The following is a 57,671-nucleotide window of genomic DNA, read 5'->3' as shown; positions in this document are numbered from 1 at the left end:
CGTGTCGCCAGGTGCCGCCGGCGTGTCACGCCCACGGCCCTGCGGCCAGCACCGGTTGTGCGGACGCTGCCGGTACCGGCTGCAGCGTGTCGGCCCGCTCGCCGTTCGCAAAGGACGCGCAGCGGGCATGGAGGCGTCCGGCTTCGCCCGACTCCGCCAGTTTCTCGAGCGCATACGCGCGCACGACCTCGAGCATCGAGTAACGCTTCGAGAGTCCGACCGAATGAACGACCAGCAGCGATTTCAATGCCAGACCGACCAGGCAGTCAAGCACCGCCTCGGCGCCCAGTTCGTCGCAGGCGGCCAGCGCGCAGGCCGCGTCGAGCCGGAACGCCTCCGGAAACACCGCGAGGCGGCACAGCACGGTGCGCTCGGTGTCGTCGAGCAGCCGATAGCTCCACTCGATGGTGGCCCTGAGGGTCTGTTGGCGGGGATGGGCCGTACGCAGGCCGCCCGACAACGACAGGACGGACTTGTCGAGGTCGGCCGCCAGCCCCTGGATGCCGAGCGACGCGATCCGGACCGCACCGAGTTCGAGCGCGAGCGGCAGGCCGCTCAGGCGGCGGCAGATCGTCGCGATCGCGTCCAGCGTCTTCGGGTCCGCCTGAATGTCGGTGCCCATCGCACGCGCCCGCGCCAGGAACATGCGGACGGCGCCGCATTCGACGATATCGCCGTCGTTCGCGCCGGCCGGCGGCACCGGCAGCGGCCCGACGCGATAAACGCGTTCGCCCGCGACACGCAGCGGTTCGCGGCTCGTCACGATGAGGATCGCGCCGGCATTCGCCTCCGCGATCGCTTCGCAGAGGTCCGCCAGATCGTCGACGTGCTGTTCGGCATTGTCGAGCAGCAGCATCACGCGCTGCTCGCCGATCGCGCGCACGACATCGGCGGGCCCGGCGGCCGCGCTGGCGGGCAAGCCGAGCGCGTCCAGCACCGCGGATTCCAGCGTCGTGTCGCCCTGCCAGCCGGCGAGATCGATCCGGACCAGCTCGATGTTATGCACGGCCGTCCACGCCGCGGCGACCTCCAGCGCGAGATGCGTCTTGCCGACACCGCCGGGGCCGACCAGCGTGACGAGCGTCTCGCGCTCGAGCAGCGCGTGCAGGTCGGCCGCTTCCTGCTCGCGGCCGATCAGCGGACATTTGCGCGGCGCGGTGCCCGCGCGGGCGCCGCCCAGCGGCTCGAACCCGGCCGGCTGACGGTCGGCGCGGGCCGGGTCGGCCGGCGGCGCGAGCCGATAGCCGCGGCCCGATTCGGTCCGTATCCACCCGTGCTTGCCGCCGAACAGCTTGCGCAGCGTCGAGATGTGCACCTGAATGTTGTTCTCGACCACGATCGTGTTCGGCCACACGGCCTGCATGATCTCGTCCTTCGACACGAGCCTGCCGGCCGCCTTCACTAACAGTTCGAGAATCTCGAATGCCCGCGCGCCGATATACCGGGGTTCCCCGTCGACGCAGACTTCGCGGCACTCAAGGGAAACCGTCACTCGCCCGAACGTGTACATGATTCGCACTCGCTTATGCTGCTCCTCACCTTGCGCCGCCGCAGAAGCGACGCCCCCTGTTCCGCCGTCCGGACCCGCATCGATGCGGGTCCGTACGCGTGTACCCATCGTATGGCGCGGCAGGCGTTCCGGCCATTATCTATAGGTTTAATCGGGTAACGAGCGGCCCGGTACGACTGCCGGCTTTCTCGGCAAGTTGTTGACCTCGGGCTTCAAAAAAAACCGGCCCGTTTCGGGGCCGGCGAAGAGGTTCCGGGCAATCCGGGGAGGATAAGTGCCGGAACCAGGGCAACCGCTTATGATCAAAAAACCACGTTACTGTCGCTGGTCCTGTTTCGTCGCGTTTTTCATGCGCATGATCCGTTGAGGGGTCCGTTCCGACATGAATCGCAATACGTCGTCGAGTCGGACGTATCCGGTTCCAGCACGATCGATCTCCGAAAAATGGTCACTGACCAAGCCCCAGCCAGCAGCCTTGGCTTGCTGCCGCGACAAGAGCCCGTTGGGATTGCCGTTGGTCGCGGCGGTGAATCGTTGCGCGATTTGGCTCTCCACGTCCTGCGTAACGGAGTTTTCCGATTGTTTGGGCGGCTGGACCCAGTCTTCTGGCGGGGGCGGCGGTTTCGGCAAATCGTCATAGGCAAATGCCACGCCGATGCTCGACATTGCGACGACCGTGGCCGCCGCGCCGGAAACAAGGAAAGTCACGATTTTCATAGCTATCCTCGCTTCATTTACAGTAGGGAGCCGTCTGCGATACGCGCCGGCGACTGGTAATAGTTGTCAATCGCCTGTTTCAATGGCACGCGCGACATCTCCGTGTTGTAAATCATATGCCCGCCTTCGAACCACTTGACGGGGATTCGGTCAGCCAGATTGACCCCTTCGAGGTCAAGCTCGGTTTGGAAGCCCGGCGTCGCAATATCCTCGTAGCCGTGGAGAATCAGCAGCTTGGCGTCCGGGTTGGCGGTCAGCACCGCCTGAATGTCGGTAATACTCTGCGGATAAGAAGATTTGCTTCCCGCCCGCCGCCATGTCCAGTTGCCGATTGTCGCGCCGTTTAGCGGTTGGTAGCTCGACTTGGTCTTATAGTTGACGAAGTCAGGGAAGTACGTCTTGAGTTCGTTTAGGAATGCTACGTTGATGTAGTCGTCCGCCTCGAAGCTGTTCCCGTTCGGCACCTTCATGCGGGCATCATAGCGGCCGAGGTTATAGCCCGAAACCAGCGTTCCCCTGAACGGCCCCGGCGTGTAGTTGAAGCTGCTGCTCCAGGTCGATGCGGGAATGCCGGTATGGTCCGCAATTCGATTCAGGACCGCCTGACCCGCAGGACTTGCCGCGTACGCATTCCAGTTGCTGTTCGGCTTGCCGTTTGAATTGAAGTACGTTTTGAAGGTAGCCTGGAACGTTGTTTTCGCCAGCGCGCGCAACTCGTTGAGATATTGTTCCTGGGTCTGTCCCGCACGCTTCACGGATTTTTTGAAGTAATCGGCCGCCATCGCGTAGGACGGGATGTATCCCTCACAGGTCACCCTGCCGCGCATCATGTCGCAATTGGAATTGTAGTCAACGAGCGGCGAGTTGAGGATGAATCCCGCCAGGACTTTGGCCGGCTTACCGGATGGGTCGGGAGCATAACCGCTGGTACCCGCCTGCTCCAGCAGGTTGGCGACGATTGGCGTGCGGATGCCACCATAGGATTCGCCGTACAAGTACTTTGGCGAACTCTGCCGATTGTATTTGTTCGTATAACTGGTGATGAAATCCGCGACCACCTGTGCATCGATGTCGGTACCCCACAGGTCACCGTTCTTGAGTGGGCCGATCGCCGTGGAAAGACCTGTACCCGGCGGATCGACGAAAACGATATCCGACTGATCGAGCAGGGAAATCGCATTGTCCTCAAACGGGAAACTGTCGGGTTGCTTTGTCGGGTCGGCCATGTTCGGCGCGTCGGACTTCAGCCGTTTCGGTCCCCACGAGCCCATGTGCAGCCAGATCGAGGCCGATCCGGGCCCGCCGTTCCATAGAAACGTGACCGGGCGATTCTCCTTGGGCAACGCGTCCCGCGTGTACGCCGTATAAAAGATCGCCGCTTCGGCTTTCCTGGCGGCTCCGTTTCCGTGATAGGCGATCAAGTGTCCAGCGCGGGCGACATACGGCAGGACCTTGCCGTTGATCGTAATGGTGTGCCGCTTGACCGACGCGTCCTCGTTGATCGCGGATAGCGCGATCGAACCGTCCTTTTTCGTATCGTAGATGTTGGCATCGTCCAGCACCTTGTCGGCAGGTGCGACCTTCGCAAATACAGCCAGCTCGGATTCCACTGACGCAGTCGTCGGTGATGACGGAGCGACAGGCTGTGTGGTCATGCTGCCCTGGGTCGTAGACGATGTGTCATCGCCACCGCATGCGACCAGTGTTGCGGCTGCAAGCGTTGCGATCACGCTCCATGCCGGCATTCTTTTAGTCATTCGTTGATCTCCACAACAATTTGATTTAATTGAAATCTGATCAGCACTCCAAACTATAAATATCCTCCTCAAAAACCTTCACCATGAACCCCACCGATTCGAGCGTGCCCGAATCGGTTTCCCCTGAGCCTGCTTCCGGTAACGCCACCGAATCTTCCGCTACTTCGCCACCATGACCGCCGCAGCGTGCGCCTTCGGCACAACCGGCATCTCGAGCGTCGTGTGCGACAGATCGAGCGTAACGAGTGCTGTGCCCTGATAGCCCTCAAGCTTCAACTTGACCTTGCTGCCCGGCATCACCGTGAAATCTCGCGGCATCATCTCCAATGAGAAGCCGTAGTCGGTGTTCGGCGCGATTGTTTGCGCGACGTCCAGGCCCTTGTAGAAGCGCGGGTTCGCCCAGCCATAGGTGACGTCATGCCCGTCCACCGACAGCGTTGCCTTGATGTTGGTCACTGCGGGTGTGAAGCGACCGCGCATCACCACCCGGATCGCACCCGCGTAGCGGGTCGCGTTCGCGAGGGGTTTCGTCTCATAAGTCACGGCCGCTGCCTTGCTGAAATCGACCGATACAGCCTGCGTGCCGTCCGTCGTGCTCGGCGTCAGCAATCCACCTGCGCGGCCGTTGTCGTGCAGGTAGTAGGACGTATCGACCGTCTTGGGCCATGCGTCTTCCTTGATGAAAAGTTCGCCCGTCGGAATGCAATCCCTCGTGCTGTGATCCGGGTTGTAGCAGTGCCCAATCAGTGAATTGCTTGTGTCGCCCGGTTGGGGATTCAGTGTCGTGCCGGACGGGATGTCGCCAGCCGGTGTTTCACGCACGTAGGTGGGTTGCTTCTCGACGCCGTTGTTCACGCCGAACAGATAGCGCGAGTACCACATCAAGATCTGCTTTTGCCACTCCTTCTGCCACGCGGGATCGTTATGATCGCGGCTATGCAGCCAAAGCTGAACCGGCTTTCTGGCACGATAGAGCGCGTCGTACAACTGCATCGCGTTCTTCGTCTTCACGTTATTGTCGGCTTGACCCTGCGCGATCAGCGTAGCCGCCTGGATCTGGTCGACGAGCGACAACGTGTTGCGCGATTTCCAGAAGTCGTTGTACGCGTAAGTGCGGTCGTCGGAATCGGTCACAGCCTTGAGTCGCGCGGGTTCGCAGATCGACGCGCGCGCGGTCGACTGTTGCAGCTGCATGTAGGGACCCAGCTGAATCATGTCCCCCTTGACGCCGTTATAACGGAAATAGTCGTAGCCGCTGCTGATGCCGTCCACCGGTACGATTGCCTCGAGCCCCGGCACACCGGTAGCGGCCACCATCGTCGGCAAGGTGCCGCCATAGGAGATCCCCTCCATCGCGACGTGCCCGGTCGACCAGGACGCCGCGACGGGTTGGCCTTGCGCGTCATAGCCCGGTGCAACGGGATCGCCGGTCAACCAGCGCACGACGCTCGCCATCGCCTCGCGCTCGGTGCGATCCATCACTGACCAGCAGCCATCCGATTGGTTGGTGCCGATCGAATCCGCGTAGACGATCGTGAAACCCATCCGCAAGTATTCCGCTTCCCCGAGGAATGGCGCACGCTGTTTCGTCGCGTAATCCGGATCGGCGTAATACACCGACGGCCGCACAATGACAGGGGTCTTGAGCCCCTCTGCCACCTCGGCGGGCTGCACGATGCGTAACGCGATCCGGTCCGGCTTGCCATCCTGATCCGTGTCAAACGGCGTTTGCACCATCACGTTCAGCTTGAGCGGCGGGCGCATCGACAGCCAGGGCAGAATCATGCCGTCGTCGACGGTGGGCCCGTCGTGTCCCGGATACAGCGTGGCAAGCTTCGGATAGGGTAGCCCGGTCGGCGAGCGTTCATATTGCGCGCCGACGTCTGCCACCGGCGTAGGTGGCGCAAAGGGTGCCGGCGCGGGTGCCGTCGTCACCGTACCGGGCTGTGTCGTCTGGCTCGGCATGCTTGGCTGATTGACGCCGCTCAACGTGCGCGGCGACGAGGTCTCGTCATCACCACATCCAGCCAGCTGGACTGCTACCGGTACGAGCAGAATCAGAAGCCGGATGCCGCGCATGAAAGATGGATGAATTCCCGCCCGCTGTGTTTTTTCCATATTTTTGTTTAGTGTGTTTATAAGGACTATTAAACAACATCGCTAGAAGCAATGTGAGAATCTGAAGCATTTCAAGCGGAATGAAACGGCATCACATTCGTACGATGCAACCAGCGTCGGCATGCGTGCCACCAACGTTTCCCGTGCGACGGTGGAGATCCGGATACCGGTCTCCTGCATGCCGGCAGTGGCGTGCTGAATGTGGACAGCTGCGTGTATCGGTCACCGCCTACGTCGCGGCAAGCCCATCGACGTCAGAGCGGAAACCGCGGTGCGGCATGCCCGTCCTTGGGTTGAGAAGATTGTAGGAAGCCCAATTCCGCAACGTCGGTAATATTTTGTAATAATATGTCGAGTAATCTTTACCGGATTTCGGATGGGTCAGCGCGCGTAACGTTCACTCAAGCGACTCTCCGCAAACCTTCTTGCCGGAACGACGCGCCGTCAGAGATCCCCGCCGGCGACGCGCCGGATATCGCTCTGAACCATTTCACCCGAACATCGAGCCGTTCGTCGACGACACGATTCCACCCTGTCATCCGTTCGCTTTTCCGCTAGTCGGCGATGATTTTCGTGCAGATATGTGCAATGAATGGTGCAAATTTCGTCACATTCCGCCGGAATGTTGCGCAGTATTATCCACTTCGCTTCGGCTACCACGCGTTCGGACTGGGCCTGACCGCGCGCCATTTTCATGTATTGCCCCTCGTTGACCGATGCCCATCCGAATCCTGCTTGTCGAAGATGACGTCCGTTTATCCGCGCTGATGGTGGACTATCTGCGCAAGCATCAGTACGAGGTGGACACGCTGTTCGGCGGCGCCGACGCCGTCGCCACGATCGTCGCGCGTTGCCCCGACCTGGTGCTTCTCGACATCAACCTGCCGGGCAAGGACGGCTTCGATATTTGCCGCGAGGTACGCACGCACTATGACGGCACCATCATCATGGTGACGGCACGCGACGAAAAGTTCGACGAGTTGCTCGGCCTGGAACTCGGCGCAGACGACTTTCTCTATAAGCCGATCGAACCACGCATTCTGCTCGCGCGGATCAAGGCGCAATTTCGACGGCTACGAACGCATCCGGACAGTTGCGCGCCCGAAGCATCCCAGCGATTGGTGTTCGGCAATTTTTCGATCGACCGGACGGATCGCAAGGTTCACCTTCCTGACGGCAGCGCGCCTCACCTGACCTCAACCGAATTCGACCTGCTGTGGGCACTCGCCAGCCGCGCCGGCGAGGTGGTCAGCCGGGAGGACCTGACGCGGCTGTTGCGCCGCATCGAGTTCGATGGCCTCGATCGCTCGATCGACTGTTACATCTCGAAGCTGCGCCGCAAACTGCGTGATGACGCGCTCGAACCGACGCGAATCAAGACGATCCGCTGCAAGGGGTATCAGTTCAGCAAACACGCGTGGGAATAACGCTGAATACGTGCTGACGCGTTGCGTCGCGTACCACCGGTGCGGCGCACGGCTGCACGCATCGAGCGGCTGTCCACCGGCTGTTGCGCGTGTGCTGCCCCTTCCGCGCCGCCGGCCAGCCATCCTCCGCCCGGCGCCTCGTACAACGCGGGCATGGGGGTACTGCAAATTTCCTCTGGCTGACGGACAATGCACGGGGCGCGCCCGAACGTGCGCAACCCGGCACAGCCGCCCCCGTGTACAAACCGTTTTCACCCTGCTCCACCCAGCCTGCTCCCACCGTGAACCAACCCTTGCGCAACCCGGTCGACACGAAACGAATGGATGGCGACTGGCTGGCGCGCGCCCGCCTGTCGAATGTGGCCCGCTCGGGCGACGTGCTGTGGTTCGACCTGACCGACGCCGGGACGGGGCGCGTGTGGTCCGCGTGCCAGACCGGGTGGGAATCCGAGCAGCGCTGCCGGCAATTCGAGCACGAATTCGCATTGAGCGGCGCCCTGGAACCGGCGTGGGCGCTCATGCCGGTTGCGCTGATCCGCGCCGCGGACGGCCCGGTGCTCGTCTATCCTCGCCCGGACGTGCGCGCGTTCGACACGCTGGCGGACGGACGGCTGCCGCTCGACGCCTTTCTCGACGCGGCGATCCAGGCCGTGCGTGCGCTCGGGGAGCTTCATCGGCACGGCTGGCTGCATGGCGATCTGCAACCGGCCAGTTTCGTCATCGCACCGGACGGTACGGTCATGCTCCGCTCGTTCGCCCATGCGTGGGACCGTCGGACGGAACGAGCCGCAGCGAGTACGATCCGCACCGAATTCGCCGCCTACGCAGCGCCCGAAGTCTCCGAGGGCGCATACGTCGACGAGCGCTCCGACCTGTACGCGTTCGGCATCACGCTGTTCCGCCTGCTGACGGGCGCGATGCCTTTCAACGCCACGTCGACGTCCGAATGGGTCCACGCGCACGTCGCCATGCAGCCGGCGCCGGCCACGACCTATCGCGACGACCTGCCTGCCGTCCTGAACGACCTGATCCTGAAACTGATCGCCAAGGAGCCCGCCGATCGCTACCCGTCCTGCGAAACGGTGCAGCACGATCTCGAACATATCCGGCGCGACTGGCTGGCGACAGGCCGCGTCGAGCCGTTCGCGCTCGGCGGCAGCGATCCGCTCGCCGGTCTGCACGCGCCCGACCTGCTGGTCGGCCGCGAAGCCGAATCCCGCCGGCTCGAGGAGGTGCTGGCGGCCGTCTCGCGAACCGGCGAGACGGCCATCGTCCTGATCGACGGGCCGGCCGGCGTCGGCAAGACCGCGCTCGCGGAGGACTTCATGCGTCATGCGCGAGCGGCGTTGCCTACGGCCTGGTGCACGTCGGCGAAGGTCGATCAGTTCCAGCCCGCTCGGCCCTACGCGCCCGTGCTGCAGGCATTGCGCACGCTGTTCGGCAGCGCGCTGGCCAGGCCCGACGACGAAATCGCGGCGATCGCCGCGCGGCTGCGCGACTGCGTGGGCAGTCAGGCCAACCTGCTGTCCGGCATCTTCCCGGAGATTGCGTGGCTGCTCGATGTCGAGCCCGTCGCGTTCGACCATACCGATGCGATTCCGGAATTTCATCTATGCCAGATCGTCGTGAATGCCTTCCGTGCGTTTGCGACGCCGGCCGAACCGCTGGTCATGGCGCTGGACGACATCCAGTGGGCCGACAACGCGACACTCGCGTTTCTTGCGTCGATCGCGGTCGATCCGCCGGCCAATTTCTGCATCGTGGCCGGTTATCGAAGCGTGCGGCAGCACGACCACCCGCCGGCGTTCCGCCGCTTCCTGCAGCAGCTCGAGCCCGCGCGCCTGTCGACGCTGACGCTGGCACCGCTCGACGCACCCGACGTCACGCGCATGCTCGCCGACATGCTCGGGGAGGCGCCGGCTCGGCTGTCCGGGCTTGGCGACATCGTTCACCGCAGGACCGGCGGCAATCCGTTCTACATCCAGCAACTGCTGCACACGCTGATCGACGAGCGACTTCTCGGCCATGATCCGGCGACGCAAACGTGGCAATGGCATTCGGCCGACATCGAAGCGCGCCACCTGACCGCGAACGTCGTGAGCCTGCTCGCGGTCCGGATGCAGCGGCTGCCGCCTGAATCGAGAACGCTGCTGTCGCTGCTGGCCTGTGTCGGCACCGATGCCGACGAGGCGCTGTTGCGCGCCGTCGCCGGCAAGACGTGGGCCGAGCTCCGCTTCTGGATGGACCCCGCGCGCCAGGCGGGCCTCGTGTCGCTCTCGGGAAACCGCTGGCGCTTCGTTCACGACCGCATCGTCGAGGCCGCCCACGCACTCGCCGGGCGGGTGGAACGCGTGCAGTGCCATGCCCGGATCGCCGCCGCGATGCTCGTGCGCACGGGCGCGCAATCGCCCGAATCGCTGCTGGAACTCGCCGCCCAGATCGAGCAGGCGAAAACCGCGCCGCTCGACGGCGCGCTCGCATTCGCATTCGCGGAGGCGCTGGTCGCGGCCGCGGAGGCGGCAGCCACGGCCGCCGCGCGCGATCGCGCGTTGTCGTTTCTCGCGTCCGCGCAAGCGCTGCTCGGTCCTCACGCCTGGTTGCGACACTACGGTCTTGCGAGCCGGATCGGCATCCTGCGCAGCGGCCTGCTGCTCGCGACCGGCGAAACCGCGCAGGCCTCCGACGCGATCGACGAGCTGATGGCGCGTACGCGCACGCCGCCCGATCGCGCCGACGCGCACCGGCTGAAGGCCGCGCAACTCACGGTGGAGTCGCGCTACCGGCAGGCCGTCGACGTCGCGCTGGCCGGGCTGGCGCTGCTCGGCGTGGAACTGCCGGCCGAGCCGACCGAGGCCGATCTCGCGGCCGCCTGCGACGCCGTGCGGGAAATACTCGACGGCCGCGCCATCCGCGACCTCGTCGACCTGCCCGTGATGACCGACACGCGCGTCGAAGCCACGATGTCACTGCTGACCGCACTCGAAGCCGCGATGTTCTATCCGAGCGGCGGGCTGATGTTGCTGCATTTCGCGACGATGGTCCGGCTGACCCTGCTCCACGGCGTCACCGCCGCGTCGGTGCAGGGGCTTGCGTGGTACGGCGTCAGCATAGCCGGGCATCATGACGCGTATGAAGACGGCTTCGAATTCGCCAAGGTCGCGCTCGCGCTGGTCGATCGCCACGGCTTCGAGCGCTACCGCTCCGCGACGCTGATCGCACTCGACCAGGTGAGCGTCTGGACCCAGCCGCTGTCGTACGCGCTCGACCGCGCGCGCGATGCGAAAACAGCGGGCAATGCGAGCGCCGAGCTGCGCTGGATGTGCTACAGCTGCAATCACATCGTCAGCGATCTGCTGTCGATGGGCGAAGCGCTGCCGGTGATCCGCGACGAGATCGATCCGCTGTTGCAGATCGCACGCGGCGCGCGTTACGACGACATCGTCGATCTCGTCTCCACCCAATCGGAATTCGTCGACGCGCTGCAGCTCGGCTACCACCGGCCGGTCGGCACCTGGCGCGCCCGTACGTCAACGAAGACACCGATGTCGGTCCTGCGATTCTGGACCGACGTGCTCGCCGGCCAGGCGGCCTTCATCTACGGCAACGCGGACGCAGCGCGTGCGTCGCTCGATGCCGCCGCATCGAGCGCATGGTCGACGCCCGCGCACATCATGCGGTCCGACTTCCACCTGTTCGGCGTGCTGGCCGGGATCGCGAGCGACCGCGGCACCACGCCGCCCGAGCGGCTGCTCGAACGCCATGCGCCGCAACGCGCCCGCTTCGCCGCGTGGAGCGAGCGCAATCCGGCGACGTTCCGCAACAAGCTCGCGCTGATCGACGCCGAATTCGCGCGCGTGCGCGGCGAGCATATCGTCGCGATGCAGCAGTACGAGGCGTCGGCCAGTCTCGCGGCAGAACACGGATTCGTACACGAACAGGCGCTCGCGCACGAACTGGCCGCGCATCACGCCACGTCGCTCGGGCTCGCCGGCCCGGCCCGCCACCAACTGCGACTCGCCCATGCGTGCTACCGGCGCTGGGGCGCAACCGGCAAGGCGCAGGCGATGGAAGCGCAGCATCCGTTCCTCGTGATGGACCCGTCGCCGGGCGGCCCGGCCACGCCCGCGCGCGAAGATCTCGATCTCGCGCTCGCGATGCGCGCGGCCCATTCGCTGTCCGAGGAAATCGTGCTGGAGCGCCTGATCCAGACGCTGATGCGCAACATGATCGTGTACGCCGGCGCACGCCATGGCCTGCTGCTGCTCGTCCGCCACGACCGGCTGACGATCGAGGCGACCGCGCGCATCGTCGGCAGCGACGTGGTCGTCGATATCGTCCGCAGCGAACCCACCGAGCAGGATGTCCCGCTGTCGATCCTGAACACCGTCGCCCGGACCCGCAAGCCGATCGTGCTCGCGAACGCGCAGCGCGAAGGCGTGCCCGACCACGCCGACAGCCTGCGCGCGCACCCGACGCGCTCGCTGTTCTGCCTGCCGCTGCTGAAACAGGGTGCGCTGATCGGCGTGCTGTATCTCGAGAATGCATTGTCCAACGGCGTGTTTTCGCCGCGGCGCATCGCGATGCTGGAAGTGCTCGCGCCGCAAGCGGCCAATGCGCTCGAATCCGCCCGGCTCTATGCGGAACTGATCGACGAGAACACGCGCCGGCTCGAGACCGAGGCCGCGCTGCGGCATGCACGGACCGAACTCGCGCGCACCGCGCACATGACGGTGATGGGCGAACTGGCCGCGTCGATCGCGCACGAGATCAATCAGCCGCTGACGAGCATCGTGTCAAGCGTCGGCGCGTGCATGCGCTGGCTGCGCGGCACGCAACCCGATCTCGGCGAAGCGCTCGCGAGCCTCGAGGACATCCGCGCATCCGGCGTGCGTGCGGCCGACATCGTCCGCGCGTTGCGATCGCTCGCACGCCAGGCACCGCCCGCGCTGGCGCCGCTCGCGATCGACGACCTGATTCGCGACATGCTGCATCTCACCGCGACCGAAATCGACGCGAAGCAGGTCGCGCTGCACGTCGACCTGCATTGCAACGACATCCGCGTGATGGCGGATCGCACCCAGCTCCAGCAAGTGATCCTGAACCTGGTCACCAACGCGCTCGACGCGATGGACGGGCTCGCCACATCGCGCGAACTCGAGATCGCGTCGCATGCCGACGACGGCCACGTGATCATTCGCATCGCCGATCGCGGCGCCGGCATCGATGCCGACATCGCGAACCGGATCTTCGATCCGTTCTTCACGACGAAATCGCACGGCATGGGAATGGGCCTCGCGATCTGCCGCTCGATCGTCGAAGCGCATGGCGGCACGCTCGAAGCCGCGCCGCGCGACGGCAACGGCACCGTCCTGACGTTCCGGCTGCCGACTTCGACGACACGCTGACGAGTGGGCGAGCGCGCGGCGGAACCGGCGCGCCGCGGCTCAGGTTCCGTCCGGCCGATGCGCGTCTTCGCTCAGGAACTTGTGCACGAAGGTCACGGCCATCGCCCCTTCGCCGACCGCCGACGCCACCCGCTTGACCGAACCCGACCGCACGTCGCCCGCCGCGAACGACCCGGGCACGCTCGTTTCCAGATAGTAGGGCCGACGTTCGAGCGGCCACACTCGCTCGAACGCCAGACAGTCATACAGATCGCTGCCGGTAACCAGGTAGCCGCCCGGATTGCGAATGATGTTCGTATCCCGAGCCCATTCGGTATTTGGTGCACCGCCGATGCACACGAACAGGTGCGTGGCCGGCAGCACTTCGCGCGCGCCGTCTTCCGAGCGAATCGCGATCGCTTCGAGCCGGCCGTCGCCGTGGAGCGCGTCGACGGTCGAGCCGTATCGCACCGTCACGTTGGGCATGCGCTCGATCCGGTCGATCAGATAGCGCGACAGCGTCGCCGCCAGCGACTCACCCCTGACGATCATCGTGACTTCACGCGCGTGCCGTGCGAAGTTCATCACGGCCTGGCCCGCCGAGTTGCCGCCGCCGACGATGAAGACGTGCTTGCCTTCGCACATCGGCGCTTCGCTCGACCCCGCGCCGTAGAACAGGCCGACGTTGAGAAACTTCTGTTCGTCGGGCAGGCCGAGACTACGGTATTCGATCCCGGTCGCGCAGATGTTCGAGCGCGCGGTCAGGATCGAGCCGTCGGCCAGGTCGACGCGGATCTTGCCGTCGACGAAGGTTGCGTGCACACCCTCGCGCATCATCAGCAGCTCGACGCCGAACTTCACCGCCTGCTGGCGCGCGCGCTCGGCCAGCTCGGCGCCCGGCACGCCCTCCGGGAACCCCATGTAATTCTCGATCAGCGAACTCGTGCCCGCCTGCCCGCCGATGGCATCGCGTTCGATCACGACCGCACGCAGCCCTTCCGACGCCGCGTAGACGGCTGCCGACAGGCCAGCCGGACCCGCGCCGTAAATCGACACGTCGTACTCGATGAAGCGCGGCCGGGCAACCCAGCCGAGCTTGGCGGCGATCTCCGGCAGCGTCGGCTGGTAGATGCACGTGCCGTCCGGAAAGATCACGACCGGCAACCGGATGTCGCGCATCGGCGCGATGCCCAGCTCACGCACGCAATCGCTGTCGGACGTCAGCTCGCACCATTCGTACTCGACCACGCCACGCTTCAGGAAATCGCGGATCGCGTAGGCCTCCTTGCTGTGAGGCAAGCCGATTACCTTGACATGCTGCGACTGGGTCATGAGCGCCTCCCGGTGACCGTCATATCGAATCTCGCCCGCACATCGTGCCGGCCGCACTCGCGACTTTACGTCGCCTCACCCGCCGGATCACCACGCTTCATAAGAATTAAGGTCCGGTCGCGACACGACCGTCCACAATGAACCGTATCCAACCTCGCTTGCGGCATCGCGCCGGCCGCACCGCAAGCGCTATCCGACGCCGGCATCGGAGCGGAAGATGGCCACGACCTGCACCCACCTCGGCGAAGCACGCATCCTGACCACCGATAAGGACTACTGCGAGGAGTGCGTGAAATCCGGCAGCCAGTGGGTGCATTTGCGCCTGTGCCTGGCATGCGGGCACGTCGGCTGTTGCGACTCGTCGCCGAATCGCCACGCCAGCCGGCATTTTCACGAAACCAGCCATCCGCTGGTGCGTTCGATCGAGCCCGGCGAACGCTGGGTCTGGTGCTATGCAGACGACGCGATGGCCGGCGAGATCACGTCGTAACGCACCGCACGGCGGTTTCCGGCGCCTGCGCGCGCCGCCATGAAGGCCGGCCACCGGCTTGCGATGCGGCAGCCATTCGAACCTGGGAGTCACGCACGATGAAGATAGTCATTGCAGGCGGGTCGATCGCCGGTCTCGCGGCCGCGCTGACGCTCGATTGCATCGGACATGACGTGATGGTCTGCGAGCGCTCGCACACGCCGCTGCGCGGCCAGGGCGGCGGCGTGGCCGTGCTGCGGCGCATGATGGCGTTTCTCGAACAGCATGGCCGTCATTGCCGGCAGATGATCAGCGTGCCGACGCATCGGCGCCGCTGGATCGATCGCGACGGCCTCGTCACGCGGGACGAACCCGAAATGCTGCCGTTCTCGTCGTGGGACGCCGTCTATCGCTCGTTGTGCGAAACGCTGCCGCACGGGCGCATTCATTACGGCCGTACCGTGACCGGGTTCGACCAGGACGCGGACGGCATCGACGTGCACCTCGACGACGAACGCATCCGCGCGGACGTGCTGATCGCCGCCGACGGCTCGGGTTCGAGCCTGCGCACGCAGCTGTTTCCCGGCTACGCGCCGTCGTTTGCCGGCTACCTCGCGTGGCGCGGCATCGTCGACGAAGCCGATTTCGACGCCGCCGCAATCGAGTCGCTGGTCGAGAACATGACGCTGCACAAGGCACCGGGCGAGCTGTTCATGGCATTCCTGATTCCCGCGCTCGACGGTTCGCTCGCGCCGGGCGCGCGCCGCTTCAACTGGCTGTGGTATCGCAACGAAGCCGATCGCGATGCGCTGCGCCGCCACCTGACCGATCGAAACGGCAACGTTCATCACGCGTCCGTGCATCCGGGGCTGCTTTCCGACGAAGCCGTCGCGACGCTGCGGCAACTCGCCAGCGAACGGTTGCCGGCGTCCCTGTCGCAACTGGTGCTCGCGACGCACGCGCCATTCAACCAGGCGATTTTCGATGCGTTGAGCCCCGGCTTCGTCGACGGCCGCGTCGCGCTGATCGGCGACGCGGCCTGCACCGTGCGCCCCCATACGGCGTCCGGCACGTCGAAAGCCGCGCGCGATGCCGTGTCGCTCGCCGAAGCGCTGCCGGCGGACGCCACCGATGTCGTCGAGCGCCTGGCCCATTGGTCGACCCAGCGGCGCGAAGAAGTGACCTCGTTGCTCGACAAGGGCCCGCAGCTCGCGGCGGCGTTCGGGCTCGGAACGCAGATCTGACGCCTGCGTGCACGCGTCGGAGCGGGCCCCGAGTGCGTTCAGAACGTTTCAGTGCTGCTTCAGGAATTCGCGAAATCGGACGGGTAGACTGATTTCACGAGCCGTTGCGCGGGTGATTGCCTGCGCGTGGCGCCTTTCCTGGAGAGACGACATGACCTCCGTCGCAAATCCCTGCCGCCGTGCAAGACGGTCGAATCGATCGGTCATGCACGGCCGGCCCGCGACCGTCGCACGCGAAATAACCGCGTCGAGCGCCTCGATGCAAAACCGCGCACGCCGGACGGTCGGTGGCGACCCGCGGATCCGCGGTGCCGCACGCGTTCGCCGGTGGGACATGCCCGGCCGATATCGATCCGAATGCCCTGCGCGTCGAATCCGGTACGACGAACCGATTCGCGTGGAGCACGCATGAAGCACAAACGACTCTGGATCGGCGCGGCAGGCGTCGCAATCGTCGGCCTGGCGGTCGCGATCGGCATCATGGTTCGGCCGTCGATCGCGCCGATCGATCCGCCTGCCCGCGCGTCGTTCGATCCGCAGCTCGTCCGGGCCGGCGCGCGCGTGGTCGCGCTGGGCGATTGCGTCGTCTGCCACACGGCGAAGGACGGCAGGCCGTTCGCCGGCGGGCTGCCGCTCGCGACGCCGTTCGGCACGATCTACGCGACCAACATCACGCCGGATGCCGACACCGGCATCGGCCGCTGGTCGCAGGACGCCTTCGCCCGCGCGCTGCGCACCGGGATCGCCCGCGACGGTCACCCGCTCTACCCGGCCTTTCCGTACATTCACTTCACGCGGATGTCCGACCAGGACATCTCGGCTGCGTACGCGTACCTGATGACACGCGAACCGGTGCAAACGAAGATCCCGGCGAACGACCTGATCTTCCCGCTCAACTTCCGGCCGCTGGTCGCGTTCTGGAACGTGCTGTTCCTGCGCGAAGGCGCCTACGTGCCGGACCCGTCGCAATCCGCGCAATGGAATCGCGGCAAGCTGCTGGTCGACGGGCTCGGCCACTGCGCGTCCTGCCATTCGCCGCTGAATGCGATCGGCGGCGAAGAGACCGGCAAGGCGTTCGACGGCGGTATCGTCGACGGCTGGGATGCACCGCCGCTCAACGCGCTCGGCAACGCGGTGCACCCGTGGACGCAGGCGCAACTGGTGACGTACCTGCGCACCGGCCGCGCGAGCGAACACGGCGCGGCCGCCGGCCCGATGCTCCCCGTCACGCGCGATCTCGCAACGGTGCCCGTCGAGGATGTCGAGGCCATCGCGGCCTACATCCTGTCGATCCAGAAGCCGGCCGCCGCACGGCCTGCGACGAGCGCGGCCGAACGCACCGCGACGACGCCCGCCGCGCAGCGCGGCTCGGTGCTGTTCCAGGCGTCGTGCGCGCAGTGCCACGGGCCGGCATCGCCGATGCAGTCGATCGGCGAACGACCGACGCTCGCGTTCAGCACGGCGGTCGCCGCCGACACGCCGCGCAACGCGATCCAGATGATGTTCAACGGGATCGGCTGGCATGGCGAGGACACCCTCAACTACATGCCGTCCTACCTCGACCAGTACGACGACGCGCAGATCGCGGACCTCGCCGCCTACCTCCGCGAAACGTACTCCGATCGCCCCGCGTGGAGCGGCATCGACACCCTGGCCGCGAAACTCAGAAAGGAGGACAGCGCGCGATGATCAACCTCACCGTGAACGGCGTGCGGCACACGCTCGACATCGATCCTTCCACGCCGCTGCTTTACGCGCTGCGCAACGACCTGCACCTGCACGGCGCGAAGTTCGGCTGCGGCCTCGGGCAATGCGGCGCGTGCACCGTGATCGTCGACGACAAGCCGATGTTCTCGTGCCTGATCCCGGTCGCCGCGCTCGGCGAGCGCCGCGTCAGGACCCTCGAAAGCCTCGGCACCGCCGAGCATCCGGGCAAGCTTCAGCAAGCGTTCATCGATCATCAGGCGGCGCAGTGCGGTTATTGCATCGCGGGCATGATCATGCGCGCCCAGGCGCTGCTCGAACGCAACCCGAAACCCACCGAACGCGAGCTGCGCAACCACATGGAACCGAATCTGTGCCGTTGCGGCACCCACATGCGGATCCTGGCGGCCGTGCGCCAGGTCGCGGGCATGCCGGACCCGGAGCCGGCAGCCGCTCCCGTCATGATCAGCAAGGGGCTCTGATGAACCCACCCGACGACATCGACGAAGGCCGCCGGCACTTCATGATCTCCGGCGCGCTGTTCGTCGCGTTCAGCCTCGCACCGGCCGCTCGCGCCGCCGCCGAGGTCGTGATCGCGGACGAAGGTGCCGCCGTGCACGTGTCCACGGCCACCCAAACGCTGGCCGGCAGCCTGAAGACCAATCCGCTGCTGGACGCATGGATCAAGATCACGCCCGAAGGCAAGGTCACCGTGTTCACCGGCAAGGTCGAGCTCGGCACCGGCGTGCGCACCGCGTTGCTGCAGGTGGCGGCCGAAGAGCTGAACATGAAGCCTTCGCTGATCACCTTCCTGACCGCCGACACCGGCGCGTCGCCGGACGAGGGCTTGACCGCCGGCAGCCACACGATGGCGGACAGCGGCTCCGCGTTGCTGAACGCCGCCGCACAGGTGCGCGGGCTGCTGGTCGAAGGCGCGGCGAAGCAGTTCGGCGTCGATGCGCGCCTGCTGAGCGTCTCCGACGCGGTCATCAAGGCGCCGGACGGCCGCACGATGCGCTACGGCGACGCGGTCCGCACCGTCGACCTGCATCGCAACGCGACGCCGACTTCCCCGCTGAAGGACCCGGCGACGTTCGCCGTGATCGGCACGTCGCTGCCGCGCGTCGACATTCCGAACAAGGTCACGGGCGGCGTCAGCTACGTGCAGGACATGGAACTGCCCGGCATGCTGCATGCGCGCGTCGTGATGCCGCCCGTGTACGACGCCAAACTGCAGTCGTTCGACGAAGCGGCGATCCGGAAGATGCCGGGGGTCGTGCGGATCGTGCGCAACGGCAGCATGCTCGCGGTCGTCGCGCAGGGCGAATGGCAGGCGGTCGTCGCGCAGCGCGCGCTGGCCGCGAGCTGCCACTGGTCGGGCGGCCGGGCGCTGCCCGATCGCGCAACGGTGCATCAGGATCTGAAGCGGATCGCGACGCAACGCATCGAGATCGCCAATACGCATGCGGACACCGCGCCGGCAACGAAAACGCTGAGCGCCACCTTCCTGAAGAACTACCTGCTGCACGGCTCGATCGGACCGTCTTGCTCGGTCGCCCATCTCGAGAACGGCACGCTGACCGTGTGGACCCACTCGCAAGGCGTCTACCCGCTGCGCGACGCGCTCGCCGAGATGCTGTCGATGCCGAAGGCCAGCATCCGTTGCATTCACACCGAAGGGTCCGGCTGCTACGGGCACAACGGCGCGGACGACGTGGCCGCACATGCGGCGCTGATCGCGGCCGCGATGCCCGGCAAGCCGATCCGCGTCCAGTGGATGCGCGAACAGGAACATACGTGGGACCACTTCACGCCGGCGATGGTGACCGAGCTCAGCGCGTCGCTCGACGCCGGCGGCCGCATCGTCGACTGGAGCTACGCGCTGTGGAGCAGCTCGCACAACGAGCGCATCGTCAATGCGGGCCGGCTGCTGCCCGCTCGGATGCTCGAGCCGCCGTTCGTCTCCGCGCCGTCGACGCCGATGCTGCAGCCCGAGGGCGGCGGCGATCGCAACGCGATCCCGCTGTATGCGCTGCCGAAGATGCACATCGTCAACAACTTCTCGCCGACGATGCCGCTGCAGACATCGGCGATGCGCTCGCTCGGCGCGCACACGAACGTCTGGGCAATCGAAAGCTTCATGGACGAGCTGGCGCATACCGCCGGCATCGATCCCGTCGAGTTCCGGCTGCGGCACATGCAGGATCATCGCGCGCGGCAGGTGATCCAGCTCGTCGCGACCAAGTTCGGCTGGCCGCGGCCGCCGCGCGAACGCAACCGCGGCGTCGGTTTCGCGTTCGGCCGCTACAAGAACCTGATGGCCTACGTCGCGATCGCGATCGACATCTCGGTCGTGCCGGAAACCGGTCAGGTGACGCTCGATCACGCGGAAGTCGCGGTCGACGCCGGCCAGGTCGTATCGCCGGACGGCATCCGCAACCAGATCGAAGGCGGCATCGTGCAGGCCGCAAGCTGGACACTGTACGAGGCGCTGAAATACGATACGCAGCGCATCCGCAGCTTCGACTGGAGCAGTTATCCGATCCTGCGTTTCGGCGCCGCACCGCAAAGCATCAAGGTGCACCTGATCAACCGGCCGGGCGCACCGTTCCTCGGTGCGGCCGAGGCGTCGATGGGGCCGACCGCGGGTGCGTTGGCCAACGCGATTTTCGATGCGACCGGCCAGCGGCTGCGCGAAATGCCGTTCGCGGGCGACGGGCTCAGGAAGCGCATCGATGCGTAGCGGCACCTCAAAACAACAGCCGCGCCGGCACGCACCGGTGCCGGCAACCAACAGGCTGGAGATTTCTGAACGATGGATACCTTGCTTTCGATGCGCGTGTTTACGCGCATCGTCGAGACGGGCAGCTTCACGCGCGCGTCCGACACGACCGGGCTGACGACGCCGCGCGTGTCCGCGCTGCTGAGCGGACTCGAACAGCATCTCGGCTGCCGGCTGCTGAACCGCACCACGCGCCGGATCTCGCTGACCGAGGACGGGCAGGCGTACTACGAACGCTCGGTCGCGGTGCTGCGCGAGATCGACGACATGGAGGCATCGGTGTCGCAAGCGCGCAATGTGCCGCGCGGCCGTCTGAAAGTGAACCTGCCGCCGGCCATGGCGAAGCAGATCATGATACCGGCCCTGCCCGAGTTTCTCGCCGCCCATCCGGGCATCATGGTCGAGCTCGGCGTGACCGATCGCCAGATCGACCTCGTCGGCGAAGGCGTCGACTGCGTGGTGCGGATCGGCGCGCTCGACGATTCGGGCCTGGTCGCGAAACGGATCGGCAGCCTGACGACCTGCACGTGCGCGTCCTCCACGTATCTCGACCGATTCGGCGTGCCGGAAACGGTGGACGATCTCGCGCAGCACGTCGCGGTCAGCCACATCTCGGCCGATACGGGCCGGCCGCGCCCGTGGGACTACATCGTCGACGGCGAAACGCGCATCGTGCAGATGTGCGGCACGGTCGCGGTCAACGACGCCGACGCCTACATCGCGTGCGGCGTCGCGGGCATCGGCTTGATCAGGACCGCGCTGTACCTGGTCGAGCCGTATCTGCAATCGGGGCGCCTGCGCGAGGTGCTGACCGATTTCAACACGCCGCCGCGGCCGATCTCGATCCTGTATCCGCCCAATCGGCATACGCCCGTCAAGCTCAAGGTCTTCGTCGACTGGCTCTCGTCGCTGTTCGCGCAGATTCCGACGCTGCAGGGCAAGCGCAGCTGAAGCCCACCGCCTCGCGCCGCCGCGCGCACCGCATAAATCAATTGATTTAAGACGCGGTTTAGGACTATTCAGTCGGCTCGATCCAGACTGCTCTCATGGGGCTTCGCTACCCGCGATATCCGCGCCGGAGGCCCGTTTCGAGAGGCGCATCATGAAGATCGCGATCGCCGGCGGCTCCATCACGGGCCTGGCCGCCGCCGTCACGCTGACTTGCATCGGTCACGAGGTCGTCGTCCATGAGCGCCGCGACCGGCGCGTGCCCGATCATGGCGGCGGTGTCGCGGTCCTGCGCCGCATGACAGCCTTTCTCGACGCGCACGGCGGCCAACGACTGTCGATCGCGACGGTCCCGACACGCCGCCGGCGCTGGATCGACCGCGCGGGCGGCATCGTCGACGACGCGTGCCAATGGCTGCCGTTCTCGTCGTGGGACATCGTCTATCGCGCGCTGTGCGCGATGCTGCCGGACGGGATGATCCGGTACGACAGCCCCGTGACGGTCGAGAACCGCGACCCGGACGGTGTCGACCTGCAGATCGGCGCGACGCGCGAACGGGTCGACCTGCTCGTCGCCGCGGAAGGCGCGGGCTCGCGCATCCGCACGGCGCTGTTTCCCGGCTACGCGCCGCGTTATGCCGGCTACTTCGCGTGGCGCGGCGTCGTCGACGAAGCCGCGTTCGATGCGGGGACCATCGAAATGCTGGTCGAGAACCTGACGCTCTACCGGCAGCCCGGCGAACTCTTCATGGCGTTCCAGATTCCCGCCGCCGACGGCATGCCGGGGCCTCGCGCGCAGCGCTTCAACTGGATCTGGTACCGCTCCGAACCGAACCTCGACGCGATGCGCGGCCATCTGGCCGACCTCGGCGGCCGCCTGCACGACGCGTCGGCCGAACCGGGCCTGTTGTCGACCCACGCACACGCGGCGCTCGGCGCGCTCGCGCGCGAGCGCCTGCCGCCGGTGCTGTCGCAACTGGTCGACGCGACCGCCGCGCCATCCGTCCAGGCCGTCTTCGACGTGTTCAGCCCCGGCTTCGCCAACGGCCGCATCGCGCTCGTCGGCGACGCCGCCTGCACGCTGCGGCCCCATACGGCATCCGGCATGTCGAAGGCCCTCGCCGACGCGGTCACCCTCGCGCAGGCGCTGCCGTCGGGCGCGCACGACGTCACGAGACGCACCGCGTCCTGGGCCGCCGCACGCCGGATCGCGTCGGCCGGCCTCGCCGACGCCGGCGTGCGGTTCGCAACCGATCTCGGCCTCGGCGCGTGCGCATGAACCCGCCCACGGTCCGCCCCCTTTGCGTGGCGCGCAATGCTCGATTGCGCCCCGGGCGTATTCCCTTGTTATCGATCGATCAATAATCTTGACGGCAATGCGGCGGCTTCCGTTTCGCCGCGACGGCAATCGCAACGCCCGCCCGATGAACGGGCACCCGACATCACTTTTCAAGGAGTCGACCATGTCAGCAGAATCCACCCCGGTCGCGGCCCACGGGCACGCCGCCAAGCTCACGCAGGGCCTCATCCTGCTGTTCGCGTTCAGTTGCGGCGCGATCGTCGCGAACCTGTACTACGCGCAACCGATCACCGAACTCATCGCGCCGAGCCTGCACATGTCCGGCGAAACCGCGAGCCTGATCGTGTCGCTGACGCAGATCGGCTACGCGCTCGGCCTGTTCTTCATCGTGCCGCTCGGCGACCTGCTCGAGAACCGCAAGCTGATGATCGTCACGGCCGTCGTGTCGATCGCGAGCCTCGCGGCGGCCGCGGTCGTCCAGACGCCCGGGCTGTTTCTCGCGATTTCGCTGCTGGTCGGCTTCAGCTCGGTCGCCGTCCAGATCCTGGTGCCGCTCGCCGCGCACCTCGCGCCGGATCATTCGCGCGGCCGGGTGGTCGGCACGATCATGAGCGGGCTGCTGCTCGGCATCCTGCTCGCACGCCCGCTGTCGAGCGTGGTGGCCGATGCGTTCGGCTGGCGCTTCGTGTTCGCGGCCGCCGCCGTGCTGATGACGCTCGTGACGGCCGTGCTGGCACTGACGATTCCGTCGCGCCAGCCCGATCATCGCGCCACCTATTTCGAACTGATCGGCTCGCTGCTGCATCTGGTCCGCACGATGCCGGTGCTGCGCCATCGCGCGCTCTACCAGGGCCTGATGTTCGCGTCGTTCAGCCTGTTCTGGACCGCCGTGCCGGTCGAACTGACGCGTCACTACGGCCTGTCGCAAACCGCCATCGGCCTGTTCGCGCTCGTTGGTGCGATCGGCGCGACGTCGGCGCCGGTCGCGGGCCGCCTCGCGGATGCCGGCCACACCGTGCGGGCCACGCTGATCGCGCTGGTCGCCGGCACGCTGTCGTATGCGGTCACGCTGATCCACGGCGCCGGCCTGTATGGTCTCGTGGTCACGGGCATCGTGCTCGATTTCGCGGTGCAGATGAACATGGTGCTCGGCCAGCGCGAGATCTACGCGCTGCATGCCGCGAGCCGCAACCGTCTGAACGCGCTGTACATGACGAGCATCTTCGTCGGCGGCGCCATCGGCTCCGCACTCGCCAGCCCGCTGTACGAGCATGGCGGCTGGCCGCTCGTCGCCGCCGTCGCCGGTGCGTTCCCGATCGTCGCGCTCGTCCACTACCTGGCAATCGGCCGGCCGCACGCCGAACGGCACGCAACGACCTGAACCGGCGCCGGCACCGGTTCACGCGCGAACCCCGCCCGGGCGCTTCGCGCGCCGGAACGCCGCCGGCACGTCACACACATCACCCACGTCATTCCGAACTTTCCGCAGGGCCCGCCGTTGCGCCGGTTGCAACCGGACGATACGCGGCGCCGCCCTGCTCCACGCAAAAGGAAATCATCATGTCTTCCCTGCTCAGCAACTACGATCTGCGCGGCCTGCCGCTTCCGAACCGTGTCGTGATGGGGCCGATGACGCGTTCGCGCGCCCCGTCGCGCGGCCAGCCGACCGACCTGATGGCCGAGTACTACGCGCAGCGTGCGTCCGCCGGGCTGATCGTCACCGAGGCAACCAACGTCAGCCCGGCCTCCGCGTCGTTCGAACTGACGCCGGGGCTCGTCACCGACGAGCAGGCGGCCGGCTGGAAGCAGATCACGAACGCGGTCCATGCGAACGGCGGCCGCATCTTCGCGCAGCTGTGGCACGGCGGCCGGGTCAGCTCGCTGACGCTGCTCGGCGGCGACGCGCCGCTGTCGCCGTCCGGCGTCAACGACGATCTCGAGCAGTTGCAGGTGTGGGCGCAGTTGCAGAACGGCTATTACACGAAGATTCACGCGACGCCGTCGCGCGCGATGACGACCGACGAAGTCGCCGGCACGGTCGATGAGTTCCGCCGCGCGGCCACCCGCGCGATGGCGGCCGGTTTCGATGGCGTCGAGATCCACGCGGCCAACGGCTACCTGCCGCACCAGTTCCTGTCGTCGACGCTGAATCGCCGTGACGACCGTTACGGCGGCTCGGTCGCGGGTCGCGCGCGCTTCCTCGAGGAAATCATCGACGCGGTCGGCGACGTGATGCCGCTGAGCCGCGTGGGCGTGCGCATTTCGCCGTACGCGAAATACAACAACGTGCGCGACGCGAATCCGGATGCGACGTACGCGTACGTCGGCCGCATGCTCGACGAAGCCGGCGTCGCCTACGTGCACGCGGCGGACACCAACGGCTGGAGCGGCGAGCCCGACCTGCCGCGGATCGTCGAGAACACGCGCAAGGCCTACCGCGGCACGCTGATCGTCAACGGCGGCATCGCGCCGGAAGCCGCGAATACGCTGATCGATGCGGGCGACGCCGATCTCGTCGCGTTTGCGCGCGCGTACATCGCGAACCCCGACCTGGTCGAGCGCATCGCGGCGAATGCGCCGCTCGCCGCGCCGAAGTCGGTCGGCTGGTATGGCGGCGACCACGCGGGATACGTCGACTACGCGCGTCACGACGCAGCGGAGCGGACCGCCTGAACGTCACCGCAACCGCAAGTCAGCTGGTGCTTCCGAAAGGACGCCTTCAGGCGTCCTTCCAGCGCGCACCGAGTACGCGTCCGCAGAAATTCGGCCGCTGGAAATCCGGATCGGCCCGCTCGAGCACATCGGCGCTCCACGTGCCGAACGTCGTCGCGGGCCGGTGCGCGACGCCGCGTGCGATCGCGTCGAGAAACGCGTCGCTGAACCCGTCGCCGCGCGGGTAGGCGGCCAGCAGCGCCTGGCGTTCGCCCGCCGAATACGCATCGAAGTCGGATGCCATCAGGTCCGTCGATACAGCGGCCGCCAGCGCACGCGCCAGCGGCGACACGCGCGCCGCCACGCCGGGTGTCGTATGCAGCGCGATCGCGCGCCACACGTCGTTGCGCATGCACTGCGACGTCTGATGCCGCAGCAGGAACGCCTGCGCGGCATCGGCGCTGTCCAGTTCGTAACGCTCGGTCGAGCGGCAATACGCGGCGCTCAATCCCATGTTCGCGTACATCGCGGCCACGTACAGCGCATCGGCATCCAGGATCTCGCCTGCACGGCGCGCGGCCAGCGATGCGAGGACGAACACCCGGCACGCATGGTCGGTCATCACCCGCGGCAACGACGCGCGTGCCGCTTCGGCGGCCTCGATCGCCATCGGCGTCCGGGGGATACGGACACCCGCGACTTCGTCATCGGCCGATGCGCACGTATGCGCAGAACTCATCTCGTCTCCTTCTGCCCCACGCCGGGGGCGGAAAATTGTCATGCTTCGCGCGGCGTGGGCCGAGGCAGCCGACATTCCTGCTGAAACACGTCGACCTAAAAGGCGACACCGGGCTGAACGAATGCTTCGCACTGCTCGACGGCCCCCGTTGCGGCCGCATGCAGGCGTTGCGCGAAACGACGCCCGTGACCGCGCACAAAACCGGCGTCCGCGCCGTTGCCGGCCGCTGCGCGCGACTGCGCCGGCACACCCGCACGACGATCGCCGACGCCACCGAATTCGGCCACCGGCGACCACGCGGGGCTGACCGGCAGCGGCGGCGGCGCCAGCGTGCCGAACTCGTCATCCGCATGCACGACCTTGCCGTCGACGATCGTCAGGACCGACGACAGTTGCGGGATCCGCGATTCGTCGATCGTGAAGTAGTCGTCCGTCAGCACCGCGAAATCCGCGTACTGGCCTGGCACCAGCGCGCCCTTGCAATCGTCTTCGTTCGAGAACCACGCGCTGCCGACCGTGTAGCGGCGCAGCGCTTCCATCCGGCTGAGCCGATTGCATTCGGGATACAGCGCGGTACCGCCCACCGTGCGCCCGGACACCATCCAGTACAGCGACACGAACGGGTTGTAGCTCGCGATGCGGGTCGCATCGGTGCCCGCGCCGACCGGCAGTCCGGCCGCCAGCATCGCGCGGATCGGCGGCGTGCGCATGGCCGCTGCCGCGCCGTAGCGCGCGATGAAGTACTCGCCCTGAAATGCCATCCGGTGCTGGACCGTCACACCGCCGCCAAGCGCCGCGATACGCGCGATGTTCGCATCCGAAATCGTCTCGCAATGATCGAAGAACCAGCGCAGCCCGTTGAACGGGGTCTCGCGGTTCGCGGCTTCGAGCACGTTCAGGAAACGGCCGATGGATTCGTCGTAGGTCGCATGCAGCCGGAACGGCCAGCGATGCCGCACCAGCAGGCGGACGACCTCGGCCAGTTCCGCCTCGAGCGCGTCGGGCAGGTCGGGGCGCGGTTCGAGAAAATTCCCGAAATCGGCCGCGGAATACACCAGCAGTTCGCCGGCGCCGTTCATCCGCAGGAACGCATCGCCGTCGCCGGGCTGCGCCAGCGTCACCCAGCGCGCGTAGTCGTCGAGTTCCCGGCCGGCATGCTGCACGAACAGGCTGTACGCGATACGCACCGTCAGTTCGCCGCGCTTCGCGAGCGCCATGATGGCGGCATAGTCGTCCGGAAAAGCCTGGAAATCGCCGCCGGCGTCGATCGCGCTCGTCACGCCGAGGCGATTCAATTCGCGCAGGAAGTGCCGCATCGAATTCATCTGGTCGGCATGGCCGAGCTTCGGGCCGTGCTCGAGCGCCGTATGCAGGATGCCCATGTCCGGGCGCGCGATCAGCATGCCGGTCGGCCTGCCGAGGCGGTCGCGCTGGATCTCGCCGCCCGGCGGATCGGACGTGTCGCGGCCGTAGCCGATCGCGCGCAGCGCGGCCGCGTTCAGCAGCGCGCTGTCGCCCAGGTGCAGGATGAAAACCGGCGTGTCGGGCGCGATCGCATTGAGTTCGGCCACCGTCGGCCCGCGCTTTTCCGCGAACTGGAATTCGGTCCAGCCGCCGACCACGCGCACCCACTGCGGCGCAGGCGTGCGCAGCACCTGGCGTCGCAGCATGCCGAGTGCTTCAGCCAGCGTCGGCACGCCGTCCCAGCGCAATTCCAGGTTGAAGTTCAGCCCCCCGCGAATCACGTGCAGGTGCGAATCGTTCAGCCCCGGGATCGCGGTGCGGCCGTTCAGGTCGATGCGACGCGTATCGGCGCCCGCATGACGCATCACCTCGTGCCCGCTGCCGGTCGCGAGGATCCGGCCGTGCTTCACCGCGAGCGCGGTCACGAACGACTGCCGGTCGTCCTGCGTCGCGATCTTGCCGTTGAAAACGATGAGGTCCGCCGATTCCGCGGATTCCGTCGCCTTAAGCACCGTCAGGCCTCCTGCTTGCGCCGAAAGCCGGCGTACGGTCGCACACGGCATGCACCCGGTTTGACGATACACGGACCATCCACACTCCCCTTGAACGTTGATCGATCGGGCCCACGCGCCGCGGCACGATGGCGCGACGGTTGCCTGCACGGGCGCGGCGCGCCGTTACGCCACCGACTGCATCGCGTCGGCCGCCCCGAGCCGCATGCGCGCGCGGCTCGACGACGGCGTCGCCTCCGTGGAGCGCACGAAGCTCTGCACCCGCGCCAGTCGGCGAACGTCGAACGCGCGCGATTGCGGATCGAAATGCCCCGACAGGTTGGCCACCAGTGCGGACGCCTGCCCGGTGCGCCCGCGCTCGATCAGGTGATCGGCGAGGTCCAGCGTGCCGCGCAGCGCCCACATCGCGGCGCCTTGCCCGTTCGCGGTGTGAATCGCCAGCAGCAGATGACGGTGCCCGTCCGCTTCGCACGCGGCCGCGAGATCCGCGTCGGCCGTGCGGGCCTGTTCGAGCATCGCGAGGCCTCGCGCGCGCAGCAGTTCCGGCACGAACAGATGTTCGCCGTGCCCGCGGCAGCGCGCGAGCGTCGCGTCGAGCTTCGCCCGCGCCTCGGCCGCCCGGCCGGTGCGCGTCAGCCCTTCCGCATACGCGACGACCACCGGCACGAGCAGGCGCCGGAATCCGCTCGCCTCGATGCTCCGCAGCGCGGGCTCGAGCCGCGCGAGCCCGGCGCCGGGATGTCCGGCCTGCATGTCGAACTGTCCGGCGAGACATTCCGCATGGCTGCGCCAGATGTCGAACCCGTTCGCGTCGGCCGTCGCTCGAAGCGTCGCGAGATAGTCGGAGATCGCGTCGTGATCGCCGTAGCGCAACGCAATCGGCACCGCCGCCGCGCCGAGCACGACGCACAACGCCAGCCCCGAGCCGCTGCGGCGCGCGTGTTCGACCGCCTGCGCGGCCAAGCGCATCGCGTATTCCGGATCGCCCTGCATCCACACCAGCCGCGTCAGCATCGTGCGGCCGAGCGTCCCGACGTCGATGCCGAGCGCCGCTTTCGCACAGGACGGCTCGCCGGCCTCGGCCAGCTCGGCCATCGCCGCTTCCAGCCGTTCGCGCGCCTGCGCATGCTCGCCGAAGTAATGCAGCGAGGTCGCGACCATCGCGTTCGCCAGCAGGCGCTGCGACCGGTCGCCACGCCGCTCGGCGGCGCGCTCGAAGCGCGTCGCATAACGCAACGATTCGTGAATGTCTGAGCGCGTCAGCATCGTGTTCCACAGCCCCACCAGCGCGCACGCGTCGAACGCATCGTCGCCGAGCCGGCCCGCGAGACCGTGCGTGCGGTCCCACATCGAGGCGGCCATTTGCGTATCGCCATCGGTATGCAGCAGCGCCGACGCATAGGCCGCGCGCAAGCGCATCTCGCTCGCGGCGTCGACGGCCTCGGGCGCCGCGGCCTCGATGGCGTCGAGCGCGCGTTTCGCCGGGATCGAACACTCGCGCATCCGCGCCGGCTCCAGCAACCCGAGCACCAGCGCGTCGGCTTCCGGCGCCTGCGGTTCGGTCGTCGCCGCGGGTTCGGGCAGCGCCGGCTCGTCCACGGCAAGATCCGGGCTCGCCGGCTGCGCGGCTTCTGCTTCTGCTTCCGCTTCTGCTTGCACTTGAGCCTGCATCCGGGCTTCCGCCTGCTCGCGCTGGTAGCGCGCATGACGCTCGACGATGGCGTCGAATTCGCCCTCGTTGTGCAGCTTCTCGATCGCGTACGCCCGGGTCGATTCGGTCAATCGGTAGCGCGCCTGCGCGCCGTTGAACTCGACGGCCACCAGCGACTTCGCGACCAGTTCGCCGAGCACCGCGATCATCTCGGCGGCCGGCATGCCGGGAGCCATCGCGACCTCACGCGCGGCATCGAACGTAAACGGGCCGATGAAGCAGGCCATCCGGCGAAACAGCGACCGCGCGGCCCCGTCCAGCAGCACGTAGCTCCAGTCGAACGTCGCGCGCAACGTCTGGTGGCGCGGCAACGCCGATCGCAGCCCGCCCGTCAGCAGGTTCAGCCGGTCGTCGAGACGCGACGCGACGATCTCGAGCCCGAGCGTCGCGACGCGCGCGGCAGCCAGTTCGATCGCCAGCGGGAGCCCGTCAAGGCGCCGGCAGATATCGCCGACCACCCTGACGCCAGCCGCGTCGACCACGCACTCGGGCGTGGCGGCGCGAATCCGCGCCAGAAACAGCTCGACGGCCGAATGGCGCGCGATCTCGTCCACGGACGCACTGCCGTCCGGCACCGCCAGCGGGCTCACGCGAAACACGGCCTCGACCGAGATATGAAGGGGTTCGCGACTCGTCACGAGCACGCGCAACCGCGCGGCGCGCGACGTCAGCGTTTCGACGAGGTCGGCCACCAGATCGACGACGTGCTCCGCGTTGTCGAGCACGAGCAGGCCGCCCGACGCGGCGAACGCATCGCCGATCCGGTCGGCTGCGGGCACGCCATCCGTCTCGAGCCCGAGTTCCGCGGCGATCGCGAGCAGCACGTCGTCGCGCGTCGCAGCGCGCGCCAGCTCCACGAACAGGACACGCTCGCTGGACCGGCTGCGCAGCTCGTGCGCGACCCGCGCGGCCAGGCTCGTCTTGCCGATGCCGCCCGCGCCGACGAGCGTGACGACCGGCGTACGTTCGATCATGTCGACGATCTGCCCGATCTCGGCCTGACGCCCGACGAGCGGCACCGGATGGGCAGCCGCGGCGGCGGGCGGCAACGCGGCCGCGCGCGGCGCCGCGTCGTGCGCGGCCGGCGCATTCGCGACCAGCAGGTAACCGCGGCCCGGCACCGTCTTGATCAGGTCGCGGTTCGCGCCCAGCGCCTTGCGCAGCGTCGCGACATGGACCTGCAGCCGGTTCTCCTCGACGATCAGGCCTGGCCAGACCGCATCCATGATGTCGTCCTTCGACACGACGGAACCGTTGGCGCGATGCAGTACTTCAAGTATGTCGAGCGCGCGTGCGCCAATCCGCAACGACGCGCCATGACGGCGAATGTCTCGCTGCTCGAAATCCACCGACAACGTCCCGATCTGGATCATGGCCGCCTCCAGGTTCCCCACGATGACCGCCATGTGAACACGGCGGTTCACCGGGGCGGGAGTCCGCACCCGGATTGCGTTGCAGGCCGGGTGCAAAGTCTCAAAAAGTGGGCCGAGTGTAAACGCCGTATAAAGAAAAATCTTGAAGAATAATGCGCTGACGCCCGCCGCACGGGCATGCGGCGGAATCCTCACGGCGCGAACATAAATAGGGCAATATTGCGCGCGGAACCGGATTCGCTTGCCGGTCGCGCCTCACGCCGCGCGCATCGATCCGTACGATCATTCCGTAAGCTAGCGGACATTTGTTCAAGTTATCTTGGGCCTGTCGGGCGCGCCGTATAAACTCCTCGTAAAATTGCTCGCGCGCCACCCCCAACGAAGGACTTTCCGCCATGCCCGATCCGCTCGTCACGCCCCCCGCGGCGCCGCCGAAAGACACGCTCGGATGCTTGTCGAGCCTGTTGTCCAAGGATATTGAACGGTCGACCGGCGGCCTGACGCTCCACCGAAAATGCATGCGCGACGAACAATTCGAGCGCATCGAGATGGGCGCCAGCGATCGCGGTTTCCTGATCGGCGTGTCGCTGAATGGCGGGCACCGGCGCACGATCTACGGCGGCACCGGCAAATCCGAGCGGCGCTTTCAGCACAACTCGATCTACATTCGCGACTTCTCGCGGAATTTCCGCGCGGACCTGTACGGTAAATTCGACTTCCTGCTCATCGAACTGTCGCGGACTTACCTCGACGACCTCGGCCGAGAACACGACGGAACGGGAATCGGCGGCCTGACCTGCGCGCCCGACGTGCAGGACGCGGTGCTCGGCCATCTCGCGCACGGCGTCGCCGACAGCCTCGACGTGCCCGGCGGGCTGAACGCGCTGTTCGTCGAGCAGATGGGGCTCGCGATCGGCACGCATCTCGCACGCCGCTACGGCAATGCGAACGCACGCGACCTGCAGGTCAAGGGCGTGCTGTCGCCGGCCAAGACGGCGCTCGCCAAGGAACTCCTGATGGAAAAGGCGGACCTCGGCGTGTCGATCGAGGAAGTCGCGAACGAATGCGATCTGTCGCGCGGTTATTTCATCCGCGCCTTCTCGCGATCGACCGGGCGCACGCCGCATCAATGGCTGCTCGAACAGCGCGTGATCCGCGCCCGGCAACTGATCGAGACGACCGACATGACGCTCGCGGAGATCGCGGCCGTCTGCGGTTTCGCGGACCAGAGCCATCTGAACCGCGTGTTCGCCCGCATCGTCGGCCATCCGCCCGGCGCATGGCGGCGCGAGATGAACCGCTGACTGCCGGCGCGTACGAGCCGCGGCTCGCACGCGCCATCCCGTCACTGCAACGGCGTCGCGTCGTAGTTGACCGGGATCCAGTCGTACTGCTCCCCTTCCCTGAGCAAATGCCCGAGCCCGGGAAACGCGATGTGCGCGGCACCGACCAGATAACGCTTGTCCGCCACGAGCCTCAGCGTGTCGCGCCGGGTGCGGCGGGCTTCATCGGCATCGCTGTCGTACTGGACGGTTGCATCGAGATCCTGCAACTGGATCGCCGCGACGTGCACGATGTCGCCCCACGCGAGCAGCCCGGCCTTGCCGCTCTCGATCAGGTAGGCCGTATGACCCGGCGTATGGCCGGGCATCGGCACCGCGCGAATGCCGGGCGCGAGCGTCGCATCGCCACGAAACGTCTTGAAGCGTCCCGCTGTGATGTACGGTGCGACCGACGCGGCCGCCGCATCGAAAAACGATGCCAGGAACGCCGGCGCCTGCGCCTTGTTGTGCGGATCGAGCCAGTACTTCGCCTCGATCTCGTTCACGCGGACGACCGCGTTCGGAAAGGTCATCTTGCCGTTCGACACGATGCCGCCGACATGATCCTTGTGCAGGTGCGTGAGCAGCACTTCGTCGATCTGCTCCGGCGCATAGCCTGCCGCGCGCAGGTTGCCGAGAAGCCTGCCGCAGCAGTCGCCATACAGCACGCCGGCGCCGGTATCGACGAGAATCCGCTTCGATCCGGTGTCGACCAGAAACGCGTTGATCGACCCCTGTACCGGCGGCTCGAGAAACGCGCGGTCGAGATCGCGCCGGATTTCGTCCTTCGATACATCGCGGAACACCGTATCGATCGGGAACGGATGGGTGCCATCGGATAACGCGACGATCTGCAGGTCGCCGAGCTTTTGCCGGTAGAACCCGGGAGGCTGGCTCTTGCCGCCCGGCTCGCCGGCAAACGCGGCCGATGCCAGGATGCCGATGCACCACGCGACGAGCAGCACGCCGCCCGAGCGCGCCGCGCGCGCTCGCCAGTTCATATTCTTCATGTCCGTTTCCTTGCGGGTTGCGTAGCGACGTTGCGCGCCCGCCTGGCGGTCAGGCTCAGGCAAGCGAGGGGCGTGCGACACCGAGCTTAGCGGCCGGCTCCGCCTGTGTCCTGAGCGGGACATGAATCGATCTGAAGGCCGGGCCGCAGCGGCGGCCCGGCCCGGCTTCAGGCGACCGGATCGTGCGCGCGCCGCGCGGCAATCAACGCATCGCGAAAGACGGCAGCCGGCTGCGCGCCGCTGACGACCGTGGGCCCGATGCGCGTGGACGGCACCGACGCGATGCCTTCGCGCACCGCCTCTTCCTCGAGCGCGAGCACCGCGTCGAGCCCTTCGCCGGACGCGAGGAACGCGCGTACCGCGTCGCCCGGCAACCCGGCATCGGTCGCAATGTCGACGAGCACGTCCGCATCGCCGATATCGCGGCCGTCGCGGAAATACGCGGCGAACAGCGCATCGACGAGCGCGACCGCACTGCCGTGTTGCTGGGCGAACCAGACGAGCCGGTGTCCCAGCCGCGTGTTCGGCGTGCGCGCGATCCGCGCATGATCGAACACGAGGCCCGCCGCCCGGCCGGCTTCGGCCACGTTCGCGTCGAGCGCCTGCGAGCGCGCCCAACTGCCGAACTTCGCGCTCCGGTACGCCTTGCGGTCCACGCCGCCCACCGGCATCGACGGGTTCAGTTCGAACGGCACGAACCGGACGCGCGTATCGTCGGCCAGCCCGGCTTCATCGATGGCCTCGGCGAGCCTGCGCTCGGCGATCCAGCACCACGGGCAGATGAGATCGTAGGTGACCGTCACTTCGAGGGGTTTCATCGCTTTCTCCTGAAAATTTCCAGTTCAGAAGATAGCGCTTGCGGGCCGGCGATAGAATGCCAACGGCACGCAACGCATCGTTGCGACACGCACAAAGGCAAAGACGACATGGACAAATTTTCCGCGCTGCGCGCGTTCGTGGAAGTCGCGGAAGCCGGCGGCTTCTCGAGCGCGGGACGCCGTCTCGAACTCGCGGCTTCGTCGGTGGTGCGCGCGGTGGATGCGCTCGAAGCGTCGCTCGGCACCGTGCTGCTGAACCGCACGACGCGGCAGGTCACGCTGTCCGACGCCGGCTCCGTCTATTACGCCCGCGCAAAGCGGCTGCTCGAGGAACTCGCGGAAGCCGACGCCCTCGTCGCCGATCGCGGCGACGAGCCGTCCGGACCGCTGCGCGTGTCCGTGCCGGTCGCGTACGGCGTGCGCCGCATCGCGCCGCACATCGCGGCCTTCCTCGCGCGTTATCCGAAGCTCGACCTCGATCTGCAACTGACCGACGAACGCGTCGATCTCGTCACCGGCCGCATCGACGTCGCGATCCGGCTCGGCGAAGCCGCGCCGTCCGCGGAGGTCGTCGCGCGGCCGCTCGCCACGTTCCAGCGGTATGTCGTCGCGAGCCACGACTACCTCGATGCGCACGGCACGCCGTCGGCGCCGGGCGAGCTGGTCGATCATGCGTGCCTGCGCTTTCACTTCGGCGGCGACCAGCAGGCCTGGTCGTTCGTCGATGCACACGGCACGACGAACGTGATCGTCGCCGGGCGCATGAAGTCGAATCACAGCGAAGTACTGCGCGATGCCGCGCTCGACGGCGCGGGCATCGCACTGCTGCCCGACTGGCTGGTCGATGCCGACGTGCAGTCCGGCCGCCTGCGCAGGCTGTTCGAACAATACGACGTCACGCCCGGTGCGGCCCGCTCGGTCGTCACCGCGCTGTACCTGCCGAATCAGCGCGGCTCGAAGCGCGTCACGGCGTTCATCGATTTCGTCGAGGCGCTGGCGCGCGCGCCGCACTGAGCCGCGCGGCGCGCCGCGTTACCAGCCGAACTTCGCTTCCACGCCGACATAGTCGGCGTTGCGCGCACCGAGCGCGCGAATCGAGTCGGCGATCTGGAAGTGCACGGCCTCGACGGCCAGCGCCACGTTCGGATTGACCAGCCAGTCCACGCGGGCCTGCGCATACATGCCCGTCCACGAACCGCCCTTGCCGGCCGTGCCGGGCACCACCTGCATCCCTTGCGCGTAGATCGCGTCGGCCGTCGTCTCGCGCCACTGGAAACCGACCGCGGTCAGCACCGTCACGTTGGTGGCCGGCTTGAACGTCAGCGACGGCTTCACGTGAATCAGGTTGCTGTAACCGGTGTAGCCGGCGAGCGTGAAGTAATAGCCGTTCGGAAACAGCGGGTTGAAGGTGCCCATGCGCCCGTCGCCGGGATGCTTGTCGCCCGACGCGCCGTCGACCTGGAGGCCGATGCGCGGCGTGCCCGCCGTCTTCGTGAACGTGTAGCCGCCCAGCGCGCCGAACGCCCACGCACCGATCGTGTCCTGCCCGATGTGGCCGGTCTGGAGCATTGCCTCGAGGTCCCAGTCGAGCCGGCCGGATTTGCCCGCGTAACGCATGTCGAACACGTCGCGCCGCTCGGTGCCGGCCCCGTCGAGATAATGCGCGTTGTCGCGTGTATAGCGCGACCAGTAGGCCGACAGGTCGCCGGGGCCCGTGCCGCTCCGCTCGACGCGCACGCCGTCGAATCTCAGGTGCCGGTTCGACACGTCGTCGAACACCGCGTCGTCGCGATATTGCACCGGGCGCGTCACATAACCGATCAGCCGCCATTTGCCGATCTCGTAATCCGCCCACAGCGCATCGAACGCCTGACGCACGTTCGGCCCGTCGCGCACCGCCACGAACCGCTGCAAGTCGAACGCCATCTCCTGCCGGCCGATGCGGGTCTTGAGCGTGCCGCCGCCGACCTGATCGACATACGCGACGAACGCCTGCTCGATGTCGAGCTGGTCCTTGTCCACCGTCGTGACCATGTTCTTGCCGAACGGCCGCGCATCGATGAACTGGACAAACGCCTGGAAGTGCCCGGCATAACGCAGGTCCGCATGCACCGTCGCATGCTCGATCACGTAATTGTCGTCACGCCCGGCGCCGAGCCCGAACAGCGGCGCGTTGTTCAGCTCGAAGCGCTCGCGCAGGTTCGCGCCGAGCGACAGGTAGGTCGACGGGTCGCCGCCCAGCGGGATGTACTTCAGCGAATCGAGCGGCTTGCGCGGCACGCACGGATTCGCGAGCACCGACCAGTCTTCCTGCCAGCGGTTGAACAGCAGGGTCGGCCGCTTCGCCGTGCAGGTCGTGCCGGCGCTCGAAGCCGGCGCCGGCGCCGTGGAATCCTCGGCACCGGCTGCCGTCCCGGCGTACGTCGCGACGCCGCCCGCCAGCACGGCGGCGGGCAGCACACGCCGCCATGCGCGTCTCATCGACCGACGGCCCATTATTTCGACCGCGCGTGGATCTCGGCGATATAACCGCCCGGGAACTGCACGAGCGCCGCATCACGCCCGTCCGACGTGAACGTCGGCACCAGCACGGTCACGCCCGCGGCCTGCGCCTGCTTCAGCGTCGCGGCGAGATCCGGCACTTCGTAGCCCGTCATCTCGCGGCCGTACGGATAAGGCAGATGGCCATCCGTGGCCAGCACGGTCATCTTGCCGAAACCGGACTCGATGCGGATGCGGCGATACGTATCGTTCGGCCGGCCGATCTCGACGCCCGGCGCCTTGCGCACGTCGGACACGACCTTGCCGCGCGAGAACGCGACGAAGTCGTGCACCAGCTTGCTCGCGCTTTCCGGCGACACGTACACGCGGTTTTCCGGCACCGTCTGCAGCGGGTCGTACTTCGGCGCCTGCGTGTGCCAATACAGCTGCATGTTCACGCCGCCCGGCCAGCGGATGATCGCGTCGCGGCCGATCGGGTCGGGGAACGTGTCGACGACCACGTCCGCGCCGTGCGCGCGCGCCGACTTCATCGCGACGTCCATGTCGGTGACGAGATAACCGGTGCGTTCCGCGCAGAACGGATACGGGATCGGCGTCTTGAAGCCGAACACCGAAATCGTGCCGGACGGCGTGAACACGAGCTGCGACATCGTCTGGCTCGGCGTCGGCGTGACCTGGAACACGCCCTGCTGCGACTTCTTGCCGCCGAAGGTCGCGACGAAGCTGTCGGTGAAGCGGTCGAAGTCTTCCGGTGCGACGCACACATGCGTCGTGTCGTATTGCGGGCCGACCGTGACGGCCGGCACCTTCGCGGACGAGGTCTCCAGCAGGCGCGTCTCGTCGGCCTGGGCCGGCGCAACCGCCAGCAATGCGCCGAGCACGGCCGTCGACGCGGCCGTCATCCGCAATACCTGTCGCAACTTCAGTGCAATCATCGAATTCTCCTGGAAAGTGGCAAGCGCGGCCGTATGCCGCGCGCGCATTCAGCGTGGCGCCGGCCCCTCGTCGGGCCGGCCGGATTGATAAGCGAGGAAGCACAGCGCCGCGAGCGGCAACGCCAGCGCCCAGAAGGCGGCATACAGATAGGCCGTCGCCCCCGCGCCCGCCCCGAGCGCGAAGCCCGCGACCGGCGGCAGCGTGCGCCGCAGCCGCACGCGCGCGGCAGCCCGTTCGGCCGGCGCGGCGATCGGCACGAGCCAGTCGAACGCATCGATCACCGCCTGCGTGACATTGCCCGTCATCACCGTATTGGCGACGACCGAGCGGGCCGTCAGCCGGCCATGCGCGTTCTGGACGCCCATCGCCGCGGCGCCGAGCAGGCCGCACAAAATCGTTCTCGGCGCATCGGCGTCGGCGATCGGCGATGCCATCACGCCGGCCAGCATGAAGCCGGCCAGCAGCACGGCCTGCAGCGCATACAGCGAACGCGCGCGCACGCCATGGCCCAGCGACCGCATCCGATGGTCGAGCAGGCGCGCGCCGACGATGCCGGCGATGAAGGCGGGAAACGCGAGCCACTTGATCGCGAGCCCTTGCCCGACGCCGGCCAGCCCCGAGCCGATCAGGATGAAGTTGCCGGTGACGTGCGCGGTGAACAGGCCGAACAGCGCGACGAAGCCGAGCGTGTCGACGTAGCCCGCGATCGACGCGAGAAATATGTCCTCGCCGCGTACGCGGTCAGGCGCGGCGGCGGTGCCGGCGGTTACTGGCTGCGGCGGCATGACCCGGCTTCCTGGAAGGTGTCGACTGCGCCGGCGCCCGCAATGCCTGCGCGCGGCGAGATCAGATAAGGCATGTTCCGCTCCGGTTTTGCCGGCCGGCCCGGCTTGCCGACTGGCGTCCGGCCCATGCGGCGGTTCGGAAGCTAGACTAGTTAAGGCGCGTCTTAAAGTCATGGGCCGACGGCCTGAATTTTTCTGAATTCGCCGCCCGAGCGCCGGACTGGACGTCGGTCCGCGTCGATGCGGGACGATCCCGCAACGGGCCCCGCGCCGCCACAAAAGCCGCGCCGCCGCCGGATTCGGCGCCTCAATCGTGTTATTTTTCGATCGATAGTTAAGCAGCGTGCCATCAGGAGCCGACGAATGATCGAAAGGAAACGCAGCACGCCGGCCCGCGAGCGCGGGACGGACGCCGATGGCAACGCCGTCCCGCCGGGCCGCCGGCTCGCGCCGGAAGCGCGCGAGCGGCAGATCGTCGAGAAGGCGATCGAGCACTTCGCGACGCACGGCTTTTCGGGCAGCACGCGCGAGCTCGCGCGGCAGATCGGCGTCACCCAGCCGCTGCTGTACCGGTACTTCCCGAGCAAGGAGGCACTGATCGATCGCGTGTACGACGAGATCTACACGTGGAATCCCGACTGGGAAAAGCTGATCGCCGATCGCGCGGTCCCGCTGCAGGAACGGCTCGTCGCGTTCTACCGCGCGTACGCGCAAACCATCCTGCGGCGCGAATGGATCCGCACCTTCATCTTCGCGGGGCTCAGCCGCGAAGGGTTCAACACGCGCTACCTGTCGCGGCTGCGCGAACGCGTGTTCCTGCCGGTGCTGCGCGAGCTGCGGCACGAATACGACCTCGCCACGCCGGCGACGGAGGCCCAGCGAAACGCGGAAATCGAACTGGTCTGGAGCCTGCACGCGAGCATCTTCTATTTCGGTGTCCGCAAGTGGGTCTACGGCCTGCCGGTGCCCGACGATCTCGACACCGAAATCGAACGGCTGGTCGACGCGTTTCTGCACGGCACGCCCGCCACGCTGAAGCAGCTCGCGTCAGACGCGGCCGCCCGGCGCCGCCGGCGCGCCTGACGCGGCGGCCGACGGGCGCGCGCGATCGTGGCGCGGCGCTCGACGACAGTCGAATCGACATCCGGCATCTTCACGCTCGGGCTCCTGGGACGGTCGGATTGCATTAGAGGTCGCCGGCCACCCGGCCACAACTTAATCGTTGTGAAGCGACCGCTACCGGCCGCGCGCACGACACGCCAAGACAAATTCAGAACAATTTATCCGGCGCGCCGATCGCTTCGCCTATTCTCGAAAGGCATTTGCGCCCGTCCGACCGTGCGCAGGCCGAACCGAACAGGGACCGTCACATGACACTCGCCACGCCTTCGATCACCCATCACACCGTCACCGCGAACGGCATCCGCCAGCACTACATCGATGCCGGCAGCGGGCCCGTCGTGGTCCTGCTGCACGGCTTCCCGGAAACCAGCTTCGCGTGGCGCTTCCAGATTCCCGCGCTGGCGCGGCACTACCGCGTGATCGCGCCCGATCTGCGCGGCTACGGCGAAACCGACAAGCCGGCCGCCGGTTACGACAAACGCAACATGGCGCGCGACCTCGCCGGGTTGCTCGATGCGCTCGGCATCGGCCGCATCGCGCTCGTCGGGCACGATCGCGGCGCGCGCGTCGCGACGCGCTTCTCGAAGGACTTCCCCGAGCGCGTAGACCGGCTCGTCGTGATGGACAACGTGCCGACGCGCATCGTCGCGCAGAACATGACCGCGCAAACGGCGCGCGCGTACTGGTTCTTCCTGTTCCACCAGGTGCCGGACCTGCCCGAAGCGTTGATCGCAGGCAAGGAAGCCGAGTGGCTGAGCCATTTCTTCTCCGACTGGTGCTACAACCCGCACGCGATCTCCGGCGATGCGTTCGACACCTACGTCCGTGCGTATCGACGCCCGGGCGCCGTACGCGGCGCACTGGCCGACTATCGCGCGAACGCGGAGGACGTGAAGCAGGATCTCGCCGACGCCGAGGTAAAGATCGCGTGCCCGACCATGGCCCTCTGGGGCGAGGATTTCTATGCGGTCGGCAAGATGTTCGACATGAAATCCGTCTGGGAAAGCATGGCGACGAACCTGCGTGCCGAGCCGATCGCGCAGTGCGGACACCTGCCGCAGGAGGAGCAACCGGAGCGCGTGAATGCGCTGCTGCTCGACTTCCTGAAACACTGGGAAGGCTGAATCGCCGCACCCATCACGGATCATCGAGAGGTAAGCATCATGAGCGACGTTTCGGGCCCGCTGGCGCTCGTCATCGGCGGATCGGTGGGCGGGCTGTTCACGGCGACCGCGCTGCGGGCGGCCGGATGGCGCGTGAAGGTCTTCGAGCAATCGCCGAACGACCTCGACAGCCGCGGCGGCGGCATCGTGCTGCAAGCACCGATCGAGCGCGCGTTCGCGTTCGGCGGCGTACCCGTGCCGCGCGATACGGGCGTCGATTCGGTCGACCGGATCTATCTCGACGAGCACGACCGGATCGTGCAACGCTACTTCATGCCGCAAACGCAGACCGCGTGGAACGTGATCTACACGGCCCTGAAGCGCGCGCTGCCGGCCGCCATCGTGCACGCCGGCGTGTCGTTCGAGCGGTTCGAGCAGGACGGCGACCGCGTGATCGCGCATTTCGCGGACGGCCGCGTCGAGCAGGCCGACCTGCTGGTCGGTGCCGACGGCGGCCGCTCGAACGTTCGCGCGCAACTGCTGCCCGATGCACGGCCCGAGTACGCCGGTTATGTCGCGTGGCGCGGGCTCGTCGACGAGCATGATCTTCCGGACACGGCGCTGCAAGTGCTGCGCGACCGCTTCACGTTTCAGCAAGGCGACGCGCATCTGTTCCTGACCTACCTGGTGCCCGGCCGCGACGGCACGATCGAGCCAGGCAAACGACGCGTGAACTGGGTCTGGTACCGGCGGCTCGCGCAGGATCGCCTGCCGTCGCTGTTCCTGGCGCACGACGGCACGCAGCGCGACGGTTCGCTGCCGCCCGGCGCGATGCGCGACGACAACCGGCTCGAGCTCGTGGAAGCGGGCCGCCGAATGCTGGCGCCGACGCTCGCCGCGCTCGTCGACGCGACGCGCGCGCCGTTCGCTCAGTCGATCCTGGATCTCGCGGTCGACCGCATGGCGTTCGGCCGCGCGGTGTTGCTCGGCGATGCGGCCTGCCTCGTCCGGCCGCACACGGCCGCAGGTGTCGCGAAAGCGGCGGAGAATGCGGTCGGTCTCGCCGAGGCACTGCGCGGCGTCGCGCGCGGCCCCGCGTTCGACGCGGCGCTGTTGCGCTGGGAAGGGCTTCAGCTCACGACCAACGCATCGTTGTCGGAACTCGGCATCTCGCTCGGCACGCGGATCATGGGAAGCGCCTGAGCGGTCCGCAGCAAGTGGAAGCAGTTGAAGCGTCGTCAACGGTTGACGACGCGGAATGGCGGATCAGTGCTCGTCTGCCCGGTTCATGAAAAACCGGATGTCGACCGTCTTCCAGATGCCTTCGGTGTTGAACGGGTCTTCGTGGACCAGTTGCCGCACGGTCTCGATATCGTCCGCGTCATAGAGAAACAGGCTCCCGCCCACCGACCCGTCCGGATCGATGAGCGGCCCTGCGATCCGCGCCTTCAACGGTGACGCCAGCAACCGCGCCTTGTGCGCTGCGAAGTGGGTTTTGCGACGCTCCGCCATATCGGGATGATCGAGACAATAAACGACGAACATCATGTTGTTTCCTTACGGGATGCGAGCCGCCGATGGTCGTGCCGTCAGTCAGGATGGCGCGTGACGACACGCGTCGCTCGATACGGCACGTTGATCAATGAATCATGTGCAATACGCGTGCATATCATTCGGACTGCTTTTGGCGTTACGCTCCTTCGATCTCCGACGAACGGTGCGCGTTGAATGCGTGCCCGGGTTTGCGTTGATGAAACTATACGGCGCGCATCGCACGGAGCATTGGTCATAAGATGCGCCCGCTTATCGAATCGTCCGTATTTCATCGTTCCGGCGCTGCGATCAGCGCCCGTAGCGCAGCAGGAAATCCCGCAGCTTCGGATTGACATCCCGAGCGTGGGTCAGATTCGGCGTGTGTCCGGCACCCACCACGTTGATCATTCCCTTGGAGTTCGGCAGCCCTTCGGCAAGTGCTTCGCCGCAACGAAGCGGGATCGCTGCATCGGCACCGCCGTGGAATACGATCGACGCATGCGTGATCTCGCCGAGCCGCGCCGTAATATCGTCGCGCGACGTCAGCGCATCGACCGGGTATTGAAAGTGCTCGCGCGGCATGTTCAGCCACTTGTCGATCCACGCCGACGCGGGATAGTCGGCACCGAGCAAGAACCCGGCGAGGTTCGTCGCGACGTTGGTCGCGCCGTTACGCGCCCACTCCGCCTTGAGTTCCTCGAACGACGCAGTCACCGCGGTATCGTCGAGATCGCTGCGCGTCGAGATCAGCGCGAGCGCGCGGAATCTGGCAGGTTCGAGCAGCGCCGCGCGCATCGACACGAAACCGCCCTGCGACATCCCGACCAGCGACGCCGACGCGATTTCAAGGTGATCGAGCAGCGCGATCAGGTCGCGGGCCGAATCCCAGTAGCTGAACGCGCGATCGGTCGGCCCCGTCGCGCCGAGGCCACGCTGATCCCAGACGACACAGCGGAACGTATCGTTCAGCTCGTCGACGTTCGGGCGGAACATTTCGCCATCCATAAGAAAACCGTGACTGAAAACGATCGCCGGCGCGTCCTGCGGGCCGGATTCTTCATAGGCGAAACGGATGCCCTCGCGCTCAAACGATGCCTTCATCCTCATCCTCTCTTCATTCACATCCACTAGGGCCGCGTGATGCGGCCTGACCTCGCCACACTCTATCGTGCGGGCGGCCAGGACGATGATCGATTGAAGCGACGGCTTACCCGATCGTCCGGATTTTTCAGCGCGACGCGTGTCGAGCATCGCGCACGCGCCGCATGCGATTTTTCCCGGATTGACGCGCTGTCGCGCATTTGATTAAGTAGACGGCTTGTGTGGACGTGCAAGCAACGTTTCTTTATCGCGACGGCGCGCGCGCCGCGGCGATATTGGAGAAGGTGGACATGGTGCAAGCAGCAATGGAATCGGAAAAGCCGGTCTGGATTCTGCAGGGCGAATTCGGCCGCGCCACGGTGAACTTCATCAGCCGGCCGCTTGTCGCTCACGCGCACTCGCAATACCAGTTCCTGTTCAAGCTCGGCGGCAGCGACTGCGACTTCCGGATGGGTGGCGAGGACTGCACGCTGAGCAGCGACTCCGCCATCTGCCTGAACCCGTGGATCGAGCATGCAAAATGCGCGAACAAGGACACCCCGTCGCTCATCCTGTCGCTCGTGATCGAACCGCCGTGGCTGCGCAAACGGCTCGGCCTCGCAGACGGCAGCCCGGCCGACATCTTCCCGCGCAGGATCGTCGTCGTCACGCCGGACGTGCAGCATCACGTCGACCGCCTGGCGGCCGCGATCACGAATCATCTCGTTGCGCAGGATGCGGGCTGCTTGCCGATCCTCGAGGATCTCATCACCGCGCTCGGGCGCGATTTCGCCGATCCGGAACTGACGACCCGCATTGCGCCGTCAACGCGCCCGGTCGACTTCAGAATCCGGAAGGCGCTCGACTTCATCAAGCGCACGCCGTCCGCCAACGCGACGGTCACGGAGGTCGCCAGCGAAGTCGGGTTGTCGAGGTCGCGTTTTTTCGAGCAGTTCCGGCGCTGCATGGGTATCTCGCCGCAGCACTACATCGACTGGGTGCGGATGTCGCACGCGATCCGGTTGCTCGCGGAGAGCGACCGGCCGCTCGCCGACATCGCAGACGAGCTCGGCTTCGAGGAGCACAGCCACTTCACGCGCTTCTTTGCGCAGCACATGGGCGTGCCGCCCAGCGATTTTCGCCGGCATTCGGTCACGCTCGATCTCGATCGATTCGACTGACCGGCGCGGTCGGTCCGCCGCATGCGCGCGGAAGCACGCATGCGGCGCAAGTCAGGCCTACAGGTCCGACGGATCGGCCATCACCGGATTGCCCAGCACGCCCAATCCTTCGATCTCGATTTCGACCCAGTCGCCCGGACGCATGTGCACGAGGCCCGGCGTCGGAAACGGTCCGTACTGTCGCGACAGATCATTCCCTTCGACGTCGTCCGGCGCCGGCTTCAACGCGCCCGGCGTCCCCATCGCGATCAGGTCGCCGGGGCGCAGCCGATAACCGCGGCTCAGGTAGCTGACCGTGCGCGCCACGTCGATCAGCATGTCGTCGAGCGGCGCACGCTGCCGGACGACGCCGTTGATACGCGTGAGCACCGAATGCCTCGCCGGGTCGCCGAACTCGTCCGACGTCATCAGCCACGGGCCGTAAGACCCCGACGCTTCGAAGCATTTTCCGAGGCCGAATTGCCGGTTGTGCACCTGGTATTCGCGCACCGAGCCCTCGTTCAGGCAGGTGTAGCCGGCGACGTAATCCAGCGCGCGTTCGACCGGGACGTAACGCCCCGGCTTGCCGATGATCACACCCAGCTCGCCCTCGTAATCGAATGCGCGCGCAACGGCTTCCGGCGGCGCGATGATCGGCTCACCCGCGCCGACGTACGACGCGGCCGTGCGCAGGAACAGATGCGGATACTCGGGATTCGTTTGCAGGCCCGTCTCGGCGATATGGCTCTTGAAGTTCAGCGCGAGCGCCCACATCGCGTTCGGCCGGTCGAGGAACGGCTTCAACGTCACGCCCGACAGCAGCCGGGTGCCCGTCTTGCCGGCGACCGATGCGCGCAGGCGTTCAAGCCCGTCGTCCAGCTCGAGGATGCCGATCAGCGTCGCGGGCAGATCCGGCGCGACTTCCGCGACGGGGATGAAATGCGTTTCGCTGGTGACGACGCCAAGCGCCGTGTTGCCCGCGTCCGAGTAAGCAATGATTTTCATGATTGAGCGTGGTTCCGCTGATGTCGAAGAATAGGGAGGGAGAACGATTCAGTGCGCGATCGGCGCGCCGTCCGCGACCGTGTCGCTGCCGGTCGCCCGGCGGCCGATGATCGTCAGCAAGCCGAGTGCGGCGATGGCGGCGATGGCCGGCACAACGGCAACGAGCACGATGTTGCGCGGGTCCCACCCCGTCGCGAGCAGCGCGCCGCCGATTGCCGGGCCGACGAACGAGCCGATGCGCCCGATTGCATGCCCCCAGCCGACGCCGGTCGCACGGATGCTCGGCGGATAGAACGCGACTGCAAGCGCCGTCTGGCCCATGATCCCGTTCACGAGCCCCGCGCCGATCACGCCGATCGACAGCAGCACGATCGACGGCGAGAGCGCGGCCTGGCTCAGTGCGGTAATGCTGGCGATCACGCAGACGATCCCGACCGCCAGCGCCGACTTCACACGCAATCTCCCGGCGACGGTCATCGCGGTGACCGCGGCCGTCATCAGCAGGTTGCCGGTCAATCCGCCGACACTGAACGCGGCCATCCCGGCCGGTGCCCGCTCGAGCGAAAAGCCGAACGAGAGCAGCATGGTCGGAAGCCAGAACAACAGTGCGTAGACGTCCATGAAGATCAGGAACGAGAACAGCCAAAGCACGCTGGTATAACCCGCGCGACCGTTCTCGAACAGCGCGCGCACCGGGCTCGCCACCGGCCGTTCGCGGCTCGGCGTACCCGTTGGCGCGGCAGCAGCCGTGGGCAGCACCCGGAAGAACGCGGGGGCGACCACGAACGGCAAGATGCCGCCGATCAGGAACACCGCCTGCCAGCCGAAGTGATGCATCAGCGGGCCACCGACCAGGCCCCCGGTCACGGCGCCGACCGACATGCCGGTCGTCACCAGCACCGACGCGGCTACCTTGTGCTTGCCGCCGATGATCGCGGCCGACGCGGTGATCGCGATCGGCAGTGCCGCGCCGAGCCCGATCGCCGCCAGAACCCGCATGACGGACAGCAGCGCGACGTTGTGCGCAACCATGGTGAGCAACGTGCAGCCGCCGAACAGCATGACGCTGGCGAGCCCGACCGCGCGATGTCCGAAGCGGTTTGCCAGCGAGCCGGTGACGATGAAGCCGATCGCCGCGCCCACGTTTGTCGCGACGAATACCGGCGTGAATGCAGCCGGCGCGAGATGCCAGTCGCGGGCCAGTGTCGGAACCACGAACGATATCGACGTCGTGTTGAAGCCGTCGAGGACGACGACGAGAAAGCAGACGAGCAGCGCGATGGCGCGGCTCATGCCGCCGAGCGCCGCTGTATCGACGTCGACTGCGGTGTTTCGATCCTTCAGTTGCACTTGACAACCTCCTGCGGCACGCACGGCCCGGTCCCCGCAAAGCATGGATCCGGACCGTGCGGCCGCTCTTTCCAAAGCCGTGAAGAACGTGCGCTTACGCGCGCATGTAGGCCGACAGGCGGTGCAGCATGTCGGCGGAGAAGATGTTCTTCGGCACCATGCAATGCACGCCCTTCGGCGGCTCCGTCTTGTAGACGGTGCCGGTCTGGTGCGCATACTGCGTGATCCGGAAGCTCCCGGCGACGCTCAGGATGCCGTAGCAGTCGACCGGCGCAATGCCGGTTGCGGCGGCCATCCAGCCGATCGTTTGACGAATGCATGCGACGAGCGCGTCATCGAGGCTATCGGCGAAACCGAAGCCGATCCAGTGCTCGGGGGTTTCGGCCATCGGGCCGTTGAGCGACGAGCGCTTGTGGAGCAGAAACTGGATCCGCATCTCCTCGAACGCGGATTCGATCGACGTCTGATCGATGTTGCCCTCGCCCGACGCGCCCATCGAGCCGCCCGTCCACACGCGTGCGCCGGCAACTTGTACGGGCAGAAACACCGACGTGCCGACACCGAGCACCGCGCAGTCCAGGTTGCCGCCGTAGCTGCCGGCGAAGTTCGCGCTGATCACGTGGTCGCCGGGCGGCTGCGTGCCGAGATAGGCCTGGAACGGATTCAACGGAATCTGCACGCCCGGTACGTACGATGCGTAAGTACGCGCGTCGTCGAACTTCAGGTAACGCAGGTACGGACCGAAATCGCCCGGCAGTGCGCCGACGCCCGGCGGCGCGGAGTTCCAGCCCCAATCGATCGGCCGCATCGACACCATCCGGCATTCGACGACATCGCCCGGCTCGGCCCCGTCGATCTCGACCGGACCGATCAGCGAGAATGCGCCGTTCGGATATTTCTTGCGGATCGGCTCGCGCTCCTTGAAGCCCATCCCGTACTTCGCTTCGTTGCCCCAGTTGGTCCACGTGCCGTCGTACCAGACCGTGTCGCCGGACCGGATCGACACCGCCGCCTTCGCGTCCGGCGTCATCTGACCGACCTGCACCGTGTCCCACGACGGCACGAGCTTGACCGTCTTGCCGCCCGGCAATACACGCATCGTCGCTGCGCGCGCCTTAGGGGCCGGCGTTTGCGCCCGTGCGATGCCAGCAGCGCCTGTGACACCTGCCGCGATCGCGCCGAAGCCGAGCTTCAGCATCGTGCGGCGGCATTGCGCGGTCCCGTCCATCGTCGTCGCGCCGCGCGTCGCCGTCTCGCTTGCCGGGGCGTCGCCCGGGTGTTCCATTTCCGTATCGTGTCTCATACGTCTTCCAGACTGGGTTTTAAGGACTACGCGCGTTCAACGCGCGGATTGAGCGCCGAGCCCGGCGATCGCTTTCAGCACCACCTGATCGTCGATCTCGGAGGGCGCGCCGGCAGCGCCGATCGCGCCGAGCAGATGACCGTTCATGAACACGGGGAACGTGCCGCGGCCGGGCAGAAACGGCGCGTAATAACCGGCGCCGGACATGTTGCTGTACTCGGACGGATCGTCGCGGTAGCGATGTTCGAGCGTGACGCCCGATTGGCCGCCGAGCGCGACCGACGCAAATGCCTTGCCGCGCGCGAAGTCGACGCTCGAGAACGACGCGCCGTCCATCCGCACCGCGGCGAGCAGATGACCGCCCGGGTCGACGACGGCGAAGCCCATCGCCAGATGCCGTGCCTTCGCGTCGTCGACCGCGAGCGACAGCAGTGCCTGCGTTTGTGCGTAGCTCAGCACGTAGGTCGGTATCGCTGCGTTGTCGTGTACGTCTTCGGCGAACGCGGCGTGCATCGCGCCGGCAAATCCGGCCGCGACGGTCATCCGCTGCAGCAGCCACCGGGCCCGTAACCTGAATTTCACTTCCGTCTCCTGATTTCGGGTCACCCTTTACGCGTGAGTGCCAGCGTACGTCCGGTCAAGCCGCGTCACTTAACCAGCCAGCCGCGCGATTTACCTTCCAGTCCGATCTTTCGGCTTCACGCGGCAGGGAACGCGCGATGAAAAAAAGCCGCGGGAGCCCATCTCCCGCGGAAAATCACCACACTGGAGTCGTTATTCCGTCGCGAACACCGCGATACCGGTTCCCGGGAACTGCGCGGACGAGCCGGCACCGTACGGAACGAAAACGTGATGCGACGCGCCGTCGACCGCGACCGAATGCGAGAACTTGCCGGTCGGCACGATCGCGACGAGGTTACGGGTGCTGGCATCGATGATGCCGAGGGCCGGGTCGAACTTCGCATCCTTCGCGCCCACACGCGACACGTTGTCCGCCGAGTGGTGACCGCCGGCCAGGAAGTAGCGATTCGAAACCGGGTCGTAGGCCACCTCGTCGGCGCCGCCGAACGGCAATTGCGCGAGCGGCGTACCGTTGGTCCGGTCGATGATCAAGGTCGTCTGCTTGCCGCCTTCGTCGGGATCGCAGCCGATCAGCGCGTCGTTGCCCGGCCCGAGCGCGAGGCCGCTCGGGCTGTCGCAGCCCTTCAGCTTCAGCGCGGCCTGAATGATCGGCTTGCCTTCGAGCACCGACTTCACCGGGATCAGGTCAACCTCGCCCTTGGGATTGGCCTTGGTCCCGTCGTTGTTCAGCACGAAGTTGTCGTTCTTCGCGTCGAACTCGCATGCCTCGAGGCCGGTCGAATCCGCGATCGGCATCTTCGCGATCACCGAATGCGTATCGGTATTGAAGAAGGTCACGAACGGGGGCTGCTCGGCGCCGCTCGCGAACATCGCGATATGGTGCTTCGGTGCGAGGCAGCCTTCGTCCACACGAATGCCCGACGAGCTGACGTCGATGCGCTTGACGAGCTGCTTCGATGCGACGTCGATTACCTTGACGGCGTTCACGTCGCCTACATACACCAGCGACGTGCCGGGAATCGGCAGCACGCCCGACGGGCCCGACTTTTCGTGCGTCGGGCCGATGCCCGCGAAGTCGGCCTTGATCCGGTCGCGCAGCTGCATCGTCTTGGCGTCGAACACGTCGCGCGTCCCGTTCGCACCGTCGGCGAGGTAGTAGTTGCCATCCGATGCGGCGCTGATATCGAAACCGAACGACTTTTCGCTCGTGACCGGAATGGTTGTAATCAGCTTCGGACCGCCACCCGCGGCATCGGCACCCCACGCAACGGCGGCAGCGGCCGTCAGGCTCATCATTGCAAATGCGACATAGGCTTTTTTCATCTTTGACTCCTCCTGGTACTCATCGATAGATCCGGTACGAACCGGAATGCGTAGCGTTCGCGGCCTGCCGACACCGTGTCGGCCGACCGCCGTGCGATACCGTCAGAACGTGTGGGCGAGGCCGATCCGGACGTCCGCCTGATGGCCCGTCGGCGCCGGCGCGAAGCTCGCGCCGATCACGGCGTCCACACCTGCAGAAGCCTTCAGGTAGTCGGACGACAGGTAGACCGTGGTCCGCTTCGACAGCGAATACAGTGCCGCGGCCGTGACCTGGTTCCACGCGTGCGCTTCGAAGCTCGTGTGCTGATAACCGCCGACGAGCTGGAACGCGGGCGTCACCTGCCACGTCGCGCCGCCTTCGTAGACGTTCATGACCGACTTCGCGCTCTGGAACTTCAGGACCGTATTGGTGTAGTCCGCGTACAGCGTGACGTCGCCGATCGCATACGACCCGCCGACGCCGAGCGTGCCGAGCGAGCGGATCTGGAAATTCGGCGCCGTGTCGGTGACGCTGTCGCCCGACCCGGTTGCCACCGGCTGCCCGAAGAACGAATGCACGCCGATCTGCGCGTACGGATCGATCGTCGGCGTTGCGACGAACGTGTACATGGTCGCAAGCGTCAGCGGCCCGTTCGTGTACTGCAGGCCCGCGCTCCAGCCGCTGCCGTCATGGAAGCTGCCGGGGGTGTTGCTGAACCCGTACATCGCGCCGAACTGGAATCCGCCCCACGTCGGGCTCATGTACTTGATCGAGTTCGTCAACCGGTCGTTGTTCGTGCGGTCGAAGTCGCCGAGGTGGATCGCATAACCGCTGCCGGCCGAACTCACGTTGAGCGGGGCCAGAAATTCGGCGGTGAAGTCGAACTGCTTGCCCAGCGTGATCATCCCGTAAGGCGTCTGTACGCCGACATACGCCTGTTGCCCGAACAACGTGTTGGGCTGGTTCAGCTGCCCGTTGTTCAGGTTGTACAGCGACGACAGCTTGAATATCGCCCGGTAACCGCCACCCAGCTCTTCCGCACCCGACATGATCCAGAGGTTCGGGAACAGCACGCCGCTGTCCATCTTGAAGTTGTGATGCCCGCCTTCGTTCGTCACGTAGGTCAGGCCGTTATCGATCTTCCCGGAGAGCGTGATGCTGCTCTGCGCGAAAGCCGATCCGCTGAACGCCACGCCGATCAGCGCCGCGATCGTTGCTTTCTTCATCTCCACCACTGTCTACCCCTCCATTTCAGTCTTTTGATACCGGATGTCCCTGAGCGGAACGTCTTATTTAATATGTATGACTAAATATTTGTCGGGTCATTTCGGCAATGAAAAGTCATGAAAGCCGAACTGATTTCCCGCCTGAACCGACCGGACGATGCCGGTCATTTCGATTTCATCTTAAGGACAATCCGGTCGGAGACCGTCGCCGAAGAGTCCCGCCGCTTGTCAAATCGTCTCTTTGTTTTCGTCGGTCAGGCGGTACGTCGGCACCGTCAGCCGACCCGCTCGGCATGCCGGCGACCGAGCGCGTCGGTCAGCACCGCCACCAGCAGCACCGCGCCGACGACGAGCGGCTGCAGGTTCGCATTGAGGTTAAGCAGGTTCATCCCGTCGATCACGAGCGCCAGCGTCAGGCAGCCGAACAGCGTGCCGAGCAAGGTGCCGGTTCCGCCGAACAGCGACGCGCCGCCGATCAGGATCGCCGCGATCGCGGGCAACAGGATCGGGTCCCCCATCGCCGAATCGGCCGCATTCACACGTGCGAGATAGATCACCGCGGCAATCCCGGCCATCAGGCCGCTGAGCGTGTAGACCGCGATCCGCCGCCGGCGCACCGGAATCCCGGACAAGCGCGCGACTTCCGGATTGGACCCGATCGCATAGATCTCGCGACCGACGTTCAGGCGCGCGGTGACGACCGTGCCGACGATCAGCACGAGCAGCATCATGTAGACCGGAATCGGCACGCCCCACCAGAACCCGGTGCCGAGCGCGCGAAAGCCGGCCGGGAAGCCGAAGATCTCGTTGCCGCCCATGTAGTGAAACGCGAGGCCCTGCACGACCCACAGCATCCCGTAGGTCGCGAGGAACGGCGGCAGCCGCAGGAACGTGACCGCCAGTCCGTTCAGCAGCCCGATCGACGCCCCGCACGACATCGAGACCGCGACCGCCAGCCACGGCGACACGCCGGCTTTCATCGCACCGGCCGCGAGACACGCGGACAGCGTGAGGTTCGCCGCAATGGACAGGTCGAACCCGCCGGACAGGATCACGATCGTGAGCCCCGACGCCAGCAGGAACATCAGGCTGGCCTGGCGCAGCACGTTCAGCAGGTTGGCGGACGTGGCGAAGCTGTCCGATGCGAACGCGAGCACGATTGCGATGACGCAGACAAACAGCGCGCGGCCGATCAGTGCGTTCGTGTCCTCGGAAAGCCGATTGCGGCGATTGAGGCCCGTGACGCGCGCCACCACGAACGGCGATTGATTCTGTGTACTCATGCTTGTGCTCCTGCGACACGAGATTTCCGGACGCTGTCGATGACGACGACCGCGAGGACCAGCAAACCAATCGTCACGACCTGCAACGACGATTCGATTCCGATCAGGTTGAGGGCATTGCGCAGCACGCCGATCGTCAATACGCCGATCGCCGTGCCGGGCAACCCCCCTTCGCCGCGTTCGAACGACGTGCCGCCGAGGACCACGGCCGCGATCGCGTCGAATTCCATCCCGATCGCGGCATTCGGCTCCGCCGCATTCATGCGTCCGACCAGCAGCAGCGCAGCCAGGCCCGCGAACAGGCCGCTCATCACGTAGATCGCGGCGTGGTAGAAGCGGGCGCGCACGCCCGCCAGCGTGAGTGCGTCGCGGTTGCCGCCGATCGCGAACACGTAGGCGCCGAACCGCGTGTGGTAGAGCAGCAGATGCGTGACGGCGTATGCCACGAGCGCGCAGGCAATCGGAAACGGAACCCCGAGCACCGACGACCCGTAAAGCGCGCCGACGGCCGGGTTCGCGACGACCACCGCGTTCCCGTCGGTCATCACGAGCGCGACACCATGCGCGACTCCAAGCGTGCCGAGGGTCACGACGAACGGCGGCAGACCCAGCCGCGCGACCAGCGTGCCGTTCAGGAAGCCGATCGCGACACCGACCGCCGCGGCCGCGCCGAGCGCGACGCCGATGCCGGTGCCCGCGCCGAGCGACATCGCGAACACGACGCCGCTGAGGCTCAGCAACGCGCCGACCGACAGATCGAGCCCCTCGCTCAGAATCACCAGGGTCATCGGCATCGCGATCATCACGAGGATCGAGATCTGGAGGCCGATGTCGACCAGGTTCGCGCGCGACGCGAAACCCTGCACGCCGAACGTCGCCGCCGCGACCAGCGCGACACTGGCCCACACGATCGAAGGGAGCGGCCGTTTGGGCCGCGCCGCCGGATCCCTGCCATTGCTTTTCGTTTCATTCGACATCGTCAACCTCCGTGCATTGCCAGACCCAGAATGCTTTGCTCGCTCAACCGTTCACGCGGCAGCTCGCCTGAAATCGCGCCGTCGCGCATCACGTACGCGCGGTCGCACACGTGCACGATTTCCGACAGCTCCGAGCTGATCAGCAGGACCGCCGCGCCCTCCTCGACCAGCCGCTCGATCAGATTGAAGATCTCGGTCTTCGCACCGATATCGATCCCGCGCGTCGGCTCGTCGAAGATGTACAGGCGGCAGTTGGCGCTGAGCCACTTGCCGATCACGATCTTTTGCTGGTTGCCGCCGCTCAGGTTGCGCGCGCGTTTCGCCGGATCGCCCGGTGCGATCCGCAGCGTGTCGATCAGGTCGCGCGTCGCTTGCCGTGCGCGAGCCGGGCGATACCAGCCGGTCGGGAACAGGCGCCACAGACTCGACACGAGCAGGTTCTCGTGCACCGAACGGCGCAGCGCGAGGCCTTCCTGCTTGCGATTTTCCGGAATCAGGGCCACGCCGCGTTTGACCACCTGGTGCGGGCCACCCGACACCGCTTCGCCGAAGATCTCGACGCGACCGCCCTGGATCGGGTCGGCGCCGATCACCGCGCGCGCGACTTCCGTCCGCCCGGCGCCGACCAGGCCCGACAAGCCGACGATCTCGCCGCAGCGCACCTGCAGGTCGACGCCGTTCACACCGGTCGACGTCGTCAGGTCGCGCACGTCGAGTGCAATCTCGCCGCACGCGCCGAAGTAGCGGCGCTGATAGACCGTGCCGACCTTGCGTCCGACCATCAGCGCGATCAACTCGTCGGGGGTCGCGTCGGCGGCCGGCATCGACGTGACCAGGCGGCCGTCGCGCAGAACGGTCACGCGATCGCCGAGATCGAACACTTCCTTCATCCGATGCGAGATGTAGACGATCGCCACACCCGCGTCGCGCAGGCGATGCACGACCGTGAACAGCGCATCGGCTTCCCGGTCCGAGATGGCGGCGGTCGGCTCGTCCATCACCAGCACGCGCGCGTCGTGCGACAGCGCTTTCGCGATCTCGACCATCTGCTGCTGCGCAACGCCGAGGTCCGCCGCATGGGTCCGCGTGTCGTACGCGAGCCCGAGCTGCGCCAGCACGGCCTCGGCGTCCGCATGCATGCGCCGGTGATCGACGAGGCCGAAGCGGTTGCGCGGCTCGCGGCCGAGATAGATGTTCTGCGCGATCGACAGATGCGGCACGAGCGAGAATTCCTGGAAAATCACCGCGATGCCGAGGCGCTTCGCGTCGGCCGGCGATTCGATCGCGACCGGCATGCCGTCGTAGCGGATCTCGCCGCTATCGGCGCGGTAAGCGCCGAACAGCACCTTCATCAACGACGATTTCCCGGCGCCGTTCTCGCCGAGCAGCATGTGCACTTCGCCCGGATACAACGTGAGGTCGACGTCGGTCAGCGCAGCCACGCCAGGAAAATTCTTGCAGATCTTGCGTAATTCGAGACGCGGAACGCGCCCGGTCGAGGTTTCCATGTTCATCTCCATGGTGCTGTCCGGCGGACCGCCGTGCGTCAGGCCGCAGCCGGGCCGCCGACCCGCGATGCGGCCTGCCCGGCCGGCCGCGTCACTTGCTGGCCACGTCGCTCCACGCCGGGCATTGACGCTGATTGCCCGGTAGTTCGAACGGTGCGTAGTTCGTCTTGTCGATCACGATGCCCTTGATCAGCACCGTGTCGGGCACGGGCTCCTTCCGCAGCGTGCGGACCGCGGCCATCGTCGCGATGCAGCCCATCTTGAAGCCGTTGAATTCGGCGGTCGCAAGCAGGCGCCCTTCCTTGATCGCCTTCACCGATTCCGGCACGCCGCCGATACCGACGACCTTCACCTGCTTCTGGCCCGCCGCCTCGAGGGCTTCGATCGCGCCCATCGCCATCACGTCGGCGGCCGCCAGCACGCCGTCGATCTTCGGATTCGACTGGATCAGGTTCTCCATCACCTGCAGCGCCTGCAGCCGCTGATAGTTCGCCGGCTGCGACGCAAGCAGGTGAACGTCCGGGAATTCCTGCAGCGCCTTCCTGAAGCCGCGCACGCGCTCGTCGCTCGTCGTCGAGCCCTTCACGCCTTCGAGGATCACGACATTGCCCTTGCCGCCGAGGCTCTTGAACAGGTATCGCGCCACGTCGAGGCCGAGGTTGTAGTCGTCCGCGACGACGACCGACGAAAACTTGCCGCCCGCCACGCGATCGTTGTAGTTGACGACCGGAATGCCGATCGCGTTGATCTTCTGGATCGCCGGCACGACGCCGTGCGGGTTCACGCCCATGAACAGCACCGCGTTCGGCTTCTTCACGCCGACGTCTTCCAGCTCGCTCAGTTGCTCGCCGAGATCGTTCGGGCGCGTCGGCGCGTAGTGCGTGACCGACACGCCGAGCTGCTTCGCCTCGGCGTCGACGCCGGCGCGCACGAGCGCGAAATGCGGATCGACCTGGTTCTTGTAGAACGCGGCGATCGTTTCGTTCGCCGCCAGCGCACTCGCGCCATGCGAGATGCCGATCACCGCCGCGGACGCGGCGACGATGCACATCGCGGCCCGCCTGCGTGCCGGCTTGCGCTCGGGTTTGAGGTTCGTCTCCATCCACTGGCTCCTGTCCGTCGTTCACGTTGGCCACGCCGCCTGCCGGCATGGCATCTGGGGCAATTCAATGCAACCGTTTGCATAAATTCAGACAAAAAAGAGGCCATGCAACGCGCCGGCGTTCCATGTCGCCCCTTTCAATCGACCCGCATTTTTCCGGGTTTCTGCATGACAGACCGTCGATCGTTTACCCGGCACTGGCAACGCTTCGACCGACCGCATCATTCGTATGATTTACTTCAATGCAAACGTATGCATATCCTACCCAAGGGAATTACGCTGTCAATGAGGTTTAGTCCTGAAAACATTAGGGTTTCACCTGCAACATTGATCGCAACCCATTGCATCGATACAATCGGATCCCTATTCCCCGGCAGGTTCCATGAGCCAATCCTCCGAAGCACGCGGCACCGGCCGCGTCACGATTCGCGAAGTCGCCGCGGCGGCATCCGTCAATGCGTCGACGGTGTCGCGCGTGCTCAATCCGGCCACACGCCACCTGATCGGCGATGAGGTCGTGCGGCGCGTGCTCGCCGCCGCCAAATCGCTTGGTTATCGCCAGAACCGGCTCGCCGCCGCGCTGCGCGGCGGGCAATCGAAGGTGATCGGCGTCTGCCTGCCCGACATCTCGAACCCGGTGTTTCCGCCGATGGTGTGCGGGATCGAGGAAGAGCTCGCGGCCGAAGGCTACGGCGTGCTGATCGCGAACATCGTCGGCAAGCCCAAGGATCAGGAACGCATGCTCGAGCAGATGCTCGAGCGTCAGGTGGACGGCCTGGTCCTCGCGACTGCCGCACGGCAGGATCCGCTCGTGCGACGCTGCATCCTCGATGGCGTGCCGGTCGTGCTGGTCAATCGCGGCGAGGAAGGCGGCCGCGTGCCCGAAGTCGTCAACGACGACTTCCTGTCGATGCGGCTCGCGGTCGAGCATCTGGTCGGGCTGGGCCATACCCGTATCGCACATCTGTCCGGGCCGGAGCGGCTGGCGACCGGCCTGTCGCGCCTGCAGGGCTTCCAGATTGCCACGCAGCAGCACAGTCTCGCGGCGAATGTGGTCGTCGAAGCGAGCGAGTTCACGCGCGAGGCCGGGCGCGCCGCGTGCGCCCGGTTGCTCGATGCGCATCGAGACGTGACCGCCATCATCGCGGCCAACGACCTGATCGCGCTCGGCTGCTACGACGTGTTTGCGGAGCGGCGGATCGATTGCCCGAAGGACATCTCGGTGATCGGGCACAACGACATGCCGCTGCTCGACATGCTGAACCCGTCGCTGACGACGCTGCGAATCCAGCATCGCGAGATGGGCCGGCAGGCCGCACGCCTGCTGCTCGGCATGATCGCCACGCCGGGCAAGGCGCCGCTGCGCATCACGCTGGCGCCCGAACTGGTGGTGCGCGGATCGACCGGTGCACCTCGGGCCGCAGGCGGCCGGGGGCGCTCGCACTAACGCGCCGCCCCGCTCCGCCGGGCACCGGGCCCGCGGGCCGTAGCCAGGTTAGTCTTGCGCAGGGCGCGCGA

44 protein-coding genes (1 of these 44 only partly in view) are annotated in these 57,671 nt (G+C 66.6%); 18 read left to right on the top strand and 26 right to left on the bottom strand.

Going from position 1 to position 57,671, the window contains the following annotated elements:
• Window positions 1–25 precede the first annotated feature (25 nt).
• The 4 genes from ACN22W_RS18265 to ACN22W_RS18250 all read right to left on the bottom strand — a co-directional run bounded on the left by ACN22W_RS18265 (window position 26) and on the right by ACN22W_RS18250 (window position 6,102).
• Window positions 26–1,492 carry a winged helix-turn-helix domain-containing protein gene (locus ACN22W_RS18265; protein ID WP_419688877.1) on the bottom strand — a complete coding sequence of 489 codons (1,467 nt, stop codon included), beginning with the start codon at window positions 1,490–1,492 and terminating at the stop codon, window positions 26–28.
• 333 nt (window positions 1,493–1,825) lie between these two features.
• On the bottom strand, window positions 1,826–2,227 hold the full coding sequence (locus ACN22W_RS18260; protein WP_419688876.1) for a hypothetical protein: 402 nt from the start codon (window positions 2,225–2,227) through the stop codon (window positions 1,826–1,828).
• A gap of 17 nt (window positions 2,228–2,244) precedes the next feature.
• Window positions 2,245–3,984: a S10 family serine carboxypeptidase-like protein gene (locus ACN22W_RS18255; RefSeq protein ID WP_419688875.1), complete on the bottom strand. Its 1,740-nt coding sequence runs from the start codon at window positions 3,982–3,984 to the stop codon at window positions 2,245–2,247.
• A gap of 159 nt (window positions 3,985–4,143) precedes the next feature.
• Window positions 4,144–6,102 carry a Xaa-Pro dipeptidyl-peptidase gene (locus ACN22W_RS18250; RefSeq protein ID WP_419688874.1) on the bottom strand — a complete coding sequence of 653 codons (1,959 nt, stop codon included), beginning with the start codon at window positions 6,100–6,102 and terminating at the stop codon, window positions 4,144–4,146.
• Window positions 6,103–6,818: 716 nt separating this feature from the next.
• On the opposite strand from ACN22W_RS18250, the gene ACN22W_RS18245 reads away from it, so the two are divergent.
• Both ACN22W_RS18245 and ACN22W_RS18240 read left to right on the top strand, forming a co-directional pair.
• Window positions 6,819–7,529, top strand: coding sequence for a response regulator (locus ACN22W_RS18245; protein WP_419688872.1), 711 nt, complete (start codon window positions 6,819–6,821; stop codon window positions 7,527–7,529).
• Between the two features lie 281 nt (window positions 7,530–7,810).
• Entirely contained in the window at window positions 7,811–12,934 is a 5,124-nt protein-coding gene (locus tag ACN22W_RS18240; protein WP_419688870.1) for a trifunctional serine/threonine-protein kinase/ATP-binding protein/sensor histidine kinase, read from the top strand.
• Window positions 12,935–12,973: 39 nt separating this feature from the next.
• Here the strand turns inward: ACN22W_RS18240 and ACN22W_RS18235 are convergent, their stop codons facing one another.
• Window positions 12,974–14,245 carry an NAD(P)/FAD-dependent oxidoreductase gene (locus tag ACN22W_RS18235; protein ID WP_419688868.1) on the bottom strand — a complete coding sequence of 424 codons (1,272 nt, stop codon included), beginning with the start codon at window positions 14,243–14,245 and terminating at the stop codon, window positions 12,974–12,976.
• A gap of 217 nt (window positions 14,246–14,462) precedes the next feature.
• Here ACN22W_RS18235 and ACN22W_RS18230 point away from each other — a divergent pair, with 217 nt between their 5' ends.
• From ACN22W_RS18230 to ACN22W_RS18190, 9 genes are all read left to right on the top strand, one after another.
• Complete coding sequence (locus ACN22W_RS18230) at window positions 14,463–14,735, top strand: ubiquitin carboxyl-terminal hydrolase 14 (RefSeq protein WP_412023973.1); 273 nt, start codon at window positions 14,463–14,465, stop codon at window positions 14,733–14,735.
• A gap of 98 nt (window positions 14,736–14,833) precedes the next feature.
• On the top strand, window positions 14,834–15,958 hold the full coding sequence (locus ACN22W_RS18225) for an FAD binding domain-containing protein (RefSeq protein WP_419688867.1): 1,125 nt from the start codon (window positions 14,834–14,836) through the stop codon (window positions 15,956–15,958).
• Between the two features lie 408 nt (window positions 15,959–16,366).
• Window positions 16,367–17,647 carry a c-type cytochrome gene (locus ACN22W_RS18220; protein WP_419688865.1) on the top strand — a complete coding sequence of 427 codons (1,281 nt, stop codon included), beginning with the start codon at window positions 16,367–16,369 and terminating at the stop codon, window positions 17,645–17,647.
• Window positions 17,644–18,144, top strand: a complete 501-nt coding sequence (locus ACN22W_RS18215) for a (2Fe-2S)-binding protein (RefSeq protein WP_412023964.1) — start codon at window positions 17,644–17,646, stop codon at window positions 18,142–18,144. Before ACN22W_RS18220 ends, ACN22W_RS18215 begins: the two co-directional genes overlap by 4 nt.
• Window positions 18,144–20,405 (top strand): molybdopterin cofactor-binding domain-containing protein, encoded by a 2,262-nt coding sequence (locus ACN22W_RS18210; RefSeq protein WP_419688863.1) that lies wholly within the window; start codon window positions 18,144–18,146, stop codon window positions 20,403–20,405. Before ACN22W_RS18215 ends, ACN22W_RS18210 begins: the two co-directional genes overlap by 1 nt.
• A gap of 72 nt (window positions 20,406–20,477) precedes the next feature.
• Window positions 20,478–21,395, top strand: a complete 918-nt coding sequence (locus ACN22W_RS18205) for a LysR family transcriptional regulator (protein WP_419688861.1) — start codon at window positions 20,478–20,480, stop codon at window positions 21,393–21,395.
• 151 nt (window positions 21,396–21,546) lie between these two features.
• Complete coding sequence (locus tag ACN22W_RS18200) at window positions 21,547–22,671, top strand: hypothetical protein (protein WP_419688859.1); 1,125 nt, start codon at window positions 21,547–21,549, stop codon at window positions 22,669–22,671.
• 184 nt (window positions 22,672–22,855) lie between these two features.
• Window positions 22,856–24,073, top strand: coding sequence for an MFS transporter (locus ACN22W_RS18195; RefSeq protein WP_419688858.1), 1,218 nt, complete (start codon window positions 22,856–22,858; stop codon window positions 24,071–24,073).
• 179 nt (window positions 24,074–24,252) lie between these two features.
• Entirely contained in the window at window positions 24,253–25,365 is a 1,113-nt protein-coding gene (locus ACN22W_RS18190; protein ID WP_419688857.1) for an alkene reductase, read from the top strand.
• A gap of 46 nt (window positions 25,366–25,411) precedes the next feature.
• On the opposite strand, the gene ACN22W_RS18185 is transcribed toward ACN22W_RS18190, so the two are convergent.
• From ACN22W_RS18185 to ACN22W_RS18175, 3 genes are all read right to left on the bottom strand, one after another.
• Entirely contained in the window at window positions 25,412–26,083 is a 672-nt protein-coding gene (locus ACN22W_RS18185) for a phosphohydrolase (RefSeq protein ID WP_419688856.1), read from the bottom strand.
• 95 nt (window positions 26,084–26,178) lie between these two features.
• A complete protein-coding gene (locus ACN22W_RS18180; RefSeq protein WP_419688855.1) occupies window positions 26,179–28,059 on the bottom strand; it encodes an amidohydrolase in 1,881 nt (626 codons plus the stop codon).
• 165 nt (window positions 28,060–28,224) lie between these two features.
• Window positions 28,225–31,143: an ATP-binding protein gene (locus ACN22W_RS18175; RefSeq protein ID WP_419688854.1), complete on the bottom strand. Its 2,919-nt coding sequence runs from the start codon at window positions 31,141–31,143 to the stop codon at window positions 28,225–28,227.
• A 395-nt stretch (window positions 31,144–31,538) separates the two neighbouring features.
• Between ACN22W_RS18175 and ACN22W_RS18170 the strand changes: the two genes are divergently transcribed.
• The gene (locus tag ACN22W_RS18170; protein WP_412023955.1) at window positions 31,539–32,447 is read left to right on the top strand and encodes a helix-turn-helix domain-containing protein; all 909 of its coding nucleotides are present in this window, start codon (window positions 31,539–31,541) and stop codon (window positions 32,445–32,447) included.
• A 41-nt stretch (window positions 32,448–32,488) separates the two neighbouring features.
• On the opposite strand, the gene ACN22W_RS18165 is transcribed toward ACN22W_RS18170, so the two are convergent.
• Together ACN22W_RS18165 and ACN22W_RS18160 are read right to left on the bottom strand one after the other, a co-directional pair.
• Entirely contained in the window at window positions 32,489–33,475 is a 987-nt protein-coding gene (locus ACN22W_RS18165; protein ID WP_419688853.1) for an MBL fold metallo-hydrolase, read from the bottom strand.
• A 167-nt stretch (window positions 33,476–33,642) separates the two neighbouring features.
• The gene (locus tag ACN22W_RS18160) at window positions 33,643–34,293 is read right to left on the bottom strand and encodes a DsbA family oxidoreductase (protein ID WP_412023953.1); all 651 of its coding nucleotides are present in this window, start codon (window positions 34,291–34,293) and stop codon (window positions 33,643–33,645) included.
• 108 nt (window positions 34,294–34,401) lie between these two features.
• Here ACN22W_RS18160 and ACN22W_RS18155 point away from each other — a divergent pair, with 108 nt between their 5' ends.
• Complete coding sequence (locus tag ACN22W_RS18155) at window positions 34,402–35,307, top strand: LysR family transcriptional regulator (protein WP_412023952.1); 906 nt, start codon at window positions 34,402–34,404, stop codon at window positions 35,305–35,307.
• An 18-nt stretch (window positions 35,308–35,325) separates the two neighbouring features.
• Here the strand turns inward: ACN22W_RS18155 and ACN22W_RS18150 are convergent, their stop codons facing one another.
• Genes ACN22W_RS18150 through ACN22W_RS18140 form a run of 3 tightly spaced genes read right to left on the bottom strand, consistent with a single transcriptional unit; the run spans window position 35,326 to window position 38,516 of the window.
• Entirely contained in the window at window positions 35,326–36,774 is a 1,449-nt protein-coding gene (locus ACN22W_RS18150; RefSeq protein WP_419688851.1) for an alginate export family protein, read from the bottom strand.
• A gap of 14 nt (window positions 36,775–36,788) precedes the next feature.
• Entirely contained in the window at window positions 36,789–37,730 is a 942-nt protein-coding gene (locus tag ACN22W_RS18145) for a glyoxalase (RefSeq protein WP_419688850.1), read from the bottom strand.
• A 48-nt stretch (window positions 37,731–37,778) separates the two neighbouring features.
• Complete coding sequence (locus tag ACN22W_RS18140; RefSeq protein ID WP_419688848.1) at window positions 37,779–38,516, bottom strand: YoaK family protein; 738 nt, start codon at window positions 38,514–38,516, stop codon at window positions 37,779–37,781.
• A gap of 363 nt (window positions 38,517–38,879) precedes the next feature.
• Between ACN22W_RS18140 and ACN22W_RS18135 the strand changes: the two genes are divergently transcribed.
• The 3 genes from ACN22W_RS18135 to ACN22W_RS18125 all read left to right on the top strand — a co-directional run bounded on the left by ACN22W_RS18135 (window position 38,880) and on the right by ACN22W_RS18125 (window position 41,944).
• Window positions 38,880–39,599 carry a TetR/AcrR family transcriptional regulator gene (locus tag ACN22W_RS18135; protein WP_419688846.1) on the top strand — a complete coding sequence of 240 codons (720 nt, stop codon included), beginning with the start codon at window positions 38,880–38,882 and terminating at the stop codon, window positions 39,597–39,599.
• Window positions 39,600–39,886: 287 nt separating this feature from the next.
• A complete protein-coding gene (locus tag ACN22W_RS18130; protein ID WP_419688845.1) occupies window positions 39,887–40,762 on the top strand; it encodes an alpha/beta fold hydrolase in 876 nt (291 codons plus the stop codon).
• Between the two features lie 39 nt (window positions 40,763–40,801).
• Window positions 40,802–41,944 (top strand): FAD binding domain-containing protein, encoded by a 1,143-nt coding sequence (locus ACN22W_RS18125; RefSeq protein ID WP_419688843.1) that lies wholly within the window; start codon window positions 40,802–40,804, stop codon window positions 41,942–41,944.
• A 63-nt stretch (window positions 41,945–42,007) separates the two neighbouring features.
• Here the strand turns inward: ACN22W_RS18125 and ACN22W_RS18120 are convergent, their stop codons facing one another.
• Window positions 42,008–42,289 (bottom strand): YciI family protein, encoded by a 282-nt coding sequence (locus ACN22W_RS18120; protein ID WP_412023942.1) that lies wholly within the window; start codon window positions 42,287–42,289, stop codon window positions 42,008–42,010.
• 294 nt (window positions 42,290–42,583) lie between these two features.
• Window positions 42,584–43,375 carry an alpha/beta fold hydrolase gene (locus tag ACN22W_RS18115; RefSeq protein ID WP_419688841.1) on the bottom strand — a complete coding sequence of 264 codons (792 nt, stop codon included), beginning with the start codon at window positions 43,373–43,375 and terminating at the stop codon, window positions 42,584–42,586.
• Window positions 43,376–43,665: 290 nt separating this feature from the next.
• Here ACN22W_RS18115 and ACN22W_RS18110 point away from each other — a divergent pair, with 290 nt between their 5' ends.
• The gene (locus ACN22W_RS18110; RefSeq protein ID WP_412023940.1) at window positions 43,666–44,535 is read left to right on the top strand and encodes a helix-turn-helix domain-containing protein; all 870 of its coding nucleotides are present in this window, start codon (window positions 43,666–43,668) and stop codon (window positions 44,533–44,535) included.
• A gap of 57 nt (window positions 44,536–44,592) precedes the next feature.
• On the opposite strand, the gene ACN22W_RS18105 is transcribed toward ACN22W_RS18110, so the two are convergent.
• From ACN22W_RS18105 to ACN22W_RS18060, 10 genes are all read right to left on the bottom strand, one after another.
• Window positions 44,593–45,519: a fumarylacetoacetate hydrolase family protein gene (locus ACN22W_RS18105; RefSeq protein WP_419688839.1), complete on the bottom strand. Its 927-nt coding sequence runs from the start codon at window positions 45,517–45,519 to the stop codon at window positions 44,593–44,595.
• A 48-nt stretch (window positions 45,520–45,567) separates the two neighbouring features.
• Window positions 45,568–46,869 carry an MFS transporter gene (locus ACN22W_RS18100; protein WP_419688837.1) on the bottom strand — a complete coding sequence of 434 codons (1,302 nt, stop codon included), beginning with the start codon at window positions 46,867–46,869 and terminating at the stop codon, window positions 45,568–45,570.
• A 94-nt stretch (window positions 46,870–46,963) separates the two neighbouring features.
• A complete protein-coding gene (locus ACN22W_RS18095) occupies window positions 46,964–48,172 on the bottom strand; it encodes an acetamidase/formamidase family protein (protein ID WP_419688835.1) in 1,209 nt (402 codons plus the stop codon).
• Between the two features lie 36 nt (window positions 48,173–48,208).
• On the bottom strand, window positions 48,209–48,754 hold the full coding sequence (locus ACN22W_RS18090) for a GlcG/HbpS family heme-binding protein (protein WP_412023936.1): 546 nt from the start codon (window positions 48,752–48,754) through the stop codon (window positions 48,209–48,211).
• Window positions 48,755–48,946: 192 nt separating this feature from the next.
• Entirely contained in the window at window positions 48,947–50,077 is a 1,131-nt protein-coding gene (locus ACN22W_RS18085; RefSeq protein ID WP_419688833.1) for a YncE family protein, read from the bottom strand.
• Window positions 50,078–50,179: 102 nt separating this feature from the next.
• On the bottom strand, window positions 50,180–51,283 hold the full coding sequence (locus tag ACN22W_RS18080) for a porin (protein WP_412023934.1): 1,104 nt from the start codon (window positions 51,281–51,283) through the stop codon (window positions 50,180–50,182).
• Window positions 51,284–51,558: 275 nt separating this feature from the next.
• On the bottom strand, window positions 51,559–52,566 hold the full coding sequence (locus tag ACN22W_RS18075) for an ABC transporter permease (RefSeq protein WP_419688831.1): 1,008 nt from the start codon (window positions 52,564–52,566) through the stop codon (window positions 51,559–51,561).
• On the bottom strand, window positions 52,563–53,543 hold the full coding sequence (locus ACN22W_RS18070) for an ABC transporter permease (RefSeq protein ID WP_419688830.1): 981 nt from the start codon (window positions 53,541–53,543) through the stop codon (window positions 52,563–52,565). The genes ACN22W_RS18075 and ACN22W_RS18070 overlap by 4 nt, the downstream gene beginning before the upstream one ends.
• A gap of 2 nt (window positions 53,544–53,545) precedes the next feature.
• Window positions 53,546–55,051, bottom strand: coding sequence for a sugar ABC transporter ATP-binding protein (locus tag ACN22W_RS18065; protein ID WP_419688829.1), 1,506 nt, complete (start codon window positions 55,049–55,051; stop codon window positions 53,546–53,548).
• A 91-nt stretch (window positions 55,052–55,142) separates the two neighbouring features.
• Window positions 55,143–56,153 carry a sugar ABC transporter substrate-binding protein gene (locus ACN22W_RS18060; protein WP_412023930.1) on the bottom strand — a complete coding sequence of 337 codons (1,011 nt, stop codon included), beginning with the start codon at window positions 56,151–56,153 and terminating at the stop codon, window positions 55,143–55,145.
• Between the two features lie 382 nt (window positions 56,154–56,535).
• Here ACN22W_RS18060 and ACN22W_RS18055 point away from each other — a divergent pair, with 382 nt between their 5' ends.
• The gene (locus ACN22W_RS18055; protein WP_412023929.1) at window positions 56,536–57,600 is read left to right on the top strand and encodes a LacI family DNA-binding transcriptional regulator; all 1,065 of its coding nucleotides are present in this window, start codon (window positions 56,536–56,538) and stop codon (window positions 57,598–57,600) included.
• A 48-nt stretch (window positions 57,601–57,648) separates the two neighbouring features.
• Here ACN22W_RS18055 and ACN22W_RS18050 read toward each other — a convergent pair whose 3' ends face one another.
• Window positions 57,649–57,671: the end of a cupin domain-containing protein gene (locus tag ACN22W_RS18050; RefSeq protein WP_419688828.1), read on the bottom strand. 328 nt of this gene lie beyond the right edge of the window; 23 of the gene's 351 nt are visible here — the last part of the coding sequence; its start codon lies beyond the right edge, outside the window; its stop codon occupies window positions 57,649–57,651.

Origin of the sequence: Burkholderia theae, assembly GCF_048565265.1 — a bacterium.
Taxonomy (GTDB): Bacteria; Pseudomonadota; Gammaproteobacteria; order Burkholderiales; family Burkholderiaceae; genus Burkholderia; species Burkholderia theae.
This window is presented reverse-complemented; position numbering and strand designations above follow the sequence as displayed.

Excerpts from the sequence above, each read along its gene's own strand:
- ACN22W_RS18190 (WP_419688857.1), top strand. The coding sequence starts at position 24,253 with ATGTCTTCCCTGCTCAGCAACTACGATCTGCGCGGCCTGCCGCTTCCG.
- ACN22W_RS18155 (WP_412023952.1), top strand. The coding sequence starts at position 34,402 with ATGGACAAATTTTCCGCGCTGCGCGCGTTCGTGGAAGTCGCGGAAGCC.
- ACN22W_RS18140 (WP_419688848.1), bottom strand. The coding sequence starts at position 38,516 with ATGCCGCCGCAGCCAGTAACCGCCGGCACCGCCGCCGCGCCTGACCGC.
- ACN22W_RS18125 (WP_419688843.1), top strand. The coding sequence starts at position 40,802 with ATGAGCGACGTTTCGGGCCCGCTGGCGCTCGTCATCGGCGGATCGGTG.
- ACN22W_RS18065 (WP_419688829.1), bottom strand. The coding sequence starts at position 55,051 with ATGGAAACCTCGACCGGGCGCGTTCCGCGTCTCGAATTACGCAAGATC.
- ACN22W_RS18150 (WP_419688851.1), bottom strand. The coding sequence starts at position 36,774 with ATGAGACGCGCATGGCGGCGTGTGCTGCCCGCCGCCGTGCTGGCGGGC.
- ACN22W_RS18200 (WP_419688859.1), top strand. The coding sequence starts at position 21,547 with ATGAAGATCGCGATCGCCGGCGGCTCCATCACGGGCCTGGCCGCCGCC.
- ACN22W_RS18215 (WP_412023964.1), top strand. The coding sequence starts at position 17,644 with ATGATCAACCTCACCGTGAACGGCGTGCGGCACACGCTCGACATCGAT.
- ACN22W_RS18085 (WP_419688833.1), bottom strand. The coding sequence starts at position 50,077 with ATGAAAAAAGCCTATGTCGCATTTGCAATGATGAGCCTGACGGCCGCT.
- ACN22W_RS18130 (WP_419688845.1), top strand. The coding sequence starts at position 39,887 with ATGACACTCGCCACGCCTTCGATCACCCATCACACCGTCACCGCGAAC.
- ACN22W_RS18135 (WP_419688846.1), top strand. The coding sequence starts at position 38,880 with ATGATCGAAAGGAAACGCAGCACGCCGGCCCGCGAGCGCGGGACGGAC.
- ACN22W_RS18095 (WP_419688835.1), bottom strand. The coding sequence starts at position 48,172 with ATGAGACACGATACGGAAATGGAACACCCGGGCGACGCCCCGGCAAGC.
- ACN22W_RS18195 (WP_419688858.1), top strand. The coding sequence starts at position 22,856 with ATGTCAGCAGAATCCACCCCGGTCGCGGCCCACGGGCACGCCGCCAAG.
- ACN22W_RS18170 (WP_412023955.1), top strand. The coding sequence starts at position 31,539 with ATGCCCGATCCGCTCGTCACGCCCCCCGCGGCGCCGCCGAAAGACACG.
- ACN22W_RS18255 (WP_419688875.1), bottom strand. The coding sequence starts at position 3,984 with ATGACTAAAAGAATGCCGGCATGGAGCGTGATCGCAACGCTTGCAGCC.
- ACN22W_RS18175 (WP_419688854.1), bottom strand. The coding sequence starts at position 31,143 with ATGATCCAGATCGGGACGTTGTCGGTGGATTTCGAGCAGCGAGACATT.
- ACN22W_RS18055 (WP_412023929.1), top strand. The coding sequence starts at position 56,536 with ATGAGCCAATCCTCCGAAGCACGCGGCACCGGCCGCGTCACGATTCGC.
- ACN22W_RS18080 (WP_412023934.1), bottom strand. The coding sequence starts at position 51,283 with ATGAAGAAAGCAACGATCGCGGCGCTGATCGGCGTGGCGTTCAGCGGA.
- ACN22W_RS18205 (WP_419688861.1), top strand. The coding sequence starts at position 20,478 with ATGGATACCTTGCTTTCGATGCGCGTGTTTACGCGCATCGTCGAGACG.
- ACN22W_RS18260 (WP_419688876.1), bottom strand. The coding sequence starts at position 2,227 with ATGAAAATCGTGACTTTCCTTGTTTCCGGCGCGGCGGCCACGGTCGTC.
- ACN22W_RS18060 (WP_412023930.1), bottom strand. The coding sequence starts at position 56,153 with ATGGAGACGAACCTCAAACCCGAGCGCAAGCCGGCACGCAGGCGGGCC.
- ACN22W_RS18145 (WP_419688850.1), bottom strand. The coding sequence starts at position 37,730 with ATGATTGCACTGAAGTTGCGACAGGTATTGCGGATGACGGCCGCGTCG.
- ACN22W_RS18225 (WP_419688867.1), top strand. The coding sequence starts at position 14,834 with ATGAAGATAGTCATTGCAGGCGGGTCGATCGCCGGTCTCGCGGCCGCG.
- ACN22W_RS18165 (WP_419688853.1), bottom strand. The coding sequence starts at position 33,475 with ATGAAGAATATGAACTGGCGAGCGCGCGCGGCGCGCTCGGGCGGCGTG.
- ACN22W_RS18160 (WP_412023953.1), bottom strand. The coding sequence starts at position 34,293 with ATGAAACCCCTCGAAGTGACGGTCACCTACGATCTCATCTGCCCGTGG.
- ACN22W_RS18220 (WP_419688865.1), top strand. The coding sequence starts at position 16,367 with ATGAAGCACAAACGACTCTGGATCGGCGCGGCAGGCGTCGCAATCGTC.
- ACN22W_RS18070 (WP_419688830.1), bottom strand. The coding sequence starts at position 53,543 with ATGTCGAATGAAACGAAAAGCAATGGCAGGGATCCGGCGGCGCGGCCC.
- ACN22W_RS18110 (WP_412023940.1), top strand. The coding sequence starts at position 43,666 with ATGGTGCAAGCAGCAATGGAATCGGAAAAGCCGGTCTGGATTCTGCAG.
- ACN22W_RS18115 (WP_419688841.1), bottom strand. The coding sequence starts at position 43,375 with ATGAAGGCATCGTTTGAGCGCGAGGGCATCCGTTTCGCCTATGAAGAA.
- ACN22W_RS18210 (WP_419688863.1), top strand. The coding sequence starts at position 18,144 with ATGAACCCACCCGACGACATCGACGAAGGCCGCCGGCACTTCATGATC.
- ACN22W_RS18075 (WP_419688831.1), bottom strand. The coding sequence starts at position 52,566 with ATGAGTACACAGAATCAATCGCCGTTCGTGGTGGCGCGCGTCACGGGC.
- ACN22W_RS18250 (WP_419688874.1), bottom strand. The coding sequence starts at position 6,102 with ATGGAAAAAACACAGCGGGCGGGAATTCATCCATCTTTCATGCGCGGC.
- ACN22W_RS18105 (WP_419688839.1), bottom strand. The coding sequence starts at position 45,519 with ATGAAAATCATTGCTTACTCGGACGCGGGCAACACGGCGCTTGGCGTC.
- ACN22W_RS18230 (WP_412023973.1), top strand. The coding sequence starts at position 14,463 with ATGGCCACGACCTGCACCCACCTCGGCGAAGCACGCATCCTGACCACC.
- ACN22W_RS18120 (WP_412023942.1), bottom strand. The coding sequence starts at position 42,289 with ATGATGTTCGTCGTTTATTGTCTCGATCATCCCGATATGGCGGAGCGT.
- ACN22W_RS18185 (WP_419688856.1), bottom strand. The coding sequence starts at position 26,083 with ATGAGTTCTGCGCATACGTGCGCATCGGCCGATGACGAAGTCGCGGGT.
- ACN22W_RS18235 (WP_419688868.1), bottom strand. The coding sequence starts at position 14,245 with ATGACCCAGTCGCAGCATGTCAAGGTAATCGGCTTGCCTCACAGCAAG.
- ACN22W_RS18245 (WP_419688872.1), top strand. The coding sequence starts at position 6,819 with ATGCCCATCCGAATCCTGCTTGTCGAAGATGACGTCCGTTTATCCGCG.